This window comes from Bradyrhizobium sp. SZCCHNRI1009 (genome assembly GCF_032487575.1).
Taxonomy (GTDB): Bacteria; Pseudomonadota; Alphaproteobacteria; order Rhizobiales; family Xanthobacteraceae; genus Bradyrhizobium.
Window position 1 is genome coordinate 1 of record NZ_JAUEUL010000015.1, and the last position, 57,671, is coordinate 57,671.

The following is a 57,671-nucleotide window of genomic DNA, read 5'->3' on the forward strand; positions in this document are numbered from 1 at the left end:
ATTTGGCGATGCTCAAGACCGCAGAAGAATCCACGCCATGCACCATGTCCAGTCTGTCTGAACCGGACAGCCGTGGGTCAAGCCCGGCCATGACGGAGAAAGCAAGAACATAAGCGGAGGACGCACCCATGGGACTGCTCGACGGCAAGGTGGCGCTGATCACCGGCGCAGGTGGCGGCCTCGGCGAGGCCTACGCCAAACTGTTCGCGCGCGAGGGCGCGGCGGTGGTGGTCAACGACCTTGGCGGGCCGCGCGACGGCTCCGGCTCCGACCTGTCGATGGCCGAGCAGGTGGTGGCCGCGATCAAGGCCGAGGGCGGCCACGCCGTCGCCAACGCCGCCGACATCTCCACCATGGCCGGCGGGCAGTCTGTGTTCGACGACGCCATCCGGCATTTCGGCCGCGCCGACATCCTGGTCAACAATGCCGGCATCCTGCGCGACCAGACCTTTGCCAAGTCGAGCGAAGCGGATTGGGACAAGGTGATCCAGGTGCACCTCAAAGGCACCTTCTGCTGTACCCTGCCGGTGTTCCGCTGGATGCGCGACAATGGCGGCGGCGTCATCGTCAACACCTCATCGACCTCGGGCCTGATCGGCAATTTCGGCCAGTCCAACTACGGCGCGGCCAAGGGCGGTATCTGGGGCCTGTCCAACGTGCTGGCAATCGAGGGCCGCAAGTACAACATCCGGGTGTGGACCCTGGCGCCGGGCGCGCTGACCCGCATGACCGCGGACCTGCCGCGCTACAAGGAGAACCCGGGCGCGGCGCTGACGCCCGAGGGCATTGCGCCGGCCGTGCTCTACATGGTCAGCAGTCTCTCGGGGGATCAGACCGGCAAGGTGCTCGGCGTCTCCGGCCCACGCGGCGTGCGCGAGTTGCGCATGATGGAAATGGACGGATGGAAACCGCCGTCTTCGGCCTGGAAGGCCGAGGACATCGCCGCCCATGCAGGGGAGATATTCTTTTCGGAGGCCGAGATAGCCAAGTCCGCACGGCGGTTTTGATGTATTCAGGTCGTCATTCCGGAGCGCTCGCGACGGCGAGCGAACCCGGAATCTCGAGATTCCGGGTCTCGTCCTGCGGACGATCCCGGAATGACGCCAGAGAGATTGGAGACAGATGATGAAGCTCACCGCCGCCGCCAAGGGCACCTTCGCGATCGCGCCGACCCCGTTCCATGATGACGGCCGCATCGACGACGCCTCGATCGACCGGCTGGTCGATTTTTATGCCGCGGCCGGCTGCGACGGCATCACTGTGCTCGGCATCATGGGCGAGGCGCCGAAGCTGGACGCGGCGGAATCCGAGCAGGTTGCGGTGCGCTTTGCCAAGCGCGCCAAGAACCTGCAGATCATCGTCGGTGTCTCCGCGCCGGGGTTCGCGACGATGCGCGCGCTGGCGCGCGCCTCGATGGATGCCGGCGCTGCCGGCGTGATGATCGCGCCGCCGCCGACCCTGCGCACCGACGATCAGATCACGGGCTATTTCAAGCAGGCCCAGGAGGCGATCGGCGAGGACATTCCGTGGGTGCTGCAGGACTATCCGCTGACGCTGAACGTGCAGTTCACGCCGGCGGTGATCCGCAGGATCGTCATGGACAGTCCGTCCTGCGTGATGCTCAAGCATGAGGACTGGCCGGGCCTGGAGAAGATCTCGGCGCTGCGCGGCTTCCAGAAGGACGGCTCGCTGCGGCCGCTGTCGATCCTGTGCGGCAATGGCGGCCTGTTCCTGGACTTCGAGATGGAGCGCGGCGCCGACGGCGCGATGACCGGCTACGCCTTCCCGGAAATGCTGGTCGACGTCGTCAAGCTCTCGCAGGCTGGCAAGCGCGATGCCGCGCACGACCTGTTCGACGCGCATCTGCCGCTGGTCCGCTACGAGCAGCAGCCCGGCGCCGGCCTTGCCGTGCGCAAATACGTGCTGCAGAAGCGCGGCGCGATCGCCTCCAGCGCACAGCGCAAGCCGGGCTCGGCGATCACGGCGGCCGCCAAGGCCGAGGTCGACTATCTGCTGTCGCGTGTCGCCCGCACCGACGCCCGCGCCAATCTGCAACCCCGAGCCACCGCCGCGGAGTGACCATGGCTGACGCTGCCGCCGTCCGTCCCGCCTCGACCGTGCTGCTGCTGCGCGACAGCGCAGCCGCACGTGAGATCGAGGTATTCATGATGGTGCGCCACCATCAGATCGAGTTCAACTCGGGCGCCCTGGTGTTTCCAGGCGGCAGCGTCGACAAGGGCGATCAGGAGATCGCCGGCAGGCCGGAGCTCTATGCCGGCGACGATGGCCTGGACGCCGAGGCGCTCGGCTTCCGCATCGCCGGGGTGCGCGAGACCTTCGAGGAGAGCGGCATCCTGCTGGCGCGAGCGCGCGGCGCGCGCACGCTGATCGAGGCCGCGGCCGCCCGCGAGATCGAGGCTGCGCATCGCCTGGCGTTGTGCGAGGGCAAGACCAGCTTTCTCGAGGTTATCGAGGCGCACGGCCTGGTGCTGGCGCTCGACACGCTCATCCCTTACGCGCATTGGATCACGCCCGAGGGCATGCCGAAGCGCTTCGACACCTGGTTCTTCCTGGCGGCCGCGCCGCCGGACCAGCTGGGCGCCCATGACGGCCGGGAATCGACCGACTCCGTCTGGGTCTCGCCGCGCGAGGCGCTGGCGGGCGGCGAGGACGGTCGCTTCAAGCTGCCGTTCCCGACCACCCGCAACCTGATCCGTCTGGGCAAACAGCCGGCCGTGGCCGGGGCATTGGCGGCGGCGCGCGACATGGAGATCATCACCGTGATGCCGGTGATGACCAGGACCGCCGAGGGCGGCCGTCAGCTGCGCATCCCCCGCGAGGCCGGCTATGATGGGGAGGTGTTCGAGTTCGGTGCGGCCGGTTAGCCGCACAGGCTATTTTTCGTCCGGCGGATGATGCGCAGACGGGAATTGTTCTCTATTTGTTCATTCAGCCGCGCGGCGGCTCGTATATAGTGCGGTTCCGACCATCGGATCCCATGAGTAGATTACCGGACCTCGACACGGCCTGCAGCAGCCTCCGATCGATGACGATCGGGCGGATGATCTTTGGCAGCTTTTTGCTGCTGCTCGCCGTCATCACCGCGACCAGCATGGCGAGCGTGATCGCCATCCGTCACATCGATTCGACCTTTGCCGAATTGCAGCGGCTGCAGGGCGTCGGCGATCTCGCCGAGGAGATCGACCAGCGCATGAACGAGCTGCGGCTCGCGGCGCGTGATTTTGTCACCGATCCCGGTTCGCGTTCCGACCGGGCCATGGAGGCGGCGACCGAGCTCAGCGCGCTCCTGAAGAAGACGCGCCTGCAGCTCGCGCCGGAGCAGCAGGCGACCATCGATGGCGTCGCCCAGCGGCTCGCCAATTACCGCGAGGGCATCGACCGGATCAGTGCGCTGATCGCCCGGCGTGCCGAGCTGCTGTCGGGTTTGCCGGCGGCGCGCGAGGGCTTCGAGGACGCCATCGCCGGCTTGACCGATCGGGGCACGGCGCGGGCCTTGTTCCAGGTGCAGAACCAGGTCGGCGCGGCGCTGCTGGCGCGTGACCCGGCCGGCGCCGAGCAGGCCGCCCGCAGCATGCGCGCGATGCCGATCGAGGACAGCGCGCTTCGTGCGGCCGCCGACCGCTATGCCGAGGCGATCATCGCCATCGCCGGCACCGAGGACGAGATCGCGCGGCTCGACAAGGAGGTGCTGGGCATCGAGGGGCGGCTGATCGGCCGGGTCACCGAGTTGCTGCGCGCCTTGAGTGCGAGCCAGGGCAAGGTGCTGTCGCGCGACTTCGCCCGTACCCTGGCGGAGACGAAATGGCAGAGCATCATCTTCGGCACGGCGGGCGTTCTGATCGGCATCTTCGCTGCGTCTTTCGTGGTCCGGCGCACCGTGCGGCCGCTGGCCTCGATCGCACGCTCGATCAGGGCGCTGGCGGCAGGCGAAAAGGCGGCGTCGATCCCCCAGACCGACGTTCAGAACGAGATCGGCGACATCGCGCGGGCGGCCGAGGTCTTCCGACAGACTTTGCAGGACGCCGACGCGGCGCGCGAGGCGGCGGTCCGCGCGCTGGCCGAGCAGCGGCTGGCCGAGGAGAGCTATCGCAAGCTGTTCGAAGCCTCGATCGACGGCATCTATGTGACCACACCGAGCGGTCTTGTGCTCAATGCCAATCCGGCGCTCGCGCGCATCATGGGCTACGAATCCGCGAGCGAGCTGATCCAGAGCGTCAACGACATCGCGGATACGATCTATGTCCATCCCCTGGCGCGCGAACGCTATCAGCGGCTGATGCGGCGCGACGGCATGGTGCGCGAGTTCGAATACCAGGTGCGCCGGCGCACCGGTGAGGTCCGCTGGCTTTCCGACAGCGCCACGGTGGTGCGGGACGAGAGCGGCGAGGTGGTTCGCTACGAAGGCGTGGTCCGCGACATCACGGATCAGAAGCGCGCCGAGGACGCGATCGCGGAAGGCCGGCGATTGCTGCAGCAGGTCATCGACACGGTGCCGGCGGTGATCAACGTCAAGGATCGCGAGCTGCGCTATGTCCTGATGAACCGCTATATGGCCGGCATCTTCAACGTCGAGCCCGAGGATGCGCTCGGTCGTACCACGGGCGAGCTGATGTCGCGCTACGGCGCGAACAAGACCGACTCGAACGACAAGCGCGTGCTGGCGACGAAGGCGGGCCTCGGGTTCTACGAGGAGGAATACCTCGATTCATGCAACGTCATGCGGCAATGGCTGGTCAACAAGCTACCGCTTCTCGATGCCGACGGCGAGGTCGACAAGATCGTCACGGTGGCGCTCGACATCGGCGAGCGCAAGAAGAGCGAACTGGAGATGCGCAAGGCCAAGGAGGCCGCCGAGACCGCGCTCCGGAACCTGCGCGAGACCCAGGCCTCGCTGATCGAAGCCGAGAAGCTCGCGGCGCTCGGGCGCATGGTCGCCGGTGTTGCTCACGAGGTCAACAACCCCGTCGGCATCAGCCTGACGGTCGCTTCCGCGCTCGAGCGCAAGACCGAGCGCTTCAGCGAGGCGGTCACGCGGGGCGAGCTGCGGCGGTCGAGTCTCACTGAGTTCATCGAGATGAGCCGCAGCGCCGCGGGACAGCTCGTCGCCAATCTCAATCGCGCGGCCGAGCTGATCCAGTCGTTCAAGCAGGTGGCGGCGGACCGCAACTACTCCGATCAACGCAGCTTCGATCTCGCCGATCTCACCGAGCAGGTGGTGATGAGTCTTCGCCCGGGCGTGCGCAGACAGAACCTGACGGTGAATGTGGATTGCCAGCCCGACCTGGTGATGAACAGCTACCCCGGGCCGTACGGGCAGGTCCTGACCAATCTGTTCCTCAATGCGGTCGCGCACGCGTTTCCGGACGGCAGGAGCGGCGTGATCGAAATCAGGGCCCGGGAGTCCGGCCGCGACAATGTCGAGATCATCTTTTCCGACAATGGCTGCGGCATGTCGCTCGACGTTCGCCGCCGCGCCTTCGATCCTTTTTTCACGACGCGCCGCGACCAGGGCGGCACCGGGCTCGGCCTGCACATCGTCTACAGCATCGTGACCAGCCGGCTCGGCGGCCGGCTCGATCTCGACTCCGAGCCGGGCGCCGGCACGCGCGTCCAGATCATTCTGCCGCGGGTCGCGCCGCTGGAGCAGGCGGCCGAATAGGGCGGTCTGCGTAAAACCCCGGATTGACTCTCACGAAGCCGAGATCGAAACGAAATCTGGCCCGGTTGATGCATTTCTATCCGTGCACCCTGGGGTGGTGCAGGAGCCAGATGGACCAGATGGAAATGAGCAGATGGATTGTTTGCCGCGGCCGTGAGCCGCATCGAGCTGATCGCTCCGACATCAGCAGGACGGTCTCGAGGCCGCAGGCGGCCGCGCGATGGAAGCCACCTGTCCAGGTCGGCCGTGCGGCGCTGCTGATCGCACTCGCCGCGCCACCGTCACTGGCGCGCGATCGCGGCCAGTACGCGAACTCGTCGCCGGAGATGAAGGCATGGTTCGACGGCCTGCGCAGCGGCAAGGGCCCGTGCTGTTCGGACGCCGATGGCAGCGCCGTCAGCGATGTCGACTGGGAGAGCAGGGGCGGTCACTACCGCGTCCGCATCGAGGGTGAATGGCTCGACGTTCCCGACGACGCTGTCATCACGGAGCCCAACCGGGTCGGCCGCACGATGGTGTGGCCGATGCGCGGCTATCAGGGCCTCCAGATCCGCTGCTTCATGCCGGGTAGCATGTCGTAGCCGGGCGGGGCGGCGCTCAGGTGTATTTCTTGTCGCGCTCCAGCAGCTCGATGGAAATGCCCTCCGGCCCGCGGATGAAGCAGATGCGAACACCGGGGCGGATCGTGGTCGGCTCGGTCGTGAAGGTGATGCCCTTGGCCTTGAGCTCGGCGGCCGCGGCGTCAATGTCCTTCACGGTGAGGCCGAAATGATCGAGGCCCTGGTGCGGCGTCACAGGCGGCGCGTTGACGCCGTCGTTCGGCTCGACCTTGGCGATGAACACGCTGGCGCCGCCGAGCCTGACGTCGATGCGGCCGGGATTGCGGATGATCTCGCCGCCGAGAATGTCGTGAAGCCAGGTAGCGGTAGCTTCCGGGTCCGGGCTGCGGAGATGGATGTGGTCCCACGTGACATTCAACATCGTCGAGATCTTTCGAAGGAGTGAACCGCCTGCGGCGCGGCGGCGTTTCTTGAGGTGCCGGCAACGGGTCGGATGTTTACCGGCCCGTCACCGGCCGCGCCAGCCCGGCATACTGACCGGTATCCGGGCCTGCCCTCCAATTGTCGGCTTTGCATGCAACCCTATCGATGTTTGCCGATTGAAGCTTCCAGATGCCCCCGCCGGGCAGCCGATGGTGCAGACATGAGCGCGGGTCTCTCTCGTTTGCTGGGGCGCAAGCCCGATGCCACGGCGTCGCTGGCCATGCGCCGAAGCGACGGAGCGTCCATCCCTTTGGGAGCCGCGGTGTCGGGGTTGGCGATCCTCGCGCTGATCATGTTCAGCGTCGTCGGGTGGCTGATCATGTCGGTCGAAGAGGAGGAGGTGGCCGACTCCAGCCTCACGCGGGTCGGATCGGCCTCCCCGAGCAGCGGCTATGAAGGAGATGAAGACGGGACGGAGACGTCGCGTGGGCTCTCATTCGTGGTGCCCAGCCCGGCGGCCAAGTCCAGCGCGCACCCCGATTCGTCCCCGGTGGTCGGCTCCGGCCGGACCGTCATGGACGCCAATGCCAGCCTGTCGCCGACGATACCGCCTGCTTCATCCCCTGCGCTCGACCCGGCCGCTCTGTCCAGCCTGCGGATCAGTTCCCAGTCCTGGCGGCGCGGCGGTCTTGGGTCGAGGGCGCTGGTGACCTTCACGGTACGGAATGCCAACAGTTTCGCAATCAAGGACGTCGAAATCAGCTGCGCCTTCAGCCGGCGGGACGGTAGCCATGTCAGCGACCGCCGACGGATCGTGCCCGGCCAAGTCGGGCCGCGCAGCCGGAAGACCTTCGCGGCGGTCCATGTCGGATTCGTCAACGTTAACGTCAGCGCGGCCAAATGCGCGCTGGTTGCAGCGACGAAAATCTAATTATGTCGCGCTAGTCTCCCACGGTTTTTGAACCCGAGCGTTCGACGCGGGAACATACTGTCATGATCCTCCGTTAGGTGGATGTCGGCGCAGGTGCCGACGGAGCGGTAAATTATGCCCATTCTGCGTTACTTTCTTTTCGTCGGTGGAACTCTGCTGGCGCTGCTGGTCCTGGCGGATGCCGTGCTTCCCAGCGTACCATTGCCTGCAAGCCTGTCGTCTGCGTCGGACCTTCCCCCGGTGCGCATTCAGTCCACCAGAAAGTGGCCGGAGCGGATCGTGATGGACACCTCGATCGCCACGCCGGCTCCGGTGAAGCTCGCGAAGGCGGAGCAGCCTGCGGCAGAAGTGGCCAAGCCCAGTGCCCGCGACGCCTTCGCGCAGATGAGCGCCGTCGAGACCAACCCGCAGGTTGCGGCCGTGAAGTCCGCCGAGAAGCCTCGCGCGACGCGGATTGCCGACACAGGCAAGCCGGCTGCAGAGGCGAAGAAGCGAAGGACCGCAAAAGCTCATCCGGGCAGACCGATGATTCTGGTCGCGCAGCAGCCGCATGTCGGCTCTCTCGATTGGACTTGGTAGTATCGATCGCCCGCGGTCCCTGGTCGATCCAAGCGGTCCCGCTGCAATCGCGCTCCGGGGCTCGCGCGGGGTGCTGCGCCGGTTTTCACGCCGCTACGCTGCCTTGATCTTGCGCAAAGTGCGCTCCTTCCGGAACGCCTAGCGTCTCTGCACGGGACCTGGGGGCGTTTGCCCGGGGACCCAGGAGACGCTGAATGACGACTACCACGCCCACCCTCTCGATCTCGCCGGAGAAGGTCGCCTTCGTCGTAACCAAGATCCACCAGCACGAAATGGAAGCGGCCGAACCCGAATTGCTGGCAGATTTGGCAGATGACGACACGGCGCCCGGTACCGGTGGGCGAGGCCTGAAAACGGACCGGTCGGAGCTCGTCAGCTTCATCAGGGGCCTCAATGTCGACGAACAGATCGATCTGGTCACGCTGATGTGGCTGGGCCGGGGCGACGGCTCGCTGGACAATTGGGATGAGCTTCGTGCGCAGGCCGCTCAGGCGCACAACAATCGCACGGCGACGTATCTGATCGAAACGCCGATGCTCGGCGACTATCTGGAGGAGGCTCTCTCGGAGTTCGGCCTTTCCTTGGAAGATTTCGAAGAAGGCATATAGCTGCGGCGGCTTCTCCCGATGAGCTCGCCGGCACATTCTTCGCTGCAATTCGGATGATGGAGTAATCTCATGGACAAGATGAAGGTCGGAACCGGTGATTGGATCGTCGTGTGCGACGGGCGCAAGGCGCTGATCCTCGAGAACGTCGGTGACAGCATGTTTCCGAACCTGCACACCAAAGAGGTCCGTGAACAGGAGAACGACCGCACGAGCGCTCAGGGCACGGACGCTCCCGGCTCGGTGCAGCCGTCATTTGGCAATGCTCGGAGTTCAGTGGATCAGACGGATTGGCATGATCAGGCTGAGCGTATCTTTCTCAAGCAGCTTGCCGATCGCCTGCATCATGCTGTCATTTCAGGCGAAACCAAAGCCGTCACGATGGTGGCGTCGCCGCGCGCGCTCGGGATCATCCGCGCCGACTATTCCGACGCGGTACGAAAGGCGCTGCATGGCGAGGTCCACAAGGATCTGGTCAAGCTTCCGGTCTACGAAATCGAGAAGCAACTGCTTGCCTGAGCCAGGCTGTCTCATGCCAATGAGTGTCCGGAGACCCCGTTCGCGGTCTCGGTGATCGCGACGAGGATCAATGTGTGCTTTCATGCGACGGTGCCGATTCCGGCGCCGCAGGCACTAGGCTTGCGCCCACATGCGCAGCTCCTTTTTCGACGATCTCGTAGCCGCAATCGTCCAGCCAGGCGATCAGGCGATCGGCCATGGCGTAATCCCAGGTCGGGTAGGAGCGTGCGATGACCTGGCGTGGCGTGAGCTTGCGAGACATTGGTGATCCTTCCCTGATCTCATGGTGCTCGATGAAACGTCGAGCGTTGGTCTCTTGTCATCCTGAACCCCAGGGCGGGATGCACAGTTCCTGCGGCGCCCGAGCGCTGCCGCTCAAGGAGCGCTGATCGTTCACCGCGCCCCGGCGAAAGGCGCTCAATTCATCAAGCGCCGATCACGTGTGGCCGCGCGTCATCGGTCACGAGAGCCGCGGTGCGCTCCGGCTTCTTCTCCACGATCTCGTAACCACAATGATCGAGCCATGCGATCAACCGGTCCGCCATGGCATAGTCCCAACTGGGATAGGATCTGGCAATGACTTCGCGGACTGAAAGCTTTCGTGTCATGATGTCGATCTGTCGCTCCCTGCATTCGCCACGGGCCCGTCCGGCATACATCCGGACGATCCAAGGCTGGCCGGCAGTTCGTGCCGCCGGTTCTTGATGTTGTTTGGCTCGTCCCGCTTCTAAGCGCGCGCCCCAGCGCCTTGCTGGCTCACCACGATCAAACTGGCGTGGAGAGGTGACTTTTCCGCTTCCGGCTCGCCCAGGCTGCGCAATCATCGCCCAACATGGTGAAAACCTTCTCGCTACGATGGTTTCCCATTCCCGTGCACGGATATGGCGCAGTCGTGCGCGTAGTGGGGCTGGAGTGTGGTGGCGGCGCGGTGTTTCGTCACAGGCTGGCGGCGACGATCTCCGACGAAAGCAGCTCGAGCAGGCTGCGACAAACTGAGGAACGGTTTGGCACGTTCATGGTTTCAGCTGGGGCGCAGTCGCATGGGCTCGTCGTCTCAGAGGCAACGGAGCGAAGCGATGAGGCTGATGTTCTCGGTCGTGCTACTGACCGGCCTTGCGGCAGGGGCCGGCCGGATGGACGCCAATGAGTCCTGCGGCCCAGGGTGCCACGTCGCGCCGAATGGCGGCTGCGTCGTGAATGGCTGGGAGGTGGGAGCGCCGGTGTGGAACGAATGCCCCGCGGGCGCTCGGCCAAGACCGCCGTGCGGAACCGCGTTCAAATGGAGCAGACAGGCGAAGGCCTGTGTCAGCAGGTGAATATGCGAGGGCTGATCACCGGCGCGAGAACGTGGGTCGGACCGCCGGCTGTCGCGAGCCGTGCCTTGTATCAGGAGCAAGACGAAGCTCCGGCGCTCAGACCGGCCTCGCATGGATCACGTCGCGTGGTGCGCCGGTGCGGAAGGCTCTCCGTAACCATGCCCGCGACGGTGCCTCGATGAGCATGTAGGTGATCCAGGCCATCGCCGTCGCAATCGCAACGAACAGACCGAGCCGCAGTGCGAGCTCAAGAGCGCCAGGAGCATCTGACTTTCCGATCATCGCAAGCCGAATGAGAAAGGGATGCAGCAGATAGATCGAATAGCTGCATTCGCCACCAATGATCAGGGCTCTGGACGACAGCCAGGGGGCATGGCCGTATCGACTGGCGGCGACGAAGACGATCGAAAATCCCGAGATCTCGATGAGACGTACGGCAAGTTCGATCGCGAATGACCAGCCGGGCAGACGAGGCTGCAGAAACAGCAGCACAGGCGCACAGATGAGGCTCACCAGCGAAAGACAGAACAGGAGCCTCACGCAGCGCCGCTCCCCGTCACCGACGCTGGCATCGGCGCGGTTCCTGTAGATCATGGCGGCAAGGCAGCCGGCCAGGAACTGAGCGATGTGAAGATAGGGAGAGTAGTAGGTGAGCCACTGCATCCCGTTTTGCGTAAGGCTCGGCGCGACGGCCCGCAGCAACGCATCCCCGAAGGTGAAGGCGGCCGCGATCGTCAGCGCGAACGTCACGATGTTCACCAGCGCGATCCAGATGATCGTTTGCAGCCGGACGACGGCTGCAAACAGCAGGCAGACGAATGGAAACAGCAGGTAGAAGAACAGCTCCACGCTGATGGACCAGAGGTGCTGCAGCGATGGCACGACTGCGACCAGCATGGTGCCGTTCTGCACGGGAAACCAGGCTTGCGTCATCGTGAGGATGAAGCCGAGCGACGGGGCCGAAAGACCTCGCGCAATCACGACGTATGCGACGACTGCGAGCGCAATCACGGCGTACATGGGGTAGAGCCGGGCGAAGCGCGCGATGGCAAATTCGCGAAGAGCGCTTCCGAGCGGTTGCGACTGGAAGCGCTCGGCGTAGTTGAGCCACAGGACGAATCCGCTCAGCACGAAGAACATCGTCATTCCGATGCTGCTGATTTGTGCGATGAGCTCCGGCAGCGGGCCTTGCGCCAACGACGGGGCGCCATGGCCGATGGCGACCGTTGCGGCCGCGACGAAGCGCAAGCCGGTCAGCGAGCCGATGAAGCGTTGCTCGTTCACTTTTGGGGATGGTCCTGATGCTTGGGAGGCGCTCCGGCTGTTGTAGAAACAGCAGGGCCTGGAGGCAACCCGACGCACGCCGCCGGAGACGGGATTGCCGCCCGCCGAGCGACGATCAGGCGTCCAGGCCGGAGATGATTCTGCGCCTGATCATTCCGGCGTCTGCCGCTTGCGACGTCCGCCGCGGCGGCATCTCACGTTGCAGTCACGACAACGGATTGAAAAATATGGAAAAATCAACTTTGCCGTCAGCAGCGTCCGACCACCGGTCGAGGCGTTTCCCGGCGCGCGGCATGCGATCGGCGGGGGGGGGAAGGAGCGGGCAACAGGGCTGCTAGAGTTTGAGGAAACCTGGGAAGAGCAGCTCTTGCAGCGGATCGGGCCGGTTGCGAAAAGCCGCCTGGACTCCTCGATCCGCGGGACGTGACGGCCAGGGGCATGGTCGCCCCTGCGTGAGATGCAGAGCCCCCGTCCGGACTGGTGCAGGGGCCGGATTGCAAATGGACTCGCAAACCGACCACAGCTAGTTATTTGTTACCCTCTAGCGGGTCATTTTGCACGACGCTGAGCGCCTGAAGAGAACGGGAGTCGCCTTGCTCGCTGCGCCATCTCAGCTCACCGATCAAACCGTCAACACCCAGCTGACGACGAATTGCAATGCGCAGGTGGCTGCAACGTTCGACACGAATGACAGCACCTGGGTGACCTTCTTTTTCAACGGTACGATCCCGTGCTGGAGAGCGCTGGTGTCGATTGGCGAAGTGGAGGTCGAGCTGACCGAGGACATTGCCATTGCAGGCATCGTCCTGCGCAAGGGACTGACCGTGACCATGCACCCGATGGGTCGCTACTACACGGTCACGATGAGCGGGGAGATTGTCGATTCCGGAAAGGAGAGCAGCTTTACCGGATTCGTGCTCGGCTCGTTCATCCGGTCCGCAGCGATGAAGCGTGCAATGCAGATGCTCCGGAAACAAGTCAGCCGCTGAGCGGCGCCCGGCTTCGCCTGAAATGTAAACACCAGAATGTGACCGGGCGTGAGGGGAAGACTGTGATCTGGCCCGATTGACCACCGCGGCGAACCCTGTTACACGCCACAACCTCTGATAGATTTCAATCATTGGTAGCTTAGTTGATTTTCCATTCGTTTCAGCCGCGCCGGCGGTTGCGTACTGCGGGTTTCAATCTGTGTTTTAGAAAAGGAGATAGCCATGGCTCATCATGAAGGCCTTCGTTTTTCGGCTCCCGCCGTTGTCACCACCCCCACAAGCCCCAACACCGAGGTCGTCGCGACGCCGACGGGCGATCAAAACAACACGACGCAGCTCGTGTTCGAGTATCAGGGGCGCATTCCGGTCTGGACGCCGGTTGTCTCGCAGGCGCAACCTCAGGTCGTTTTGGCCGCTGACATCACGATCGGCGCAACGACTTGGCGCAAGGGCATTACGATCCAGTATGCGGCGCTGGGATCGACCCAGTACACCGTGACCATCATCTCGGGCGAGATCGTGGACGATCGTGGGCTCTACCTGCTCCAGGGCGTGACGCTCGGCATCTTCCCGATCGGTTTGGATGTCAAGGCAGCGCCGCCCGCGACTACGCGGACCGAAGAGTATCCGCGCGCCGCCTTCACGGCGCTGCCGACGGTGAATACGCCGACCAGTCCGAACAGCAACGTGGTGACGACGCCAAGCGGCGACACCAACAATACGACCTACGTTTCGTTCCAGTACCAGGGCCGCATCCCGGTCTGGACGCCGATCGTCTCGCAGTCCCAGATCACCGCGGTTCTCGCCGCGGATATCACGATCGGCGCGACGACGTGGAAGGCGGGCATCACGGTGCAATATGCTGCGCTGGGCTCGGCGCAATATACGGTGACCATCATCAAGGGCGATATCATCGACGATCGCGCTCTCTATTCACTGGCGGGCACCTTGCTCGGCATTTTCCCGATCGGGTGATACGAGCATGGACGCGTCCGCGTCAGCGCAGTTCGAGCAGGTCGACTCCGCTGCGATTTACGAGACCAGGGTTGCCGGCTCGGTTGGCTGGGCCGGCTACCTTCTCGGCACGGGCTCGTCGCTGCCACCGTTCATCAACTACGATGACTCGCTGAAGAAGTACGGTGGCAGCTATATTTTCGCGACGCAGCGGCCCGCCGATCTTGATCGTGATCCCGGCGGGTTCGCCGAGCGTGTGCGGACCTATATCAGCAAGGCGACGCGCAACCGCGCCGTCGTCTGGCTGGCCTCGGCCAATCCGGTCAGGTTTGGCGACTTCGAGAGTTACGGCATCTCCTTCATCAACCTGCCGCCGGTCTACCAGGTCTCGGGCAACCTGAACCTCTGGTTCGCCCGCAACGCCAAATTCTACATTCTCGATCAGACCCGGATCGAGATCGATGGTGGGGCGCTGCGCCTGTCGGGCTCGGCGCTGAGCTCGCCTCCGTTCGTCGGCTTCTCGGGCAAGGGCGACAACCCGCTCGGCATTCGGCTTGCGCGGACCTCCAACAATCGCATCTACGCCTACGTGCCGTTCGGCGGTGCCAACACCGGTTGTGTCACCTTTGATGGGCTGCTCGATTCGAAGCAGGCGTTCGTCAGCCAGGGCTTGGGGCAGGGCGTCTGCTACGTCATCAACAACAACGCGACGACGTCGCCGCAAGCTGCGCAATATGCCGCCATGACGGTGGCGGCGTTGCCGTCGCAGCTTTCGATCGCAGGCGCCTTCGACCTCGGCGATCCGGCCAACCGCGCGATCGGCCGAGAGCAGCTCGAGCAGGGCTATCTGCGTTCGGGTTTCGCCATCAAGGGGGCGCCGGCGCTGACCAGCGAATTCCGTACGACCGGCGGGCGTGTCGTGCAACTGACGCCGCTCGGGGCTGGCAGCACGGATACGGCGCCGGCGCTCGGGGCAGGGGGCTTCGCCTTTGCGACCAGCGCCGCCAAGACGGCCGCGGTCGAGACAGGCACGACCTATCTGAGCCTGGCCGGCCACTACGCGCTCGGCGCCGATGGCAGCTCGGCGGGGCAGCTTGCGAAGCTGATGGGCGGACTGTTCGGATCGGAAGCGCTAAGCTTCAAGGCGTACGACGTCAGCCTGCCTGCAACCCAGAACGATCGTCTCAACGCCATTCCCTCGAAGCCGGGCTACGCGCCGGTGTTTCCATTCGAGACGGCGGACCTCAACCGTCCCACGAGCGGTGCCGTCGCGGCGCGCCTGACGGACGAGCATCAGACCTCCTGGGTGACCATCGTCTCCGGAGGCGGCGTCGTCGACTATCTCGCAGAGCCCGAAGGCAGCGCGATCTACGCTGCGGCTGAGGCCGGCGCCGGCGCCGAGGACGTCGCGATCCTGCAATCGGCGCCGCCATTCATGCCGCTTGCCCAGGGCAGCGACAAGACGTTTCCGCTGGTGCCTTATGGAGCTGCTGCGAGCAGCGGCCTCGATGGCGCTACGCTCGTCCAGTTCGAAAGCCAGATCGTGGCCGCGACCCGTAAGTCGCTGATCTCGAGCTATGGCAGCAAGACGTGGTCGGCGCGCGTGCAGGCGGCGCGGGCTCACGCGCTGCGCGGCACGCTGCCGGACGGCCCGAGCACCGATGGGACGACGCCGCAGGGCTTCATCATCGCGGGCGATCCGACGACGGGTGCCTATCTGAAGGTCAGCATGGCGCAGTCGATCGACCGCGACGGCAACACCCTGCCATTCGCGCTATCTGCTCCGACCCAGGCGATGCAGGACGCCTTGCAGACCAACCAGCTCTTTCTCGTCGCCGTCAATCCGGAGCCGTTCGGCACCGGCGCGCAGTTCGCCAACACCGTCAACATCGCGGGCTGGACCATGACCGCGGCGGTCGGCGCCGGCGCGTCGGCGACCGCCTACCGCAACGTTGTCATCATGAAGTTCTGCTCCGGTTCGTTGTTGGAGCGGGTCACGAATGCCAATCGCTGGACGTCGGCGGAGCAGTTCTCGCTGTTGCCCGGCACGCCGCCGGTCACCGCCGCGCTGTCCTACACCGGCCTGTCGCAATGGCTGCAGGACTACATCGCGGAAGCCGTCGTGCGTTCGAAGGGAGCGTCCGGCCCATTCTACGAGAATTTCGCGCGCATCGCGCAGGATCCGAACTGGACCGGCGTCATCGTGCTCGCGGCCGATCTCGGCCAGCGCGACATGCCGCCGGAGATTGCGGGGCTTGCCGCCGGCATCGACTTCACCCGCTTCAACGCCCATCATTTCGGCTTCACCGTCAGCCGCGTCACGGTCGATGGCCGGAGCGGCCGGATCACGATGCCCCCGGGCAATTCGAGCCTGTTCGGCCTGATCGACTACGAAGATCCGCGCTATGCAATGAACATCTCCAACGGCGTTGCGCCTGACGTGCCGGTGGCGGTGCAGATGAGCGGTGAGTTCGACTTCACCGTGCTGCAGTTGCAGTCGTTGTTCGAGAACGCCAGGCTGACGCGGTTCGACAGCCACGTCCAGCTCTCGGTCGCGGCGCTGTTCGGCGCGCCGGTCTCGCGGCTGTACTCGCGCCGCACGCCGCAGCCCTTCACGGGAATCGTGCTCAAGGGCAGCTATGTCGACCAGGGCGGCCGCGGCGCCTATGTCTTCGAGCAGAACACGACCAACGTGCTGACCAGCCCGTCGAACGTGCTACCGGCCGTTGCCTTCGACCGCGTGCAGTTCAACACGATTGGCACCCAGGACCAGGGCGCCACGGTGGCCAGCAACTTCCTGGTCTGGGGACAGTTCGATTTCACGGCGCTTGAGAGCACCATCGGAGAGACGCTCGACCTGCTGTCGTTCGGCAGCCCGCCCGACACGCCGGAGGAAGCGCTCGGCGTCGGGCTTGCCTTCTCCGGCCTCGTGATCGGCATGACCTATCCGCAGGCGACGCCCGGAGCCAAGCGGTTCCAGGTCGCGACCGGCAACCTGGCCTGGAATCTCAACGGCTCGAGGATGCGCGACACCAGCCTGTTCCGCGGCTTCGCACTGCAGCTCAAGAGCTTCGTCAACGCGACCGGCGATCAGAAGCCGTCGGATCTCGGCTTCCTGCCGGTGACCTCGCAGCTCAACCTGACCGAGCTGGAGGGACCCTGGTTCGGCGTCGTCTACGACATCACGCTGGGCGGCCCGGGAGCGCTCGCCTCCGGCGTCGGCTTCCAGTCGCAACTGCTTGCGGCATGGTCGCCGGTCACCACCGGCTCGGACGCGCAGCATGCGGTCTTCATCGGCATGAGCCTGCCGGGCGCGGCGCCCGGCGCCAGCCTGTTCAGCATCCAGGGCGTCATCAAGGTTGCGGTCGGCGCGATCTCGATCCTGCGCCAGCCGGTACCGACCGCATCGGGACGCAAGCTGCCGGAAGACGGACCGAAGTGGTTCTACTGCCTGCGGATCGACGATATCGCGATCAAGATCTTCGGCATCGCCAAGTTGCCGCCGTCCGCCAACATCCAATTCTTCCTGTTCGGCGATCCCGACAACACCGGCAGCCTCGGCTGGTATGCCGCCTACGTCGCCGACGACAATCCGGGCTGCGAGCAGTCGCTCGCATTCGCCGCAAACAAGCCCGAGCTGCAGGAGCCGCCATCATGACGCGGATCCTGTTCTGGAACATCGAGAACTTCTCGATCAACAAGATCTTTTCCGCCTCGATCAAGCGGCAGCGCGGGCATGGCGGCCTCAACGACATGCAGAGCGCGATCCAGCGCCGCGCGGTGATCAATGCCGTGCTGACGGCCACCCAGCCGGACATCATCGTCATCATCGAGGTGAGCTCCGGCGACAATGCGCCCAACGCGCTGGCGAGCCAGACCGGCGGCATCAATGCGCTCGCCATGGTGCAGTTCGGGCTCAACAACCCCGCCACCATGGTGGCGGGCGGATGGAACGCCGTGCCGCCGCTCTACACCGGGGTGGGCGGGCGCGCCGAAACGGTCGGTATTCTCTATCGCCGCACCAACACTGCGGGCACCCTCAACCGCTACTTCACCGGGCCCAACATCTGGACCGGCGGGCATGGCGGCATGTCGGTGCCGCCGGGCGGCGGCGTCGCCACGCCGTACAACGGCATGCTGGTGCCTCTCGGTGCCGTCAACGTCAACGGAATGCTGGTCCCCCCGGGGCTTGGTGGCGTCCGGCAGATTCCTGCGGCCGCTCAGCACAATGGCGGGCTCAACGAGGACGTCGTGGCCGCGCGCATCGCCTTCACGACCACGCTCGGCGCGCCCGTTGCCTTCGCCGGGTTGCGCGAGCCGTTCATGGCGACGTTCACTGAGGCCGACAATCTCGGCAACGTCCAGCGCGACCTCACCATCTTCGGCATCCATTCGCCGCCGAACAACCCCGCGGCGGCGAACTACATCACCACGATGTCGACGATCAACGACGTCGTCGGCGCCCTGGGTGTGAACGAGACGCGGGTGATCGGCGGCGACTTCAACGTCAATCTGTTCGCCGTCAACGGGACGGCCTCGGGTCTCTACAATCCGCTCACCGGCGGGCCCGGTGCCTACACGCTGCTTCTCAGTCCGACGGCCGTGGGCGTTCCCGTCAATCTGGACCAGTACAAGGGCTATTTCTCCACCCATATCCGCGGCAAGGACAAGACGGCGGCGTCCAAATTCCTCTGGTCCAACGGCGGCGGGCCGGGACAGAGCTTTTATCCCGGCTACGGCTATGTCGGCTCGAACTTCGTCGCCGCGCCGTTCTACTCGATCGACAACGTCCTGGTCTGGCCGCACAACGGCATGCACAACTATCAGACCACGATCATGAACACGGTGACCGGCACGCCGATGAACGGGGTCATGGCGCCGCCGGACAATCCTCCCCTCGGCACCGTCGCGTTGGCCAACCAGTTCACCGCGGCGCCGATGGGGTGGCCGGGCGCGCCGACGGCGGCGAACTATCCCGGGATCGGCGGCGCCGGAAATCTGACCGGCTGGAGCAACTACGGGCGCGTCCGCAACACCAGCGATCATTTCGGCGTCTTTGCCGACATCTGAAGGGAGCGCCGGCTGATGAGCGCTATCGACAATCTCCGCGCCGCTGTCGAAGCCGCCGCCGGCGAGACCGCGTTCGCGCTCGATGCCGCCTTCCTGACGGCGGGCCTCGCCGATCCCGCCGTGAAGGTCCCCGCCGACTACGACACCTGGCTGAGCCAGGCCTTCTTCCTCAAGACCGCGGCCGATTTCAAGGTCACGGTGGAAAAATCCGACGTCGGCCCCGTGGAAGGGGCGGCGTTCACGGTGCAGTCGGCGACGATCCCGTTCATCGGCGCCACCGCTCCGCTGGCCGCGAAGGCCACGCTCGTGTTCACGGTGAACGGCGACCAACTGATCGTGCAGGCCGAGGCGACGCCGTCGAACTGGACCTGGACCAGCAGCTTCGCCTTCATGGGCGGCTTCCCGTTCAATCAGTTCGGCACGCTGAAGAACGTCAGCTTCGTGTTCTCGACGGCGACCGGCAGCTATCCGTACGGTGACTCCGCGGGGCGTGCCGTGAGCGGCGGCGCGGTGCAGAATTTCGACGCCAAGGTCGCGCTGCCGGACGTCGCCAAGCCGTTCCTGCTGCTGTTTCCGGGGCTCACCGCGCCGACCGGCGACCTGCTGCTGAGCGGCGCCCTCAACATGGGCATCTTCAACGGCGAGACCGTTCTGTTCCCGCCGGGGCAATTGCGGGCGGCGATCCAGGACGGCACATTCAAGCTAGCGTCGCAGTTCACGGTCAAGGATCCGAGCCTGGCCCTGACCATTCCTGTGCCCGATGGCGCTGACGAGGTCGATGGCGTCCTGGTGCTGGCCGATCTCGTCGATCCGGATGCGGGCGACCAGGCGCCGACGCTCGCGATCTCCTCGCAGTTCGACATCGGCGGTACCGGTTCCTATCAGCTCGACGTCGAGATCACGCCCGGCGCGGATGCCAACTATTCGGTGGCGCTCGCCGTGGTCACAGGCGGCGATCCGCTGACGCCGGCGACGGTGATCGAGGTGATGGGCGGCAATGGCGGCTATCTCGCCGCGACTCCCGACGTGCTGCAGCAGTTCCTCGCCTTCGTCGGTCTCAACGGCTTCTCGATCGCCGGCACGCTCGGCAGCTCGCCGACGATCACGGCCGTCTCGATCGAGATCGGCAGCTCAAAGAACACGAGCTGGCAGATCCTGCCGGCGACCGGCGTTCTCGACTTCAAGATCACCAGCTTCTCGCTGCAATGGTCGATGGCGTATCCGTTCGACGGCACCAAGCGACAGCAGACCTATGATTTCACCACCGAGTTCGTGCTGGCACCGAGCGTCTTCAAGGGACCGGACGGCGAGGGCGACGGCGTGTTCACCGTCCAGTTCACGTCAGCCAAGCAGTTCTACGCGTCCTTCGCGGGCACCGCCAAGCTGAGCGACTTCCTGACGGCGCTGTCCAGCGGCGCGGTTGTGCTCGACGTGGAGAATGTCGGGGATTTCGAGCTCGGCGACATCGCGGTCGCGGTCGACTACGGCGCGCAGAGCTTTCAGTTCGATGCCGGCTTCAGCCTCACGCTCAATCTGCTCAAGATCAACGATCAGCCGATCCTTGCCGTGCGAGAGGGGACGGTCTCGATCGCGGCGCAGACTCCGACGCAGACGCCGGACGGGGGCAACGCGACGACGCTGCTGCGGGCGGCGCCGCTGCCGATGCTACGGACCTCGCGAGGAGGCGCGCTGCAAACCGCCTCGCAGACGCAATGGAAGTCGAGCGTCGGCGGCTTCCTCGATGTCGGCCCGTTGCACACCAAGGTCAGCGTGACCTATGACGGGTTCGAAACGCCGAAGCGGTGGGATCTCGCCGCCTCGCTGGAGGAGTCGCTCGAGGTCTCGGACCTCATCAACCAGTTCTTTTCGCCCGGCAGCGCCTACGGTTTCCCGAGCTTCCTGCCCGGCGACCTCACCATCTCCGAATTCGCGATCACCGCGACCATTCCGGCGGAGCAGGGCGAGCTGGAGACGAGCTACGACATCACCGTCGGCTTCGAGTGGACATTCGCATTCGGCGATCAGACCGTCGGCATCGATCCGGCACGGCTCGGCGTCAGTTATGACGGCAACAAGCCGGCCCAGCAGCAGTTCTCCGGCTTCGCGCAAGGCACCTGGGTCTACTCGGCGATCAATCTCAAGCTCACCATGGGCTATGAGTTCAAGACGACCGAGGCGGGCTCGAACAACATCCTGTTCGTCGAGTGGGAAGGTTTCCGAGCCGCCTGGGAGAGCGACAAGGAACTGGTCACGTTCAGCCTCAAGGGCTGGAGCATCGGCTCGCTAATCCAGGCGCTGGTCCGCACGCTCGGAAATCCGTACTTCACCCTCGACTCGCCGTGGGATCTCCTCAACCAGATCTCGCTCGATGCGCTACGCGTCAACGTCTCGCTCAAGAACGGCGAGAGCTTCTCGCAACGCCTGTCGGCCACTTACGAGCTGTCGAGTCCGATCAACCTCGGCTTCATCAGCATCACCGCGCTGACCTTCCGTCGCGACACCGACGGCAAGGTGACGCTTGCCATCGAGGGCTCGAGCCCGCTCGTCGCCGACGATCCGGCGTTCAAGAATCTGCTCGATCCGGCCAAGGGGCAGGACGTGAAGGACCTGCCCTCGGTGCCCGGCCGGGGCGAGGAATGGTTCAAGCTGTTCCTGCTGGTGCTCGGGCAGCGCATCGGCATTACCGGCCATTCCAGCTTCGAGAGCACCAAGGAGGTGATCTGCGCGCTGCAGTCCGTCCCCAGCACGACGGGCAAGATGAATCCGGTCGATCCCAATGCGGACGACGGCGGGACACCGGGGCTGCCCTATTACGACCAGTCCAACAACTGGCTCATTGCCGGGCATCTCGGCCTGATGAAGGTGGCGGGCGCCTGGTCGATCGATGCGATGCTGGTGTTCAACGACCCCAATCTCTATGGTCTGCGGCTGGCACTCGCCGGCGAGAAGATGGGCGGGCTCGCCAATCTCGTCGTCGACATCCTCTACAAGAAGATCACCGACGACATCGGCGTCTACCAGATCGATTTCACCTTCCCGGACATCATCCGCAATCTCAATTTCGGCGCGGTGTCGATCACGCTGCCGCAGCTCGGGATCAAGGTCTATACCAACGGCGATTTCTTCATCGACATCGGCTTCCCCTACAATCTCGATTTCCGCCGTTCCTTCTCGATCTCGGTGATCGTCTACGGCGTTCCGGTGCTGGGCGCCGGCGGCTTCTACATCGGCAAGCTCTCCAACGCGACCTCGACAAGGATCCCGAAGACCCATCTCGGCACCTTCGATCCGGTGATCGAGTTCGGCATCGGGCTGCAGCTCGGTTTGGGCTACAATTTCGAGAAGGGGCCGCTGAAGGCGGGTTTCGCGCTCACGGTGTTCGGCATCGTTGAAGGCGTCGTGGCGCCGTGGCATCCCTATAACGCCACGCGCACGCTGGCATCGCGTGCCAGCAGCGGCGCGCTGCAAAGCGATTATTACTTCAGGCTGTCGGGCACCGTCGGCATCATCGGCCTGCTCTATGGCAGTGTCGATTTCGCGATCATCTCGGCCTCGGTCAATGTCAAGATCGTGCTGTCGATCCAGCTCACCTATGAGAGCTATCGCGAGATTCCGGTGGTCGCCAGCGCCAGCGTGACGATCAGCCTGAAGGTCAAGATCAACCTCGGCCTGTTCTCGATCTCGATCAGCCTGTCGTTCTCGGCCCAGGTGTCGGCAACCTTCGTGATCGGACAGACCAGCACGGCGCCGTGGGAGGTTCAGGGGGCACGCGCCGACGCGCTGCTGATGCAGCGGGCGCATGCCCGCGGACCGGACGCGGCGATGCGGCTGGCGCGCAGCCTGAAGCCGCGACCGAAGCGGCTCGCGCCGGCCGCCGCTCATCGCATGGGCCTTGCCGCCGTCGAAGGCAACAAGCCCAAGCTGTCGCTGATGGCGGGCGCGCAGTACACCGTGCTTGCTCCGGAGAAAGCCACCGACGCAGCCTCGAACCAAGGGGCATTCGTGCTCCTGCTCGCGATGGACGCGCCGGATGCCGCGGCCAGCGCGCCGTCCGCCACCAAGACGTCCTTCGACGTGCTGGCCGAGGTCTACTTCCCCTGGATCATTGATGCACTGGGGAACGAGAGCGGGGATGCGGCCGAGCTCGCCGAGACGCTGGCCACGTCGGTGACGCTCACCCAGCTCGAGGCCTATGTCGCGCGCCTCGCCGACACGGCCGATCCGTTCCTGTCGATCAAGGGTCTGTTGCAGTTCCTGGCCGACGCCTTCACGCTCGACATCTTCAATCCGGCGACGGCGCAATCCTCGGGGCTGAAGACCAAGCTCGATGCCGGCTCGGTGCTGTTTCCGGTGTTCGACGGATTGAAGCTGCAGGTCCCCGGCGTGTCCGGCGGCCAGACGTCGCCGATTGCGTTCGAGACCTACACCACGGCGACGCCCGGCTATGCGACCGCGGTCAGCAAGCTGTTCGCGCAGGTGGCTGCGGACATCCAGGCCCAGAACAAGGAAGCGCGCCGGCTTGCCGCGGAGAGCGATGCGAACTCGGCAGAGTCGATGGCGGCCCTGGTGTTCGTCGACACGTTCACGCTGATCGCGCGCCAACTGCTCCAGGCCGCGGCCGACGCGCTGCAGAGCTATGCCTATCCGCTGACCGCGACGAGCAGCATCGGTGCCATCCTGGATGAGCTGAACGGAATCGTCGGCAACGCCTTGACCATTGCCGATATCGTCCAGCCCAACGTCGATCATGCCTTGGGAGCCGGGCTGTCGCTGCATATCGACGACCTCGAATACGTCGTTCAGACCGGCGACACCCTGCAAAGCATCGCTGGCCGCTATTCCGACGCGGCGCCGACGCCGCGCTGGACCACGACGCCGGACCGCCTGATCGTGGCCAACCGGTCACGCCACATGCTGCAGGGCGGCGTCATCCTGCTGCTCACCAACAGCCAGGGCAAGGAGCAGATCTATGTGACGCGGCAGGGCGACAGCTTCGACGAAATCGCGCTGCAACTCGGCGCGATCTCGATCGACGCGCTCGCCGCACAGAGCGTGCTCTATGGCGCCGCCGGCCTGCTGCAGCCGACCTTGCCGCTCGCGATCTGGCCGATCACCTACAGGACCGCCGGGGCATCCGGCCCGTCCTCCGATACGCTGGCGACGGTCGCGAGCCTGTTCCAGACCACCGCGGTTGCGGTCGCAGACGCCAATCGCGGTGTCGCCGGACTGTTCTCGGTGCAGGCGGAGCGCGGCCTGCTCACCGTCGCTAATCTTCAGGCTCTGTCGGTCGGCGCATTGTGGTCGGCGATCGCGGCCACGGGCCAGGTCGGCCAGACCGCCGGCATGGTCTCGCGCTTCCTGGTCTATGGGTTGCGGCTGCCGGTCCAGGACGGACTGACGCTGTCGCCTGCGTTCCTCTATCCAAGGACGCAGTCGGGCTACGGTGTCTATCAGCTCACCGGCCAGCAGTTCCCGACGCCCAGCTCTGCCAGCGGCTACAAGATCGACTTCGCGCGCGAGACGCAGAGCCACGGTGTCCTGCTCGACTTCATCATGCTGAATGCCGGCACCGGCCTCAGCATGGAGGTTGATCTGAGCCAGGCCTTTGCCGCGTTGAACGTCGTCGTCAGCTGGGCCAGGACGCCTGGCAATTTCGTTCCGAGCCCGACGTTTGCGGCGCTGCCGCTTGCCGAGCGCCAGCCGCGGCCGTTCACCGCCAGCGGCTATGCGCGTTGGTCGAGCGGATCCGTCGCGAGTCTGCTGGCGCTGACGAATCGCAGCGGCATGGCCGCGGCCGCCGATGCCGGTGCGCAGACGCAGCCGACGCTGTGGAGCCTGCCGCCGGCGCAGACCAATCTGGTCGCCACGCGCGAGCAGTCGATCCGCGCCGTCATGCCGGATCTACGTTCGACGTTCGCGCTGCTGCCGAAGTTCCAGCCGCAGATCGGGCGCAGCAATCCCGCGACCGCACGCACCGACTATGCTGACCTGGGGCGCTGGGCTTGGTGCACGCGGCTCGACATTGAGATCAAGCGTCTGCCGGATGCGGCGGCGCTGGCTGCTCAGGGCACGGGCGCAGGCGATCTGCCGAGCGGTCCGGCATCCGCGCCGTCGCTGCCGTTCGTCTATGAGCTGGTCGGACCCAGCTCGGAGGATGCGGTCCGGCTGCAGCGCATCCTGACCGCCATGGATGCGCTGGGCGAAGGCATCGCCTCCGCCGTCTTCCTGCTCTACAACCAGTCCGGACCGGGCGCGCCGATGCTGGTGACGCCGGCGGACGCCAACTTCCTCGCCTTCATCACCCAGACCAACCTGTCGACCGAGACCAATCCGGCGGCGGCGCTGCGGCTGATGCTGAGTGCCGAGGATGCTCCGCCGCGCGGCATTGCCAATTCTCCGGCGCAGTTCATCCGCCTGATGTGGGAGCTCAGCACGGTCCGCAGCGGCGGCTACTATCTCTACTACGAGAACGTCGAAAGCGAGGAGGGCCTGCCGGCGGCCGTGTTCGATTCCTCGGGCTCCGGCATCGTGACGATGGTCGTGACGTTCGCGGCGCAGGGCAGCGAGTCCTTCGGCACCACGCTTCCCGATTTCGTCAACGCCTTCGTGACGACCGACGCCGTCGATCCGCAGAGCGACCTGGTGCAGACGGTGTCGCTGGCCTCGACCGGCCCAACGGCGCCGGTCGCAGCAGGAGCATCGCTCGACGCGCTCGCGGCGATCTACGGCCCCGGGCCCGGACGGATCGCCGAGGTCAACGCGACCAGGCCGCTCGCCGCGGACGCGCTGGTGCCGATCGTGGGCGCGGTCCGCCAGCTCACCGACGCGGATCTGGTCCGCGGCACCGGCGGGGCGATCGATGCGCAGGCCACGCTCGACAAGCTCGCCAGGCTGTTCTCCGCCGGTGCAGTCCGTCCGATCACCGGCCAGGACATCGCCGCATTCAATCCGCAAGTCGCCGTTGCGCTCGCGGCGGTGTTCTACATCCCGCCGCTGACCTATCAGGTCAATTCCTCGGCCGCGCCCGGAATGAGCTTTGCCAGCATGGCCGCCTATTACGGCTTGGACGTCGACCTGATCGCCCGCGGCGCCAGCGCTGCGCCCGGACTGTTCCCGGTCAATGCCGTGCTCGATCTCGATCCTCAGCTGTTCTCGCTACGCGACCAGTTGCCACCGCAGAACATCGGGTTCGCCCTGACGCGCGACAATTTCGGCCTCCCGCCGGACGATCCCGCCGCGCCGGACTTCGCCAAGAAGACGATGTATCAGCTCTACACCTCGCTTGCTGCCGGGCTCGCCGGCAACGTCTTCTACAAGGTCAGTCCGCTCGGCATGCCGTTCGGTCCGCAGGATCACGACGACAACGAGGCCAGTGCGTTCGAGAGCCATGCCCGCTCGGCGACGACGCGCGGCAACCGGCTGGCGCAGGTCGCTCTTGCCGATTTCGACTATCGCCAGTCGATCGGCATCGGGGCGCAGTTCGCGCTGGTCAACGCCGCGCCCGATCCGTCCGATTCCAATCTGCCGCCTAAGGCGGCCAATCCCTATCTCGGTGTCGGCACCATGGCGCAGGTCGCGCTGCAATGGCGCGATATCTTCGGCAACACCACGGTGACGCCGTTCGAGGCGCCGCCGCAACGGTATCGCGGCGCGCTCAACGGGGCTGCGGTGCCGATGCTGTACCGCGACGAGCTGATCGGGCTCGGGTCCTGGATCAATACCAACGCCAGCTACACCTATGAATCCGCGAGCGGTGCGGCGTTCAAGCTTGCATTGTCCCTCAACGCTGCGGCCTATGCAGGGCCGGACGGTGCGGCGCGGGCCGCCGACGATCTCTCGCTCTACACCCGGATCTACTATCAGCTGCATCAGGACTATTCCGCCAATGTCTCCGTGAAGGTGCCGGGCGTTTCCGGCAACGCGGTGGCAATGCGGCTGTCGAATTCGCTGCTAGCCAAGCCCGACGTGGACCTCACCGATGCGCAGGCGGACATCATTCGCGGCTATGTGCGCGCCTGCTTGCTGTATCTGAAGCTCGTGACGCAGGGACAGGCGCCCGCAGCCCCCGCTGCGACGCTGTCGCTTCCTGTCGACGTCAATGCGATCGCTGCGGGCAACATCCTCGAGCTCGACGTGACGCTCGCGCTCAGCCGCAATCCGCTGCTGGTCGATCCGGCCGTGGCGGCGTTGCAGGGCGGCACCGGCGTGGTCGCAGCGATCCTGCCGCGGGCCGACGGCGACGGCAACGTGTCCTATACGGTGTTCAGCACAGCGGTCGAGGCGATTTTCGCCACGGCCGATTGGTATCTCAAGGTCGGGCAGGGCCTGTCCCGCGACGGCGAGGATGCGGCCGACGGCGCGCAGCAGCTCTGGGCGGTGCGCTTCGGCAAGGCGGCCGGGAAAGGCATCCATTTCAAGCTGGGCACGTCCCCGAGCTATTTCGCGCCGAAACCGATCGCCAAGGCGTTGACGAGCGGCGATGTGACGATCACGCGCTACGACACCGGCGAGATTGACACGCTGCATCTTGACGGCGCCGACCTGAACCAGTGGTTCCAGAGTACGCTGGACGCGATCGATCTGTTCCTGTCGGCGGCCTATGCGCCGCACGCCTTCATCCTCGACCTGATCGACGATGTGACCGATCCGCTCACGGATGGTTCATTGGGACGCGTGCTGTCGACCAAGGAATTGCTGGCGGATACGATCAGCCTGAAGACGCTGCCGGTGCTGTCGACCAGCGCGGGCGATCCCTCGACCGCCTTTGCCGCAGCTGAGAAGCTGCGCCAGCAGCTGCTCAACCAGCTCGGCGCAGCCTATCGGGCCGGTGCGGCCGTCGTGTTCGGGCTGACCGAGGTCACCGGTGGCGGCGACAACAATCCGGCCGGTCCGCCGAACCTCTACGGTCAGCCGGGCGGAAGCATCAAGGGCGCGGCGGACAATCAGAACTACACGCTGACGCCGACGCGCATCCCGCTCGGCGAGGTCTACGATCCCGCTAGCAAGACCTGGTATGATCCGCGACTGGCCTTCGTGTTCGCCACCAAGAACGTCATCGATCAAGCCTATGTGCCGCTGAAGCTTACGCTGTCGCTCACCCATCTCGAGTTCGAGCGGCGCACCGTCCCCGGCATCGACGGCTATGTCGGTTCGCGATGGCTCGCCTTTGTCAATGGACCGTTCGATTATCCGTTGGGAACGCAGGTCGCCAACATTCCGGTCGTCAATCGCGACCTGCCGACGCCGCCCACGGTCTCCGCCCAGCAGGCGCTGCAGCTCACCGGCGAGGGCGCGACCGATCCGTCGAAGCTGAGCGCCTGGTGCTATTCGTTCGACTATCTCTATCAGCAGGCGGCAGCAGACGCGGTGTCCTGCACGGTGGAGTTCAACCGTCCGACCATGCCAACGCTGCGCCGCTCGGCCAGGCTGAGCGGGGAGCCGGATCTGTTCACCGCGCTGGCGCAGTTCGTGACCAACTATCCGGCGATCCTGCGCGATCTCAACCAGTATCTGGTCGGCATCGATGGCGCCGAACCCGATCCGGCGACGCTGGCGGCTGCGCGCAAGGCGACCGCCGCCTTTGCACTGGAAACCAGGCAGGTCGCGGATGCCTACGCGCGGGAGAGCGTGGGAGCTGCAAGACTGGCGGCCGCACCGGCACATGTGATCGTGAAGTTTCTGTCGACGCTCGACGGCACTGCGGAAGGACACGCGCGCACCAATCTGGTCAACATCACCATCGATGGGATGGCGGCGAGCTGGAATGCGGTAGCCAATACGATCTCGAACGGCACCACCACGCTCCCGGCGCCGGTCATCGCAATCATCGCGCCCGAGCTCTATACGCCCCAGGCGGTGCCGCCGGCGGAGCTGCCCGCAGGCGTACAGATCGCATACGTCTATACGCGTCAGGTCGACGGCAAGACGGTTTATCTCGGCGAAGCGGAGGCACGTGGTTTGCCGGCCCGGACGGTGTCGGTCGCGACGCTCGACGTCCTGCTGTATCAGAGCGGCTGGGCCTCGGTGTTCGTGCAGCGCAATCTCGCGCTGTTCCCGCTGGCCGATCTCAAGACCACCAGCACCAACCCGGCATTCCTGTTCCAGACGCCCGAGGTGCGGTTCGCCTCCACCGTGGTTCCCCAGCTGAATTATACGTCGTTCCCGCTCGACGCGATGCCGGGCGCATCCGGTGACCTCGACGCGCGCCTGACGACATTCTTCGCCGCGCTCTATGCCAACGGCAATGGCAGCACCAGCGACGAGGTCGCGATGCAGGGCATGTACAGCTATGAGATCGTGGCCGGCCAGCCGGCGATCCCGCGCGTCCGGGTGCCGATCAACCTGCTGACGCCGACCCCATCGGTGGTCGATCCCGGTGTGAAGCCGACCTTCGTGGCCCCGTTCGCGCAGATGATCGATACGTGGCGCGGGACGACCAGGCCAACGACCGCGGGCCATGCCCGTGTCGAGATCGAACTGAAGGTCTTCGGCGGCGTCGGCGATGCGACACAGCCGTTGATCCAGGTCGGCCGGCTCACTCACGACGTCGCGACCGCTTGAGCCCGTCGGTCCCGGCATCGAAACTGCGGCCGTCGTGGGGAGCATCTGGACAGGCCGCCCGCAGGGTGGGATCGCATTGGGTCCGGGCGCAGGGCTGGTCAATGGCTCTGGCGCGCTCGGAGAGATTCGAACTGAACTCCTGACGAATTGATTTCTATGCATTATTTCGCAAGATCGTGGTTTGAGGGACAAATCAAGGGACAGGTCGTTCTGTCTTGCCGTTATCAACAAGCTTCAAAGGTCGGTGCACCTAACAAAGCGCGGATTGGGCGGAGGGCGGTGTTTGCTCCTAGTCAAATCGATTGGTCGCCACCGATAGCCACATCTTCTGAAAGCGATCAGCCGGCAGGGCGGGGCCGCTCGCTCCTTCGCTGGCGTTATCGATCGCACGACTTGGGCCAGCCCTCGGGAAAACACGGGTTCGGATTCCCCTTGGGAGCGCCAGCTCTGCCTTTCCCCGCTGATTTTCTTGAGTTTTTGGTCGTTTTCCAAACCGGCAGATTGCGTTTGGGGAAAGTCGTTCGCCTTGTGTCCTTCAAGGCGGGCCAGGGCATCGACCGCAAGGCTCGCCTGTCAGCCTCCTCAGTGTATCGCTCAGCCTCTGCAAGAGTGGTGTGGCCATGGACATGATCATCTATGCCGTCGCGCCGGCCTCCGCCAAGCTGCGGCCGGTCGCCTTCCGCAGGCCGTGGCGACTTTTCGACACTGAGCGCACCTCGATAGCTCACTGCTCAGGTTCGTTTGCGATTCGGCGGAGGCCTCGAGCTTCCGTATGAACTCACCCGCCAGACGAGCTGCAATTTCTGCGGTGACACCTCTTGACTCCCCGTTCGCGTCGTCCGCCCATATCTGTCATGGTGATCTTCACTCTTGAAGAGATCCGGCGGCCCAGCGCGCTGATAAGATGCGCTCAGGTGAGTAAAAGCCCACTGCGTGCGGCCGTTCATCCGCTCAACATTTTTGGCCGGAGCAGCACACTATCTTTCGCTGCTATTGTCGCTTGACTTATTCGGTTATTTTAGAAACAAAATGGTAATTAAAATGGTCGTGGTGCCGGGCGTTGGCAATCGCTTTTGCTGAAGAAAGGTCACTGGCATGCGGCAAGAATTGGACGGCCGGAGCTGGCAATCACTGCTTACCTGGAAACGGATCCCTATTCTGAGCATCCTACTTGGTGGCGTCCTTGTACAGTCCATGAACGTTCTCATGCTGGCCACGATGCTTCCGTCCATCGTCGGTGAACTTGGTGGCGTCGCGATGATCAGTTGGCCGACCACCGCGTATCTGGCCTCATCTATCGTCGCGGCAACCTCCGCCGGAGCGCTTGCGAACGCCATTGGTACTCGTACGGTCTATTGCGCTGGGGTATTAACTTTTGGCCTCGGAGCACTTCTATGCTCCACGGCGACGGCAATGGTCTGGATCGTCGTTGGCCGGCTGATTCAAGGATTTGGCGGTGGGTTAGAAACCGCCGTTGCCTATGTCCTTGTCCGTGGAGCTTTTCCCCAGGGGCTCTGGTCAAGGACAGTCGCATTGATGTCGACCAGCTGGAGCGTGTCCGTGATGGTCGGCCCATTGGTCGGCGGCATGTTCACCAAATTCGGCAGTTGGCGTGCCGCGTTTGTCGCAACCTTGGTCGCTGCCGCCGCTTTAGCAATTGGCGCCTTCATTATCCTGCCGGCGACAATCAATCGGTCTCACGCTTCCCGCGTACCTACGGCGCGCGTGGTCCTAATCTGCGTTTCAATAGCTGCGACGTCCTTTGCGTCGGTTGTTAGCTCCCTAATTTCGAAACTAGGGCTTCTTGTCTTGGCTATGATTTCGCTTGCAGCAATGTTGCGGCTGAATCGCCATGCGCCTACACCAATGCTACCAAGAAACGCTTTTTCGTGGCGTGCTCAAACAGGTGTAGGCCTATGGTTAGGATTGCTGCTTTGTATTGCTTTCAGTCCCCTGCAGATCTATATGCCGATGTTTCTCCAACAGATTCACGGGTTCGATCCGCTTGCTGCCGGTTTCTCGGTTGCTACCGCTTCCCTCGCTTGGACGGTTGCGTCCATGATCAGTGCTGGCGCGTCAGGTCCTTGGCCTGATCGCTTGATAGTGATTGGTCCTCTGATGATGGCATTGAGTCTGGTCTTGATGAGTTGGCTCGCGCCAGGCTCCACCGTGCTGCTATTGATCGCAACAATTCCCCTGCTTGGGGCAGGTATAGGTCAGTGCTGGCCCATTGTCGCGCAACGCATTATGGAAGGGGCTGAGGCGGGCGACGAGACAGTTGCAGCTTCCTCGGTACCGACGATCCAACAGATGGGATTTGCCTTGGGTGGGGCAATCGCGGGAATCGTCGCCAACGCTAGTGGTCTCACAAGCGCAATTTCCAACGACGGTATGGTGGAGGCGGCGTTCTGGGTGCCGACGAGTTTCGTCGTGTCTGCGGTATTAGCCGCTGCGACAGCAATTCACTTGCGTAAGCTGCGTGCGGCTTGAATGGTGGGGTTCGTCAATTTCCGTTTTCTCAAGACCTAGCTTCGGGCATTTTCGATCCGTGCTGCGTGCCACGACGTCAATTGGCACAAGAGAAAATGGCAAGGGTCCCGGTTTTCGCTCGAAAGTTGCGCAATCCGTCCCGCCGGGTGCAACCTCCAACTAAGACTTTTTCCCGATATGCGAGCGACCCGATATACTATAGGCGCAACGACGAGCGCCGGCCACAATGTGATCTACCCGATCTACTTTTGTTTCGGCCCCGAGAAGCGCTCGGAACACGGCTAGTTCAGAACGGCACAGACCCTGGCACGCGGCGGCCGCCGCGCAAATCGGGCAGTGATTCTCAATAAGCAGCAGGTCTCCGTTAGGCATCTCGGAGACGCTGGCCATATAACCCTCGTTTGTTCGTATTTGTGCCAAAGCTTCCAGTCTCTGTTTGAGGGACCGCTTTGATCCGATCAGCTTTTGGTAATTCGCAATGCTGGCGCGCTCACGGTGCTCGATCAGCTGTTCCAGCCCGCGGTCACCAAAGACGTTCCGTATCGAGTGCACCAATTCGATAGTCAGATCTGAGTGACGGTCCGGAAAACGGGCGTGGCCGAGCTCCGTTATCTTCCAGTATTGCTTCGGTCGTCCACGCCCCTCACGTTGGCTCTCGGTCTCTGCTAACCCAGCATCTACAAGATTCACGAGGTGCATTCGTGCGCCAGCCGGAGTGATGCCGAGCATTGCCCCGAGCCCTGCTGCCGTCTGAGGGCCGCGGGTCTTCAGATGAAAAAGGATTCTATCCTGGGAGCGTGTGTTGTCTTGACTCATATCGAATTTAGAAACACTATGCTATCTAAATTAGGACGTCCAACGTCTAGCTGCGAGACGACCAGGGTGGAAGGGTGAACGACCGCATTGCCCGTATCCTACCGCGCCGATTGACCTGTTCGCAACAACCTCAGCTCGCACGCGCATAGGTCGGTTTGGTGGCGGTGTTGCTGGTTCAAAGGACCAGGCGTCCGTTCTCCTAGTCCGCAAGAATGAGCAGCAGCGGTGGATGTACGGATATCTCGTCAACATCGCTCCGTTCAAGGTTCGGGGAACGCGGCCAAGTCTAGCTTATCAGCTCAAGAGGTTAGTGCCAATCGTGCGATGCGGGATGTCCGGTGGAACCGCTCGTTATTTCCGGACGCCTGGTAGGAGAGCGTCGATGGCAAGGCGCTCCGTTAGCTACCTCTAAGTTCGCCTACTAGACGGCGAGAGAAAGCAGAGCCTGCTATGCGAGTATACGTTTGGGGTGCGCTGAAGACCTGGTGCCGGAAGCGCAGCGAACTCGCTACTTTGATGGAGCTGGACGCAAGGCAACGAGAGGACACTGGGTTAGATGTGGAACTATATCGTCGTACTGGTTCGTGGCAGCCCAAGCGACTTTTTGACGTATTGAGGCCTATCAAGAAACGACCTTCAACGCGCGCTAGTGGATCACGGTGGTGAATGCGAAGGTGCACACGTTCCATTTCCAGCTGGCAGATTCAACTCTTCAGGAGGGCGCTGCCTTACTAGCTGGACCACGGCGGCTTTCATAGAAGGCCACCTCGGACGGCGTCCTTCCGGACAGTCAAACTTAAATTCCACGCGGCCAATACTCGAATGTCGCGTAAACAGCTGGACAGGTAAGATGCGGCTAAATGGACGAACGCTAGTCGTAAACGTTTCTAATTGCGTTCGGATCGTATCATATCAATTCCTCATAAACCCCTCGCACTCACTCTCTGCCCAGGCGAGCGTCTGCTCCATAGGCTCTCCTTGGAAATGGCGAAGGCACATCTTTACTTGGACAGCCCCCGCGTAAATTTGCTGGGCTATCTTGGGCGGCGCGGGCGACGCAGCAACCGAGAGGATCTGATGGTGGTGAGGATTCGGATAATGATAGAGCGTTCCCGACGGCGGCCCGATGTCCCTCCAGATATCTAGATCATTGATGTTGTTGAAGGCAGGCAAGTCGAAGCCGCCGCTTGCGACGACCATCTTTTCGACTGATGATTTCTGCGAAAGATATGCCAGCAGACTCTTTGCTGCCTGCTTGTTCCTGGAGAATTGCCACACCGTCCAAAAGAACGGCGAATAAGGAGCAAACCGACCTCTGGGCCCAGCTGGAAATCCGTGGCTCCAGCACAATTCTGCGATATGGGCTGCATCCCGCTTGGCGACCGCCCAGGCGCTCGGCGGATTCAGGATCAGCGCGCCTCTACCGGATATAAGCCATTTATTGTTTGATGCATCGTCCCAGGCTGCGGCGTCGGGAGGCAAAAAGCCAATCAGCTTCTTATAGTACTCGACCGCCTCCCGAACCGAATCCGTCCTGACTGTGATGTCACCCCGCGCATTAACAAGATCAGCACCGAAAGAATGGAAGATTGCCCCAGCAGTGTCGATACTGTCCGGCGTTTCCCCAATTCCGATTCCGAAGGGGTAGCCGCCCCTATGACATGCCTCTGCCGCTGCCAGAAACGTCTCGAGGTTCCACGCGGCCGCTTCTGGCGGTCTGCCTGGTGGGTACATTGCCTGAACATCGATGTTCGCGTATCTCTTCATTAAATCAATTCGAGAACAGGGGCCCTTAATCTGACTACCTACACAGGTCGGAATGCCAAGCCACTTTCCACCTTGATGTCCTAGGTAGCGCGCCGCGTCGTTCACTGGGCCATTCTGCCCTATCAAGTGATCCATTAAATCGTTCAACGGTTCGAGCAATTCAGCATTTGCAATCGGCCACCAGGTTGGCATTTGCAGAATATCGTGGCCGGTCTTGGCTCTGCCTTCTACCGCAATGGTTAGACGATCCTTGCCTCCCTGGCTCGTAATGTAGTCGATCTGAACATCAACTTTTTCTCGCTCGGCCCACTCCCTAACGAGTTCTGTGGAGGCGTTATCGGCGCCAGGGATCCAATGTTGCCATAGCCCGACCGAAAGCTTACCCGCCGCATGGGCTGTGCGAATGTACGGCGAGTAAATCGCTACTGCAGAGGTCGTGGCAGCGCAGACAACAAGGGATCGCCGCGTGATTGATGGTCTCATCAGCAGTCCTCGCCCGACTCCGTGCTCGTCGCTAGTCGGAAGTTGCAGATTCTAAGAATAGCGCCGTTTATCAGGCGTTGCTCCGACGTGTCGTCAGTCAGTAGCCGATAGCTCGATCAAAGACGTCAGTGAGGGGCATACCGGACACAAAGGCGTTGAAGTTCGCGAGCGTCTTCTCAGTCAATAACCGTCCGCTATCGCCACCGGACCAGGAGATATGTGGCGTTAAGTAAACGTTGGGGTGACGATAAACTGGATCACCCGCGGGTGGCGGCTCGGGATCAAAGACGTCTAGTGTTACTGCCCCAATTCGCCCGGCATCAAGAGCCTCAAGCAATGCAACTTGGTCGATTATGCGACCTCGGGCGACGTTGACGATGTGCAATGTCGGCTTTGCTTTACGGAGAGTCTCGCGATTGATCAGATGAACTGTACTGTCTGTTAGCGGCAAGGCTATTACCAGGTGATCTGCCCCCTCAACCAGAGCTCCAATGTCCGACACCGAAACGACATTTCGGTCGGCATTGTCGCGCGAGCTCCGTCGAAGCACCCTTATGGAGCCACCAAACGGAGCAAGACGCGCTGCGACCGCTTGGCCGATCGATCCGAATCCAGCGATTCCGATTGTTTTCCCCCACAGCGATCCCAAGGACGCCGGCCTCCAATTCTCTGGTGTACGTACTCGAATTTCAATAAGTCGCTTTTCCTGCAGGAGAATGGCCGCGATGACGTACTCCGCTATTGGGATAGCAGCAATTCCGCGTCCCACCGTCACCAGCGGCACGTCAAGAATCCAGCCCGGGAAGAAGTCGAGCGCCGTGGATGCCACTTGCACCCAACGTAATGCGAATGGCCAACCTTGAGGCTTTTGAGCCGGAGCCGTCCGCCAGCCGGCCTGCGGTCGCGTCAAGAGAACGGTTGCGTCGCGTCGGAACTCCCACGGATCGCAGCCGGAGGAATCGTCGATGAGATTGGGGCGAGACCAGTGGTCTTCGAGTGCAGAGTGAACCGCCGATCCGAGCTGGTTGATTACCGTGACACGCGGCGGGCCTTTGATCGTCCCGCCGGAGTTATCTTGAGATTGATCCATGTGATGGTTTTCCCCGTGCGACCCACCGTATCAACGTAAGGTAGCGTACAGGGGCTAGGCGTCCAAGCGCAAAATTACCTTTCTGTCTGCCGTAAGTAGTTGCGGTCTGTGGCGTGTCTTGATCGGCCTCGCACAGCACTAGTAGGAGCCGGCTGAGCTCAAGCGGAACGTCAGAACAGTTGCTCTGCTCCCGGCGGGACGGGCGATGATTTGTGGAGGAGACGTTTCCCGGCATGCGAAAATGTTAGGGGGACTACCAGAAGTGGTGGCTTGTATGTTCCAGCCCAGTAGGTTTAAGAGGAGTATGAAAATACCAAGACGCTGAACGACACTGGTGCTTCAGATGCCAGGAAGAGCATTGACCACGTCCTTCGAACAAAAAACAGAAGTCTGCATAGAAAGCGGACGTCAGGCTGGCCCACGATTTGACTATGCACAGTTGCCGAAATCCGTGGCTACGTTCCTGTTAGGTGAGAGTGATCGTATTCGTCGACAGTACACAAGCTCAATTGTCCAGATCGGAAAGGCGCTGCTTGGTGCGAAGAGGTATCTTTCTCACGGATCATTCATCGTGTGGGTTGAGAGCGAAGTTGGCATGCCGGCTCGTACCGCTCAAGCATACATGCGAGTAGCGCAGTGGGCTGCTGACAAAAGCGCAAGCGTTGCGCGTTTGCCGCCAGTCATACTGTATTTGTTGTCGTCATCGAGCACTCCACTCGAAATCACACGTGCCGCAATTGAACGCGCTGAGGCGGGAGAGACACTAAGCGTCAGCAAGCTGCGTAGTGAACTTAAGAGGTATCGGGCCAGCAATGACGCTCGTTCGAACGGGACCGCGGAACTCCCGATGAGTGAGGTATCAACGCCGGGTACAGACGAGACATTGCGTCCCGGACACGACGTATTAATGGCTTCGATAGAACAGGCGATAGGAATCCTCGCGCGCGAGCTTTCAGACGAGGATTTTGCTCGCGTGAGAAGGGCGTTTACAGATCAGAATTTTATCGGGGAGCCGAATTTTACAACGAAGATCGCTGGCGTCTTTTCCAAAGTACACGAGGGTTGGCGCTTCAATGAACAGGACGTGCCGACAAAAAAGCGAACGATAGATCGGGCCGGGCAGGCGTGCCGGTCGCCGATTTGTGCCGCACGCATGGCGTGAGCGACGCCAGCATTTACAAATGGAAGGCCAAGTTCGGCGGAATGGACGTCTCGGAGTCCAAGCGGCGGAAGACGCTGGAGGACGAGAGCACGCGGCTCAGGCGGCCGCTGCGGCCAAGCGGAAAGCTGTCGCGCATCTCGTGGGCGTTGATGGGATGAGCGAATGGCGGGCGTGTAAAGCCATCGGCTGTTGCGCGCAGCTCGCGTTCGGCCGCATTGTTGGTCATGCACAGGCGACCGTCGTCGATTAAGCGCGTGAACACCTCCCAGCGTTCGAGGCTGTAGTCGATCGCCTTGGCGGTCTCGCTTTTGCCGGATAGCTTGGTACGGCGTTCGCGCAGGAAGTCGTGAAGCTCGTCGACCAGCGGACGGCTGCGCTCGTTACGCACGGCTTCGCGCTCTTGGGCCGACAGATCTTTGATCTCGCGTTCGATCGCAAACAGCGCGTCGATCTCGCAATGGCTTTGATCGCAATCGGCGCCTTCTTAAGCCGCGCAAGCTCGAAGAACTTGCGCCCGTGCATGCGCGCCGCAGCCGACCTTGATGATCGGGCCGGGCTTGCGCGAGGCTTCGTTGAGCCGGTTGAAGCCGGCATTGGCGCCCGCCTGCATCGGCACGGCATAGCCCGGCCAGGTGCGCCTCGGGATGCGCACCGGTGCGGTCGGGCGAGTAGAAGAACATCGCTGCCGGCGGTGCGTGCCCGGCAAAGGGATGATCGTCGCGCACATAGGTCCACACGCGCCCCGTGCGCGTCTTGCCCTTGGCCAGAACCGGCACCGTGGTGGCGTCGGCATTGATGCGCTCGCCTGCAAGCACGTGCGCCTTGATCGCCTGGACCAGGGGCGTCGGGGTCGCAGCTGTCGCGCCGACCCAGTCGGCCAGCGTGGAGACGTCGAGCGCCACGCCCTTATGCCCATAGGTCGTACTCTGCCGGGTGAGCGGAAGGTGGAGCCCGTATTTGGCGAACAGGATGTGCGCCGGCAGACGCGGTCCCGCACGTCAGCGGGAACGGCGCCGGCGGCTGCGTGATCGCCTCGCAGGCGCGGCAGGAGAACTTCTCGCGCACGTGCTGGATCACCTTCCACTGCCGTGGCACGAGTTCCAGCGTCTCGGTAAAGTCCTCGCCGATCTTGCGCAGCCTGTCGCTACCGCAACATGGGCAATTGGCCGGTGCAGGATGCACGATGCGCTCGCGCGGCAAGTGCTCGAGTAGCGGCCGCCGTGCGGGACGCCGGCGCTCGAACGGACGTATGTCGACTCTCTCGGCCTTGGCCCGCTCGACTGCCGTCTGTGCGGCAGCTTCAGCCTCGGCAGCATCTTGCTCGAGATCGGCAAGTTCGAGCTCGAGCTGATCGAGCACCAAAGCGCGCTCCGATGAGGGCCCATACTGCACGTGCTTGAGCTTGGCGATCGTGAACTTCATCTGCTCGATCAGCAGCGCGCAGGCGCGGACCGGGGCTTCGAGATTGCGTGCCTTGGCTTCTGCCGCGAGCTGGGCGGCCGTCGCCTTGGTGAGCTCGGTCTGGCCCGCGAGCACCAGCGCCTTCAGCGTCGCTACATCATCGAGGAACGAATCGGCTGTGATCATCGCAGGAGATGGAATCACAGCTCCGACCGGCGTGCATCAACGCCGTCGCGTTCGAGCGCTAACCAACAGCCTCCGGGCGCCACGTTCGCTGCGGATGCCGCCAGTCGATGCCTTCGCGCAGATAACCGAGCTGCGCCGGCGTGATCGTCACCGCTCCATCCACCGTCTGTGGCCAGATAAAGCGGCCGCGGAACACGAACAGATGGCCACCATGCGGATCGCGCTTCAGCGTCTCCTGAACGAGCAGTGCCAGACCGTCGAAATGCTTGCGCATGTCGGCATGGCCCGTCGCCAGCCAGGCCTGGGTGCCGGAGGGAATTGGAATCGCGATCACGATCCCGCCCGAAGCGCCGAGGCCACTGCCGTCACCGTCGCGACATCCGCCGGGCCGCTGATCCGGGTCCTCGTCTCGGTTCCGATCTCGACTTCTATCAGCCCCTGCGTGCGGGCTGCCGCCGCGTGCGGATCGGCAGCGATCGTCACGGCGGCAAAGCCAGGCAGCGCCTCCTTGCCACGCAGCTGCTGGCGCCAGCGGAACACCTGGCTGGAATGCACCCCAAACGCTCGCGCCACGCTCAGGATCGTCGCACCCGGCTGCATAGCTGCAGCCACGATCCGCTCCTTGTCAGCCCGCGACCAATGCCGCCGTCGTCGCTCCGACGTGATCACTTCCACTTCCGCTTTGGCAATAGCACTAGCTCCGGGACTAGTCCTATAGCGTCAACAAGCTTCAGCTCCGGCGCAAGGCGGCCGTCACTGGAGGCTTACGTTCCATATGTGGGGGTGGCGGCTTCGAATCGAGCCGGACGTCAAATGGCAGGAGCGAAAGCTGAGCGAGACCAAGGCGGTGTATGAAATGCATCGCGTAAATCACTGCGAGTATGTCGGCCATCAACCGCAGCAGATATGGTCGTGTCGATCGGGCAAAAATATGTAGCGAGTTGGTAGTTAAGAGACCAGCGTAGCTATGATAAGATTGGACCAATTAGCATCGTTACGACGATGTTAGACGGGTGATGCGAAACGTGGGTTTCACGCGCATCGACCGCGTCGCCAAACAGAAGACGAATGGGAGGTGTCAATGCCGACTGAGGTCTGCGTGCGGGATAAGGTCGAGATCCCGATCGGCGGCAAAGCCGTGAGAGCGACGTTTGTCAGCTTTGACAATCTCGGTGATGAAAAAGAGCACGTACTGATCATCTTTGGCCGAGTCGACCCAGAGTCAGTGCCGCTCTTTCGTATTCATTCAGAATGTTTGACCGGAGATGTATTCGCGTCTCTTCGCTGTGACTGCGGTCAACAGTTGGCAGGCACGATAAAGCTTCTGACGCGATACGGCGGCTGCCTCGCCTACTTGCGGCAGGAGGGGCGTGGAATCGGTCTGTATGCAAAACTCAGGGCGTATCTAATGCAGGACGAGGGGCTCGACACATTCGAGGCAAACAGGTTCCTCGGCTACCGTGACGATATGCGTGACTACGCGCCAGCAGCGCAAATGATGAGAGCAATAGGCGTGAAATCGGTGAGGCTTATTACGAACAATCCAGACAAGGTGTGTCAGCTTGAGAATAATGGAGTGCGCGTTGTCGAGCGAGTAGGTACACCCGCGTATATTACGTCGTACAACCGTCGCTACTTAGTCGCGAAGGCAAACAACAAGCATGCGATCGAATTAGGTTGAACAGTAAGGCTAATGATCAGGAGAGCCGAATGATCAAGCACAGCGGACCGATCAGTGGAGTTTCGACATCCCGAGGGCGATATGTAGCGACGGCGGGATATGACAATCAGGTGATACTGTGGGATGCGGGTCCTGGAAGATCGACCGCGAGAGGTGTGCACGACCACCTAGCGAACCAGTGTCAGTTTAATCGTGGAGGTGATCTCCTCGTTAGCGCCAGCAGTGACTACACCGCACGGATTTGGGAAGTGCCGACGATGCGCCTTCGGGCGGTGTGTGGTGACCATCGGGATGATGTCGAGATGGCAATCTTTCTTGATGAAGCGGAAATGGTTGTGACTTGCTCGCGCGACTATAAAATTCGCAGCTTTGGCCTTGATGGAGCTCTTCTTAATGTGTTTGAGGGGCATGAAGCGGATGTCATTTCAGTAGTGTGGGAGCCGAAGACAGGAACGTTGGTGTCGAGTAGCGACGACGGAACGGTGCGTCGCTGGGATCCGCGAACTGGGAGCCTGTTGAATACGGTTGATCTCGACAACGTCGAAACGGACACGGTCGTTATCACGGATCGGGGGGTGATTTTGGCGGGTAACGATGATGGAGAGATCGTGACAGTTTCTCCTTCAGCAGGCCGGGTTCAGGCTCACGAGGCTGGTATCAAGCGCCTCGTCTGGAGTCAGGCGACAGGGTTGTTGGTCAGTATGAGCTATGATCGGCAGGCGGCGTTTTGGAGTGTAGAGGAGGATGGGACGCTGAGAGAACGGAGTCGCAGCCAAATACCGGCAGTCGTGTGGCCACGTAGTTGCGCCTTCCTCGATAGCCGGCGGCTCGTAACGGCGACGTTTGGATCAACCTTTGCTTCATATGATTTGAGATCGCGCGAGTGGGATACTAGCAATGTTGAGGCACCTGCCGGCGTTAACGCTGTTCGCGTCGTAGAAGGCGTGGAATATACAGTCGGTGATGCGGGCGTGGTTATGGCCGACGGAAGGCCCTTGGCGTCGATGGGTAGCCTTTGCAACTTCCTTTTACCGGTTGGTCAGCGGCTCGTCACCGGTGGCCAGCTCGGGCAGCTGTTCGATGCTAAGACGGGGAAGGTCCTCTACCAACATAGATCTCCCTTGAATTGCGGCGCCGCCTTCATTCGCAATGGTGAGCCGCACGCCGTGATAGGCACATATACCGGTGAAGGACTGATATTCCGCCTCGGAGCCGAAGGACTCCGTTACCTTGCGACGGTGCAGTTGGACAGCAACGCCATCAAGGGAGTGGCCTGTTCGTCGAGCAAGATATTTGCGGTTTGCGCGACCGCTGACGTCAGCTTTCATTCGATTGAGAACTTCAGCTGCTTGGCCAGAATAACCAGAGCACACAGCCGCATTGCTAACGGTTGCACGGCGCTGGGCGAATCTGGCTTTGCTAGTGTCGGACGGGATCTCAAGCTTCGAATCTGGAGCGGTGGCGAGTCAGTTATCCATGACACGCCCCACAAAAATTCGATCAAGTGCGTATCTGCGTCGAGCGACGGCAGATGGATAGCCACTGGAAGCTACGGTGGGATGGTGGCGATTTTTGATGTGGCGGCTGAAGATTGGTGTCACGTGTCCCGGCCTACCGCTGCTGGCGTGTCGTCCATAGCGGCAGTAGCGGGCAGCGAATTTGCAGCAAGCTCGTACGATGGTGAGATCTATCGTGTGAGTGTCTGACACGGAACGGCGTCCGGCGCGACGCATCGTCGAGCATCGAGAGTATTGCAAATGAATATCGACCCAGCAGCACCAATAGCTAGGAGGGCCAAGTAGATGTCAAGCTTTGTAGTCATGTCGTTGTCCGCCAGCGAGGTCTCCTGCAGCCGGCAGTGCGGGCCGATCATCGTGAGCCGATTGAGAGAGCGAAAGTGCGAGGTCATCGAAGTCGATATCCGTTCATTGCCAGCCGTATGGGCGGATAATCGTCAACTTGACCGATATCCGTCAGAATACGAGAGGCTGCGCGTGCAGATATCGACATCGGACGGCATTGTAATTCTGTTGCCGATCTACTGCTTCGGACCGAGCGGCAGCGCAAAGGCGGTGGTTGAGATAACGTCTGCAGCATTCGCCGGTAAGCCGGTTGCCTTCGTAGTCGGGCAGGGATCGCCGCGTAGCCATCTGGCTGTGCGCGATTTGATGACGAGCCTTACGTTCGATGCGCACGCAATTTGCTTTCCGAGAACCGTCGACGTGTTGCCGGACGATGTCTCTTCTGACGGCGAAATAAAGTCGGAGGCGGGTCTGCGGCTTGAGCAGATGATCGGAGAGTTCGTCGTCTTCGCTGCCACGGCAAAACTCTTTCGGGAAGTCGTATCGGATGTCTCAGGTGGAAACGATCTACATACGCCACGCGTAAACCACTTGAACATTATGACGCGACATCTACCGAACGCTATTAAGTTCTACTCGGAGACCCTGGGAGCGCGGCATTTGTATAATTTGGGCCCCCGAAAGGCAGTCACAGATCTCGCTGGTTTTGAGTTTTTCATCGAGGAGGTGGAACAAGTTCTATACCCTCCATCGTTTCACTTTGGTGTTAGAACCACTGCCCAGGGTGTGCGAGAGCTTGAGGCGCGGCTTGCGCTTCTTGGAGTGAAATTCGTCAAGGGGAACGGGCCGGCGCCTGGAGCTCACGCCGGAGAAGATGGCGTCAGATGGGCGCTCTACTTCGAGGACCCTGACGGGCTTATGATCGAGGTGTACTCACCTGAATTGGCGGCGATCGAGCACGGCAGATCGTTTGCTGCTAGCCAACTACGATCGGCTTAGACATGTCAGAGGAATCAGATCGCACAGCGCTCAGCAGGGTGGATTGCGCAAGGCTGCTGGTCGACGAGGATGTCGCTACAGCATTGCTCGATATGGATGTGCGCTACGTCGCCGGGCGGGCTCTTATCGTCATCGAAAACCAGTTTTTCGATCTTGGGACATGCATCGCTGGGCAATGTACCGTGGCCTCATACGGTAGTCTGGACTATCGGCGGCGTGCGCTGGTGCGGCTGCGCTATGAGCCATCGACCGAGTCGTCTGGTATTGTTCGTCGCAAAATGGGCGCATCAGGTATGGCGCCCACTCTGCCACTCCCGAACCGAACCAGCGCGGCAGATGTTGTCCTGCCGGTACGATTCGGCAAGGGGACGTATGTTCCATTTGAAGCCTCCGCAGCGATGCGGAATGTCTCGATCGATGCCTTTGAAAACGCCGGTACGATCCTCACTCTGTCGCACTGGCCCTCTGCGAATACTCCTGAGCGGTATCGCGCGGATTTATCGGCAGACAGTGTCTTCCGTTATCTGGACGCGGGCGAGCCTATGCCATGCGATTGCTTCACCAGCGATCATTTCGATGTTGATGGGCTCGTTGGGATCATTGCAGCGCTCAGTCCGGAGTGGGCGCAGAGGAATCGAGGCCAATTACTCAGCATCGCTGAGTACGGTGACTTCAACCGTGGGCACGATCCGCTCACGAGGCGCATGAGTCTCACGATCAATGCGCTTGTTGCTGATCGACAGGAGCGGGCGGCGGAACTGCAGCAGCCGGTCGACAAGACAAATGTCGAACTATTCGGTGAATTCCTGACCGAGCTTCCGAGCATCGTCGGTGGCGTTGGCGGCTACGAGGCGGCTTGGGGACCGGAGGAAGAGGTCTTCTCGAGGACCGAGCGTCTCTTCAATGAAGGGAAGATCAGCATCATCGTTGTCCCGGAGGTGGATCTTACCATATTCGAATTAGTTGAAGTCGAAGCCGTGCCTACAGCAGAGACGAACCTCAGATACTCTGGTCTGTCCAGTATCTCCTTCCACAATCGTTGCGAGTCAGGAACGCTGCTGCTGGTTGGAGGGGAACGGTACGAAGTGCGCCAACGGTATGAGACCTGGGTTGCGAAGAGATCAGCTATTCCGCGGCCAAGGCGCGACCTTGCGCTTTTGGCCGAAGCGCTCAACGAGCTGGAGAGGTCAACACGTGGCTGGATATACGATGGCGTACAGCAGATTACGCCGGCTATGCGATGGTCTGCGACTGAACGGAGCTCGCTTGAGCAGCCGTACGTTGTGCGAACCCTGATTGACTTCTTACGCGTCGCGCCGCCGGCGTGGCTTCCGCTGATCGAGGGACGACGTGTGGTGATCTAAGTGCAGGGGCGCCCGATGCCCAGGATCGTGTGGCGTTTCTAACTCAAGTTTAGTGATGCTGGCTTGCCGAGATCGCGAGTCCGCTACCGCCCAGGGGTTCCCATGAATAACATCACTTGCATTGAGGATCTAAGACAGTTGCACCGTCGGCGAGTGCCAACCGCCTTCTTCGAGTATGCGGATCGGGGCTCCTACGCGGAGGAGACCCTTCGCGCGAATCGCGATGATCTTCAACGTATTAAGTTTCGCCAGCGTGTTTTAGTCGACACGTCTAGCAGACAGCTGAGTACGGAAATTTTGGGGGAAAAGGCGAGCTTACCGCTGATACTAGCCCCCGTAGGTGCAACAGGGATGCAGTATCGGGATGGTGAGGTTCTTGCCTGCCGTGCCGCTCAAGAGGCCGGAATTCCATTTACCTTATCGACCATGTCAATATGTTCAATCGAGGCCGTAGCTGAGAATGTCCAGGGTCCGTTCTGGTTTCAAATGTACATGATGCGAGACCGTGGCTTCTGCAAGTCGTTAGTTGATCGAGCGCTCGCGGCGAGATGTTCGGCGCTTGTTCTGACTGTTGATTGCCAACTCATGGGACAGCGGCACGCTGACATTAGAAATGGAATGGCGGTACCGCTGCGGCTCAACCTGCGAATGATTGCTGACGTAATGTCGAGGCCTGCCTGGTTGGCAGGTGTCCTGCGTGGAAAGAGCCGAAATTTCGGTAATCTTGTCGGCCACCTACCTGGCGCGCGTGAATCTATGTCGATACCAGGCTGGCTAAGCGCTCAGTTCGATACGTCGTTGACGTGGAAAGACGTCGAGTGGCTTCGTTCTATATGGCCGGGAAAGCTAGTGCTTAAGGGTATTCAAGATGTCGAGGATGCCCGTGCAGCAGTAAATGCCGGGGTCGATGCCTTGGTCGTGTCCAATCATGGGGGGCGTCAGCTTGACGGGGCGCCGTCGTCAATTTCAGTGCTGCCCTATATCGCTGACGCGGTTGCGTCGGAGATCGAGATTGTTTTCGACGGTGGTATTCGATCCGGCCAGGACTTGATGCGGGCGCTCGCGCGAGGAGCGAGTTCATGCATGATAGGGCGATCGTATATATACGGTCTTGGCGCGGGTGGTCAGCGTGGCGTAGCGAAGGCGATCGACATTATTAAGAAGGAGCTCAGTACGACTATGGGCCTTTGTGGCATAACCGCCGTGGGGCAGATTGGGTCGCAAGTCGTGGCACGGTCGGACGAGGGCGCGATAGAGCAAGTGGAAATGAGAGTGCCGCGGTCGCTACGGCGATAGTAAAGGCAGGAAGCATGACGCTGTCATATTCGATATGTCAACGACAGGATACCCTATGAGGTGAGCTGTGTCGGGATAGCGTATTCGCGTTGTAGATATGCGACGACATGATAGTGGGTCATCAGGCTGCCAAGCCTCGATTAGGTGTAGTCGAAATGAAGATTAAAGAGGCGTTCTCCGCGATAGCGGAAGAAATCAATGCTATGCCGACCCGGGCCGCGATGGGCTTGCCGGAGCAATACTTAGCGCCAGAGGTTGAGCAACTCACTCACGTCGGGGCGGAGATTTATGGAGCATCTCCGTCGGAACTCATTTCAATCATCGAGACGTGCGAAGCCTCTCTTGAAATGCGACTCGCTGCCGGGCTTTTTCTGGGACTTCTAGGAGATCCCAGAATCAGGGGCGCCGATCCTGAGATGATCGATATTGCCGGGGGTGAGGTGCGTATTGGCCTTCCGCTTAAATTAGTCAGCGTCGTCGCCGATCGCTACAAGGAGCGTGGTGTTAAACAAGAATGGATTGCGAAGGAAGCACCTCGGCACGTCGTCCGACTGGATCCGTATCGGATTGGAAAATACTTAGTCACAAACATTGAATTCGCGACCTTTCTGCGAGAGACGTGGTATCCGGAGGTGCCGACCTCTTGGGCATTTGGCCGCTTTAATCCAGCGCTTTCAAATCATCCCGTTTACTCGGTGAGCGATACAGCGGCAATGGCGTACGCCGAGTGGCTTTCACGTACTACGAGGCGTAGTTTTCGTCTGCCGCGGGAATCCGAATGGGAATACGCGGCAGCCGGTCCAGACGGTCGTGCGTTCCCTTGGGGAGAATTCGCTGAAGATTGCGCGAACACTCTCGAGAGCGGATTGCTTATGACCACACCCGTCGGCTGTTTTCCAAAAGGTTCTTCGTTCTTTGGGGGGCTGGATATGGCGGGCAATGTTGAGGAATGGACATCGGACTTCTACGCAGCATATCCGGGCGGCACAACGATCGGAGACGATCTTGCGACCCTGGCCGCAGCTAGAAACTACCGGGTCTGTCGTGGTGGAGCCTTTACAAGGTTTCAGGATCTCGCGAGGTGCCAGCGACGCCATGGACCAGTAGGGCTGCCTCTTTATCCCATCTCGTTTCGACTGGCGGAGGACATCTAGAATGGACAGCAAGCAATTGGGGACTAGTGATCTCTTCCGTATGGTCGATCAATTTCATGACTCAGCGCTGTTGCATTTTGCACATTCCGTCGGGTTGTTTGAGCTAACAAGCCAACCGCATCATGCTGATGTGTTGGCCGCAAGCATGGGGTGGGTACCCCGTAAAGCCGTGATCTTTCTCAATGCACTCGTGGCAAACGGACTGTTATCGAAGGACGATATGGGGCGTTATCACAATTCGTTAGTGGCGGACCAAAGCCTCGTGAGGTCGCGCGATGGATATATGGGAGGTGTAGTCGAGCATCAGCGCAGGCAATGGAGCACTTGGACACGGATCGGTGAGACGCTTTCGTCAACAGACGTGCTGCCATGGCACCAGGAACACAAGCTCAATGGTGACGAAGCGGCGAACGAAGCGTTCCATCAAGCAATGCGCAATCTAGCGGTCGCCAACCTGCCGTCGTTTCTCTCCTTGCCGTTTCCGTTAGGGACGAAGCATGTGATCGATATGGCTGGGAGTCATGGAACTTATCTCGCGGCGCTTGCCCGAGCAGAACCAGAAGTAACGGGCGAGGTGTGGGACTATCCCGGCGCAGAACGGATTGCAAAGGAGACGTTCCGTGAGTTTGGCTGTTCGGAACGGTGTGCGTTCCGGGCAAAGGATATAACGCTGCCCGCTAGCTTTGCTGGTGTATTGGCCGACGTCGTACTCCTGAACGATTGTCTCCACTATTTCGAGCCTGCGACGGTCCGCGACTTGATTTATCGAGCAGTCGAGGTCCTCAGGTCCGGAGGGCTACTCGTGGTCGCAACTCAGCTTCTAAATACCGACGGGATCTCGCCTGCGGCTGCAGCTGGGTTTTCGATGCATATGATGCTGAACACCACACACGGTGGGCTGCATCCGACCCCGTGGATTGAGGAATTGCTTGCCAGCGCGGGACTCTCGGTTATTCAGCGGCCACTTGATCCTACAGGACGCTATGTCGTCGTAGTCGGTCGAAAGGGTGATGCAAGAGGGCTGTCTCCGGAGTGGAAGGAGACGCGACTTGAAGCGCAAACGCCTTAGCTTACTAAGCTCGCATTGGTGGAAGAGCACACCGCGCGATATGTGAACCTCTGGATCAGATATCGCCGGGCTGAATGCCTATCCGCCGAGTGTCATAGGGCGACGCCATCCAAACACGCCGCAATCGACCCATATGTAGGCAAACGTATGCGGCTAAGTTGCTGGTTCGTCGGTGTGTTTTAGCGGTCGCAGGCTTTTCAGGAAAGGGCGCGTATGATGTTGGGGAGGGATATTAGTTGCCCGAAAGTGATGATAGGTCTGAAAAACGTGGTGTAGGCCACAGTTGGATTCGTAGGGCCGAGCAAGGACGATATTATTAAGGGCCGATCTGGGGTGAAGCAAACATTTGGGAGCGTGACCGTGCCCCTCGGGCATAATCCAGTTTTAAGTTCGTTCTGGCCCCAACGAGGACCAGAGCATGAAGCGCAGCCGCTTTACGGAAGAGCAGATCATCGGGATTTTGAAGGAGCACGAGGCTGGCGTTCCGGTCGCCGATTTGTACCGCAAGCATGGCGTGAGCGACGCCACAATTGACAAATGGAAGGCCAAGTTCGGCGGAATGGACGTCTCGGAGGCCAAGCGGCTGAAGACGCTGGAGGACGAGAACACGCGGCTCAAGCGGCTGCTGGCGGACGCCATGCTGGACAATGCCGCGCTGAAGGATCTCCTGGGAAAGAAGTGGTAACGCCCGCGGCCAAGCGGAAAGCTGTCGCGCATCTCGTGGGCGTTCACGGGATGAGCGAACGGCGGGCGTGTAAAGCCATCGGCTGTTCCCGCATGACGGTCAGATATCAGACGAGCCGGGCCGATGATGCCGGACTGCGGCAGCGCATGAGGACGATCGCCCAGGAGTGCCGCCGCTTCGGCTATCGTCGCCTGCACGTCCTGCTCAAGCGAGAGGGCTACTTGGTCAATCACAAGAAGGTGTTCCGGCTGTACCGGGAGGAACGGCTCACGGTGCGCCGTAGAGGTGGCCGCAAGCGGGCCCTCGGCACACGAGCGCCGATGAAGGTGCCGCTGCTCGCGAATGATCGCTGGTCGCTCGACTTCGTGTCGGATCAGATGACCGATAGCCGGCGCTTCCGCGTCCTGACCGTGGTCGACGACTGCACCCGCGAGTGCCTGGCGTTGGTGGCCGACACCTCACTCTCGGGCGCCCGGGTCGCTCAGGAGCGGGACCGGCTGGTCGCCGAGCGCGGCAAGCCCAAGATGGTGGGTGAGCGACAATGGCAGCGAACTCACCAGCAGTGCCATCCTGACATGGGCCGATCAGAGCCGCATCGCCTGGCACTAATCGCGCCGGGCAAACCCATGCAGAACGCCTTCATCGAGAGCTTCAATGGCCGCCTGCGGGATGAACTGCTGAACGAGACGCTGTTCACCTCGCTCGCCCAGGCCCGCGTTGCGCTCCGATGCTGGCAGGCCGACTATAACGACGGTCGGCCACACTCCCAACTCGGATGGAAGACGCCATCCGAGTTCGCATCCACCTGCAATCCGCGTCGGGATCTGGCGCTGCGCTGTGTCGAAGGCTCCGCGCCAGCTCCCGCCGCCCGCATGAGCACATCCAACCGTCCGAACGAACTCAGACCTGGATAAAACTTGGGGGCAAGGTCAAGCGCTAACTGGATTAAAGTAGACGTTGGGTGTTCTCGTAAATCGTTAGGAGATCTGCATCTAACGACTCACGATGTCGGATCTGGAAGTTTCGGGAGCACGTTATCTGTTCGAGCGGCAACTCAGCAAGGGCATCGATCCCGTTACCGCCGATTGCGCGTTTTCCGTGCAATAGCCATGCTTCATCCACCAGGTTGGCGGCAACGAAGGACGAGGCGACGCGGCTGCCCCCTTCGACAAGCACACGGGTTATGCCTTTGTCTGCGAGAACATGCAGTACGGCAAGAAGATCGAGCCCAGAGCCGCTCGCTGCGCGTACCGTGAAGATCGTGGCGCCGGCTGCTTGCAGATTGGAGGTGTCAATATTGCTGCGATCAGAGGTGAAAACCCAAAGGGGCGTCTGTTGAGCAGAGGTTACAAGGCGGCTTCGATCAGGAATGCACCCATTACTATCGAGAACCACGCGCACCGGGGAACATGATTCCATTCCGGGCAATCGACATGTAAGCAGCGGATCATCCGCAAGAACGGTGCCTATACCTACCAAGATTGCATCCGTCTGTGCGCGCAAAAGATGTATACGATCGCGAGCCGACGGGCCCGATATGACGACAGGCGTTCCACCAGAAGCGCCAATCTTGTGATCAGAAGACAGTGCCAATTTCAGGATGACGTGGGGGCGATGATCCCTGATGCGCCGAAAATGACCGGCGTGGCAATAAGCAGCTTCGTGGAGGTTGATGCCAGTAACGACCGTAATGCCGGCGGCCCTCAGTTTCGCAAATCCCTGTCCGGCTACGACGGGGTTGGGATCCTCGATCGCGGCCACAACCCTTGAGATGCCAGCACCTATAATAGCGTCGGTGCAAGGTGGAGATGTACCGAAATGGCTGCATGGCTCCAGGGTAACGTAGAGTGTCGCACCACGAGCGGCCTCCCCCGCCTGTTTGAGCGCAACCGGCTCTGCATGGGGGCGGCCACCCGGCTGAGTGCTACCGCAACCGACGATCGCGCCGTTTTTGACCACGAGTGCGCCGACACTGGGATTAGGCCAAGTCCTGCCCAATCCAAGTCGCCCGAGTGCGAGCGACAATTGCATGAAATGACGATCACCGAATTGGGAGGATAACACGCGAAGTCTCCAGTGCCGACGATGGCTTGCAACAGATCGGTGGATGCGGAGTGCTTTCGATGTACTAGACAGGATAGGCCGAGCGATCCGATCGGACAACTGCTAGAATAGACGGCCAGTTGCGTGGTTCGGGATATAGGCAGCTGAGCTGCTGAAGGATGCAGCGGTGAATAAGTGGAGGGAACGCTGCCGCTGTAGCCGAGCCGTCTACCGCGGGTCAGCGACCAGTTCGGGATCTTGTCTTCGCTATCAATGCGGAGATGACAAGTCGGGGCTTACCAGCGATCTGTCTGGAGCCGCAGCCGTTGCACGCGGCATGGCATCGACCAGCTCGCGCACCAGCGCAGCGAATGACCGATGTACCCTCGCTAATTAATTGCGGTGACAACCTGACGGTGGAATCGACGGGGCAAGAATGCCGGTGAGGTGTTCGTCGGATCGATGGAAAAGCGCGCCACAAAGCAGAACGACGATCGTGTCGAAGACGCAGGCGGAGAGACCCAAGACGACTCTGTCTCCGTAACCAGGCGTAGGCAAGACGGGATAGTTTTTGCCATAAGGGCGCAGCAGGGGGACTTGGTTCGCCGAGGGCGATGTCCGCCGATAATCTCTTGCCAGCACCTGAGATCCAGCACCAAGACCGCGATATGCGATGTGAGCTGCCGCGGCGGCACCGTCGCGTGTGAAGTCAGCGTCGCGACTGAGCCGCCGCTACACATGCTCAGGTTTTGACATGATCACCGAGCTTCGAGCACCAATTCGTCGAGGCGATTGACGGGATCTCCGTTGATCATCCGCGGCAAGACGTCGTTCAACCTATAAGGTGGGGTGAGCGAGGCGACTATTGTCCAACGACGTTCACCATCGTCGCTACCGGCGAACAGGTGGTTCTTGCGGCCAAGCGTAACAGGACGGATCGCGCACCGGACTGGATCGGTGCCGAGCTCAACCCGACCACGGTTCAGGAAGCGCGTGGCGGTGCCATCGCTCGGCAGGCGGGCTGCGGCCGGAGATCAGGGGAGCTGTGCATCGAGCCAGACGTTCAGAGCGTCGACAGTCGGCTTGAAAACGTCCGGCGCTCGGCAAGACGGTAGGCCGGCGATTGGCTGCGGATGAGCGCCTCGATCGCATGGAGCGCGCCGATCCGGCGCAGGGCCCTTGTTCTGCCAGCAGGAGAGGACATAGGTGATCGATTAGCGAGGTCGACGAGCATCATGCTCTCCGGGTGGACGTACAAGATCGCACAGGGCGCAGCGCGACACGGGCGAGCTTGCATGGCGCTTTTTGTACGACGCCGCACTGTGTGTGCGAGTGGAGCAACTGCCCAGTGACGATGGCGTGCTTGCGCACTACGGAAGAGACCTCGACGCGGGGCAGCTCGGCTTCTCTCGCGATCGCGAGCCTCGTTCCCGGAAGATAACAACGCGGGTGCGTTGGACTTGGCCGGCATCGCCGGACGGGCTGAGGGATGAAAATGAGCGCTCCAATCGATCGCGACCTCGCCGGCCGAGAATGTCCGTCGGCGGCGGCCATCGCAGGGCTGTGGTCAGCTCGCTGATCACTGCCCAGCGATGTCCGCCACCATCGCTGCCGGCGAACAGATGGTTCTGGCGGCCGAGGGTGACGGGGCGGATGGCTCGCTCGACCGGATTGGTGTCGAGCTCGACGCGGCCGTCGTTCAGGAGGCGCGTCAGGCAGTGCCAGCGCGAGAGTGCATGACGGATTGCCTCGGCAAGCGTGCTGCGGCCGGGTACCAGGCGGAGCTGTGCATCGAGCCAGACGTTCAGCGCGTCGACGATCGGCTTGGAGAACGTCCTGCGTTCGGCAAGACGGTAGTCAGACGATCGGCCGCGGATGCGCGCCTCGATGACATAGAGCTCGCCGATCCGGCGCAGGGCTTCTGTCGCCACGGTAGACGCCGTGGCTTTGGCCACATCGTAGAACTTGCGTCGCGAGTAGCTCCAACAAGCTTCGAGCGTGATGTCCTCTTTGGCGGCTAGCTGCTCGAAGCCAGCATATCCGTCGACATGCAGGATGCCCTTGAAGGCAACAAGCTGTGCGACCGGTCGCTCGGCCTTGCGGTCGGGTGCGAACAGGTAGATAGCGGCCGGAGGTTCGGGGCCGCTCCATGGTTGCTGTTCGCGTGCGTTGACCCAGAGCCGCCCCGTCTTGGTTCGTCCGCGGCCAGGATCGAGCACCGGGATCGGCGGGTCATCGGCGAAGAGATGGTTGGAGGCGAACACGTTCTTGCACAGCCGTTCGTGCAAGGCCTCGAGCCACCAGCATGCGCCGCCAACCCAGCCTGCGAGCGTCGAGCGGCAGAGATCGGCGCCATGACGGTCGAAGATCTGCGACTGCCGATAGAGCGGAAGGTGATCGCAGTACTTGCTAATCAACACCTGCGCGAGCAACGCCGGCGTCGCCAGACCGTCAGCGATCAACCGCTCCGGCGCGCCGGCTTGCACGACCTTGTTGCAGGCTAGGCAGGCGTATTTGGGTCTGGTTGTGCGCACGACGCGAAGCTGCGCCGGGACCCAATCCAGCATCTCGCTGACGCTCTCGCCGATCAGATGGAGAGCTCCACCACAGCAGCCACAAACCCTGTCTTGCACGTCGAGCAGAACGTCCTCGCGTGGCAGATGATCGGGCAGCGGACGGCGTCGCGGCGAAGAGTTGGCTTCCGGTGTGAACTTCGGCTGCGCTTCCTCGACGCGGCCAATGTCGCTGTCGAGATCCTCCAGACCGAGTGCAAGCTGGTCGGGGTCGATGCGCTCGGAGCTGCGGCCGAACTGCATTCGCTGCAGCTGTCTGATGATGGATTTGAGCCGCTCGATCTCGGTGTCGCGATGGTCGATCGCAGCGGCAATGTCGCGCACCAGGCGCTGCAGAAGCTCAAGATCGGACGGGAGATTGGTGAGATCGAGCTGCATGTCCGATGGTACTCGAACCGGCCTCCTCGTAGAAGAATCGCAACTCAGTTCATCACTACATTTTGCAGATCATCCTGCAATCGCCGGCTTCCAGATGCGCTCTGGCGCGCGCCAATCGATGCCTACGATCAGCATCGCAAGCTGCGCCGGTGTGAGCGTGATCGAGCCATCATAGGCCGCCATCACTGGCCATCCGAAGCCACCCTGGTCGATGCGTTTCGTGAACAGACAAAGCCCATTTCCGTCCCAGAACAGGACCTTCAGGATCGATGCCTTTTTTGCCGCGGAAGGCAAGCAAGTGACCGGAGAACGGATCCTTCTTGAGCGTGTCCTGCACCAGCATTGCGAGCCCATCCATGCCTTTGCGCATGTCGGTGTAGCCGAGCGCCAGGTGCACCTTCACGCCCGCAGGGACGAACATCATTGCGCTGCATCTCCGCTTTCGATCTGCGTCCGCACCACATCCGGATCGCTTCCGGCGGGAGCGAAGACACGCCGTCCGTCAGCGAGGTCGACGGCCACCATGCCCTCCGGTGGACGCGCGAGATCGCGCAGGGCGCGTGCGGCGGGCATGTCGTCAGGCAGCACAACACGGGCGAGCTTGGATCGCTTCTTTTGCGCGATGCCGAACTGCGCGCGCCAGCGGAACAGCAACCCGGTGACGATGCCGTGCTTGCGCGCGACGGCAGAGACCTTGGCGCCAGGTAGCTCGGTTTCATTGGCGATCGCGAGTTTTTCCTCGTCACTGAAGAAGCGGCGAACCGGTGCCGGCGGCGTCGCCGGATCGCCGATTTCGGCGGCTGTCAAGCGGCGTTCGGGCTGTGAGTTCCTAGCACTAGTGCTAACGGCGGGACGGGCGGAGGGATGAAGATGGGCGCGCCAGTCGATCGTGACCTCCCCAGTGGCCAGTCGGTCGCGCCATTTGCGCAGCGAATGCGGCGACAACTGCATCGCCGCGGCATAGGCGCGGAGCTCCATTCCGCTCCAGTTCAGCGCCTCGACATGCATCGCCCAGAACGCCTGCGACGCCTGGTTGCGCACATCCGAAGTGACAGTGAACCTGCGCTGCTTCTGCCTTCGGAGCGCCTTTTCTCGCTCTTCCCGGGCGCGCCCGCGGCGCAATTCCGTCTGATATTTCTCGAGCTTAAGCGCAGTCTCGTTGCCGGCCAGCCGCTTCAGCCAACGCCGCAACATGTTCTCGGTCAGACGTTGCTGCTGGCAGTATTTGCGGATCCCGAGACCACTGCGACGCCGCGCTTCGATGTGCAGCGACCACCATTCGCGGCGCGCTCTGTTCTCGAAATGTTTGGGTCCCACCGGAGATTCTCCACAGCAGCAGAGAACTCGAAATGGAACGACAACACACGAGGGGGAAGGTGTGCAGAGACCGGACGCTTACACCCGGCCGATTAAAGTGTCGGCGTAATCGGGCGCGCGCAAGGCGAGACAGTGTTGACGGCAAAGGCGCAGCATTGCGGTGGATCAACATTGATTCGCCGAAGAGGACGTCCGCCGATGAAACTCTCAGCAGCGCTCGACACCTCGAGCACCAAGACCGCGATCTGTGTCATGAACAGCCGCGACGGCACCATTGTGTTCGAAGCCAGCGTTTTGACCGATCCGGCGATCATCTTTGAAGCGCTTGCGCCGTATCTGCCGCGGCTCGACAAGGTCGGCCATGAAGCAGGCAGTGTAGCACCTTGGCTGCACCGTGAGCTCGTGTCCCTGGGCCTTCCCATGGTGCTGTTGGAAGCACGGCAGGCAGCGGCGGCCCTGCAGGCGCAGCGCAACAAGACCGACAAGAATGACGCGCGCGGTCTGGCGCATCTGGTGCGGGCGGGCTGGTATCGACCGGTCCACGTCAAGAGCCCGGAGAGCCATAAACTACGGCTGCTCCTCGGTCACCGGCGGACGCTCAAGCGCAAGCTGCTCGACATCGAAAACGAAATCAGACAGTCGCTGAAGGTGTTCGGTCTGTTGGTTGGACCGCGGGTTCAGCGGGCGTCGTTTACGGCGCGGGTGCGAGACCTGGTGGCTCATGACAGTCTGATTGGGGGCATAACGGAATGCATGTTACGGGCCTGGGAAGCACTATGGGCCGAGTACAAGAGGCTGCACGACTTGCTGGTTCAAATGGTCGGACGGGACGAGCTCTGCCGGCGCTTCTGCGCCATTCCAGGCGTTGGTCCCGTGACTGCTTTGACCTTCAAGGCAGCGATCGACGATCCGCACCGGTTCAGCAAGTCCAAGACCGTAGGGGCGCATTTTGGGCTGACCTCCCGGCGCATACAGACGGGCACATCGATCGACATCGAAGGGCACATTTCGAAGTGCGGCGACGGGGAGGTTCGCACCGTACTCTACGAGGCGGCGAGCGCAATGCTGGTGCGTTCCAAGCAATGGTGCGGCATCAAGGCCTGGGGTGTCCGGATCGCAGCCAAGCGTGGCCACAAGCGCGCGGTGGTGGCCGTTGCGCGTAAGCTGGCGGTGGTCATGCATCGCATGTGGATCGACGGATCTGTGTTCCGGTTCGCAGCCGAAGATGAAAGTGCCGCTGAACCGAGTTTTAGCAACCCGACGGCGCGACGACAGAAGATTGGCTGAGCTTCCGCCGATCGGCGGAGAGGCATTTGGTGGATCGAAGCGGATGCGGAGAGCACGCTATCTTGCCGGCGACGACAGCTCGATTGAGACGTCGAGCGCGCTACTGTGTCTGTGTTGCCCCGCGATCCTGACGACGACATGTGCGCCCGCTTGGCAGGCGGGGTTGAGCACGAACTCCTGGATGGACCACCAGATGTCATCACCCCGAGATCACGACGAAAGCCGGACCAATGCCATGTTGTCGACCGCTCGTGTGCAGCCGTATAATATCAAGCAGAGGAGACGATCATGTCGGAGCAGAAGGCGGAGAAGCGCCCGATTACTCCCGGCAAGATAAAAGCGGCTCGCCGGTCGAACAGCAAGCCACTGACATGGCTTGCGTTCAACCGTGCCGGTCGGTCGGTGGGCGTGCCGCGATTGAGAGTTTTCCCAGCGAACTCAAAGATCATTTCGGCACTGATCGTTGCTGTAGCGAACTCTGGCGAAGACTCGGATCATTCCGCGCCAAGGGCAGAATCCGCTACGCGGTCTGCGCCGGCGGATGATGCCGTATCGCGGCCGTGGCGCCTGCGAGTTTGCACTGACGCATTCCGCCCGGGCTGGGTGAAGGCTGTCTTAGACGATGACGCGGATCGCGCATCAGGCGGTGTCGTTGTTGCCGCCTTCGGCCTGCTGTGTGGTCGCATTGACCTCCGATCCCTGTCGCTCCAGCCAGAAGCCGGGGGCCTGGTACCAGACCCGGTCCGACTCGGCGGATGATGGAACGCCACGATGGAGGGCTAGGATCGGAACTCTCATCATCGGCGAGTTCTCGAGGGCGCTCTTCAGCCGGCGGCTGGCGTCCTCATCGCGCCCGTTTGCGCAGGGATAGATGCTGACGCCGCCGATCGACGAGGCCTCGAAGGATGCACCGCGGCGGACCACGCGCAGCAGGAAGCCGGACCAATCTTCGCTGGTCAGCGGGAGCAATAGCCGGCCGTTGTCGGTGAGGCCATCGAGCCATTGCGGAGCGGGATGAGTGCAGCCTGCGAACACGATCACCACGTCATGGTCGCTCGCGTCGGTATCGACGTTTCGGCCGTCGCCCGAGATCACCTGGACCTGCGGCCAGCCCTTCAGGTTGGTGTGGGCTCGAGCGGCCAGAGCCGGGTCGACTTC

Annotated in this window: 43 protein-coding genes and 2 pseudogenes (1 of these 45 running past the window's edge); 28 read left to right on the forward strand and 17 right to left on the reverse strand. The window is 62.0% G+C overall.

The features are described from left to right. Positions 1-128 precede the first annotated feature (128 nt). The 5 genes from QX010_RS23075 (at position 129) to QX010_RS23095 (ending at position 6,261) form a co-directional block, all read left to right on the forward strand. Positions 129-1,007: an SDR family oxidoreductase gene (locus QX010_RS23075; protein ID WP_316182076.1), complete on the forward strand. Its 879-nt coding sequence runs from the start codon at positions 129-131 to the stop codon at positions 1,005-1,007. 118 nt (positions 1,008-1,125) lie between these two features. Beyond that, positions 1,126-2,079, forward strand: coding sequence for a dihydrodipicolinate synthase family protein (locus tag QX010_RS23080; protein ID WP_316182077.1), 954 nt, complete (start codon positions 1,126-1,128; stop codon positions 2,077-2,079). Positions 2,080-2,081: 2 nt separating this feature from the next. After that, positions 2,082-2,885: an NUDIX hydrolase gene (locus QX010_RS23085; RefSeq protein WP_316182079.1), complete on the forward strand. Its 804-nt coding sequence runs from the start codon at positions 2,082-2,084 to the stop codon at positions 2,883-2,885. A 113-nt stretch (positions 2,886-2,998) separates the two neighbouring features. After that, positions 2,999-5,680, forward strand: a complete 2,682-nt coding sequence (locus tag QX010_RS23090; RefSeq protein ID WP_316182081.1) for a PAS domain-containing protein — start codon at positions 2,999-3,001, stop codon at positions 5,678-5,680. 125 nt (positions 5,681-5,805) lie between these two features. After that, entirely contained in the window at positions 5,806-6,261 is a 456-nt protein-coding gene (locus tag QX010_RS23095; protein ID WP_410051979.1) for a hypothetical protein, read from the forward strand. A gap of 16 nt (positions 6,262-6,277) precedes the next feature. Here QX010_RS23095 and QX010_RS23100 read toward each other — a convergent pair whose 3' ends face one another. Then, positions 6,278-6,661 (reverse strand): VOC family protein, encoded by a 384-nt coding sequence (locus QX010_RS23100; protein ID WP_316182082.1) that lies wholly within the window; start codon positions 6,659-6,661, stop codon positions 6,278-6,280. Between the two features lie 222 nt (positions 6,662-6,883). Between QX010_RS23100 and QX010_RS23105 the strand changes: the two genes are divergently transcribed. The 4 genes from QX010_RS23105 to QX010_RS23120 all read left to right on the forward strand — a co-directional run bounded on the left by QX010_RS23105 (position 6,884) and on the right by QX010_RS23120 (position 9,297). Next, positions 6,884-7,594 carry a hypothetical protein gene (locus QX010_RS23105; RefSeq protein ID WP_316182084.1) on the forward strand — a complete coding sequence of 237 codons (711 nt, stop codon included), beginning with the start codon at positions 6,884-6,886 and terminating at the stop codon, positions 7,592-7,594. 114 nt (positions 7,595-7,708) lie between these two features. Beyond that, the gene (locus QX010_RS23110; protein WP_315804851.1) at positions 7,709-8,173 is read left to right on the forward strand and encodes a hypothetical protein; all 465 of its coding nucleotides are present in this window, start codon (positions 7,709-7,711) and stop codon (positions 8,171-8,173) included. 194 nt (positions 8,174-8,367) lie between these two features. Then, positions 8,368-8,781, forward strand: a complete 414-nt coding sequence (locus QX010_RS23115) for a DUF3775 domain-containing protein (protein WP_315804852.1) — start codon at positions 8,368-8,370, stop codon at positions 8,779-8,781. 69 nt (positions 8,782-8,850) lie between these two features. Then, positions 8,851-9,297 carry a host attachment protein gene (locus tag QX010_RS23120; RefSeq protein WP_315804853.1) on the forward strand — a complete coding sequence of 149 codons (447 nt, stop codon included), beginning with the start codon at positions 8,851-8,853 and terminating at the stop codon, positions 9,295-9,297. Between the two features lie 67 nt (positions 9,298-9,364). On the opposite strand, the gene QX010_RS23125 is transcribed toward QX010_RS23120, so the two are convergent. The 3 genes from QX010_RS23125 to QX010_RS23135 form a co-directional block, all read right to left on the reverse strand. Then, a complete protein-coding gene (locus QX010_RS23125; RefSeq protein ID WP_316182086.1) occupies positions 9,365-9,559 on the reverse strand; it encodes a hypothetical protein in 195 nt (64 codons plus the stop codon). Positions 9,560-9,722: 163 nt separating this feature from the next. Further along, entirely contained in the window at positions 9,723-9,905 is a 183-nt protein-coding gene (locus QX010_RS23130; RefSeq protein WP_315804960.1) for a hypothetical protein, read from the reverse strand. 804 nt (positions 9,906-10,709) lie between these two features. Then, positions 10,710-11,897, reverse strand: coding sequence for an acyltransferase (locus QX010_RS23135; RefSeq protein ID WP_316182088.1), 1,188 nt, complete (start codon positions 11,895-11,897; stop codon positions 10,710-10,712). Positions 11,898-11,991: 94 nt separating this feature from the next. Between QX010_RS23135 and QX010_RS23140 the strand changes: the two genes are divergently transcribed. The 7 genes from QX010_RS23140 to QX010_RS23170 all read left to right on the forward strand — a co-directional run bounded on the left by QX010_RS23140 (position 11,992) and on the right by QX010_RS23170 (position 31,960). Further along, positions 11,992-12,324 carry a hypothetical protein gene (locus QX010_RS23140; RefSeq protein WP_316182090.1) on the forward strand — a complete coding sequence of 111 codons (333 nt, stop codon included), beginning with the start codon at positions 11,992-11,994 and terminating at the stop codon, positions 12,322-12,324. A gap of 166 nt (positions 12,325-12,490) precedes the next feature. Next, a complete protein-coding gene (locus tag QX010_RS23145; RefSeq protein ID WP_315804857.1) occupies positions 12,491-12,886 on the forward strand; it encodes a hypothetical protein in 396 nt (131 codons plus the stop codon). A gap of 222 nt (positions 12,887-13,108) precedes the next feature. After that, positions 13,109-13,861 (forward strand): hypothetical protein, encoded by a 753-nt coding sequence (locus QX010_RS23150; RefSeq protein ID WP_316182092.1) that lies wholly within the window; start codon positions 13,109-13,111, stop codon positions 13,859-13,861. Between the two features lie 7 nt (positions 13,862-13,868). After that, entirely contained in the window at positions 13,869-17,498 is a 3,630-nt protein-coding gene (locus tag QX010_RS23155) for a hypothetical protein (RefSeq protein ID WP_316182093.1), read from the forward strand. Continuing rightward, positions 17,495-18,910, forward strand: coding sequence for a hypothetical protein (locus QX010_RS23160; RefSeq protein WP_316182095.1), 1,416 nt, complete (start codon positions 17,495-17,497; stop codon positions 18,908-18,910). Before QX010_RS23155 ends, QX010_RS23160 begins: the two co-directional genes overlap by 4 nt. 15 nt (positions 18,911-18,925) lie before the next feature. After that, a complete protein-coding gene (locus QX010_RS23165) occupies positions 18,926-29,470 on the forward strand; it encodes a LysM peptidoglycan-binding domain-containing protein (protein ID WP_316182096.1) in 10,545 nt (3,514 codons plus the stop codon). Positions 29,471-30,565: 1,095 nt separating this feature from the next. Next, on the forward strand, positions 30,566-31,960 hold the full coding sequence (locus QX010_RS23170) for an MFS transporter (protein WP_315804862.1): 1,395 nt from the start codon (positions 30,566-30,568) through the stop codon (positions 31,958-31,960). A 1,728-nt stretch (positions 31,961-33,688) separates the two neighbouring features. Here the strand turns inward: QX010_RS23170 and QX010_RS23175 are convergent. Both QX010_RS23175 and QX010_RS23180 read right to left on the reverse strand, forming a co-directional pair. Beyond that, a complete protein-coding gene (locus QX010_RS23175) occupies positions 33,689-35,026 on the reverse strand; it encodes an ABC transporter substrate-binding protein (protein ID WP_409997978.1) in 1,338 nt (445 codons plus the stop codon). 97 nt (positions 35,027-35,123) lie between these two features. Continuing rightward, positions 35,124-36,116, reverse strand: coding sequence for an NAD(P)-dependent oxidoreductase (locus QX010_RS23180; protein ID WP_315804863.1), 993 nt, complete (start codon positions 36,114-36,116; stop codon positions 35,124-35,126). Positions 36,117-36,459: 343 nt separating this feature from the next. On the opposite strand from QX010_RS23180, the gene QX010_RS23185 reads away from it, so the two are divergent. Further along, on the forward strand, positions 36,460-37,278 hold the full coding sequence (locus QX010_RS23185; protein ID WP_315804864.1) for a DUF3102 domain-containing protein: 819 nt from the start codon (positions 36,460-36,462) through the stop codon (positions 37,276-37,278). After that, a pseudogene (locus QX010_RS23190) lies at positions 37,236-37,471 on the forward strand (transposase); the annotation flags it as partial. The gene QX010_RS23185 and the pseudogene QX010_RS23190, both read left to right, overlap by 43 nt. Here QX010_RS23190 and tnpC (QX010_RS33090) read toward each other — a convergent pair. The 3 genes and pseudogenes from tnpC (QX010_RS33090) to tnpA (QX010_RS23215) form a co-directional block, all read right to left on the reverse strand. Continuing rightward, positions 37,457-38,883, reverse strand: a pseudogene (gene tnpC, locus QX010_RS33090) (IS66 family transposase); the annotation flags it as partial. The pseudogenes QX010_RS23190 and tnpC (QX010_RS33090) sit on opposite strands and share 15 nt — an antisense overlap. Positions 38,884-38,923: 40 nt before the next feature. Then, positions 38,924-39,199 (reverse strand): IS66 family insertion sequence element accessory protein TnpB, encoded by a 276-nt coding sequence (gene tnpB / locus QX010_RS23210; protein ID WP_409997979.1) that lies wholly within the window; start codon positions 39,197-39,199, stop codon positions 38,924-38,926. Continuing rightward, on the reverse strand, positions 39,196-39,534 hold the full coding sequence (tnpA, locus tag QX010_RS23215; RefSeq protein ID WP_316182101.1) for an IS66-like element accessory protein TnpA: 339 nt from the start codon (positions 39,532-39,534) through the stop codon (positions 39,196-39,198). Before tnpA (QX010_RS23215) ends, tnpB (QX010_RS23210) begins: the two co-directional genes overlap by 4 nt. A 412-nt stretch (positions 39,535-39,946) precedes the next feature. Between tnpA (QX010_RS23215) and ribA the strand changes: the two genes are divergently transcribed. The 9 genes from ribA (at position 39,947) to QX010_RS23260 (ending at position 49,829) form a co-directional block, all read left to right on the forward strand. Then, on the forward strand, positions 39,947-40,546 hold the full coding sequence (gene ribA / locus QX010_RS23220) for a GTP cyclohydrolase II RibA (protein ID WP_315804867.1): 600 nt from the start codon (positions 39,947-39,949) through the stop codon (positions 40,544-40,546). A 29-nt stretch (positions 40,547-40,575) separates the two neighbouring features. Next, on the forward strand, positions 40,576-42,252 hold the full coding sequence (locus QX010_RS23225) for a WD40 repeat domain-containing protein (RefSeq protein WP_315804868.1): 1,677 nt from the start codon (positions 40,576-40,578) through the stop codon (positions 42,250-42,252). Between the two features lie 96 nt (positions 42,253-42,348). Then, positions 42,349-43,347 (forward strand): NAD(P)H-dependent oxidoreductase, encoded by a 999-nt coding sequence (locus QX010_RS23230; protein ID WP_315804869.1) that lies wholly within the window; start codon positions 42,349-42,351, stop codon positions 43,345-43,347. 2 nt (positions 43,348-43,349) lie between these two features. Further along, complete coding sequence (locus QX010_RS23235; protein ID WP_316182104.1) at positions 43,350-44,711, forward strand: DUF6687 family protein; 1,362 nt, start codon at positions 43,350-43,352, stop codon at positions 44,709-44,711. Positions 44,712-44,813: 102 nt separating this feature from the next. Then, positions 44,814-46,007, forward strand: a complete 1,194-nt coding sequence (locus QX010_RS23240) for an alpha-hydroxy acid oxidase (protein ID WP_315804871.1) — start codon at positions 44,814-44,816, stop codon at positions 46,005-46,007. Positions 46,008-46,162: 155 nt separating this feature from the next. Continuing rightward, complete coding sequence (locus QX010_RS23245; RefSeq protein WP_316182106.1) at positions 46,163-47,161, forward strand: formylglycine-generating enzyme family protein; 999 nt, start codon at positions 46,163-46,165, stop codon at positions 47,159-47,161. Between the two features lies 1 nt (position 47,162). Further along, positions 47,163-48,230, forward strand: coding sequence for a methyltransferase (locus QX010_RS23250; protein WP_315804873.1), 1,068 nt, complete (start codon positions 47,163-47,165; stop codon positions 48,228-48,230). A 418-nt stretch (positions 48,231-48,648) separates the two neighbouring features. Then, the gene (locus QX010_RS23255) at positions 48,649-48,915 is read left to right on the forward strand and encodes a transposase (RefSeq protein WP_315804874.1); all 267 of its coding nucleotides are present in this window, start codon (positions 48,649-48,651) and stop codon (positions 48,913-48,915) included. 50 nt (positions 48,916-48,965) lie between these two features. Then, entirely contained in the window at positions 48,966-49,829 is an 864-nt protein-coding gene (locus tag QX010_RS23260) for an IS3 family transposase (protein WP_315804875.1), read from the forward strand. 31 nt (positions 49,830-49,860) lie between these two features. Here QX010_RS23260 and ribD read toward each other — a convergent pair whose 3' ends face one another. The 7 genes from ribD to tnpA (QX010_RS23285) all read right to left on the reverse strand — a co-directional run bounded on the left by ribD (position 49,861) and on the right by tnpA (QX010_RS23285) (position 55,226). After that, positions 49,861-50,946, reverse strand: coding sequence for a bifunctional diaminohydroxyphosphoribosylaminopyrimidine deaminase/5-amino-6-(5-phosphoribosylamino)uracil reductase RibD (gene ribD / locus QX010_RS23265; protein WP_315804964.1), 1,086 nt, complete (start codon positions 50,944-50,946; stop codon positions 49,861-49,863). 770 nt (positions 50,947-51,716) lie between these two features. Then, the gene (locus tag QX010_RS33095; RefSeq protein WP_409997981.1) at positions 51,717-51,974 is read right to left on the reverse strand and encodes a transposase; all 258 of its coding nucleotides are present in this window, start codon (positions 51,972-51,974) and stop codon (positions 51,717-51,719) included. A 47-nt stretch (positions 51,975-52,021) separates the two neighbouring features. Beyond that, entirely contained in the window at positions 52,022-52,192 is a 171-nt protein-coding gene (locus tag QX010_RS23270) for a hypothetical protein (RefSeq protein WP_316182109.1), read from the reverse strand. A gap of 136 nt (positions 52,193-52,328) precedes the next feature. Beyond that, a complete protein-coding gene (tnpC, locus tag QX010_RS23275; protein ID WP_316182110.1) occupies positions 52,329-53,909 on the reverse strand; it encodes an IS66 family transposase in 1,581 nt (526 codons plus the stop codon). Between the two features lie 69 nt (positions 53,910-53,978). Further along, a complete protein-coding gene (gene tnpB, locus QX010_RS33100) occupies positions 53,979-54,173 on the reverse strand; it encodes an IS66 family insertion sequence element accessory protein TnpB (RefSeq protein WP_409997982.1) in 195 nt (64 codons plus the stop codon). Continuing rightward, positions 54,079-54,333 carry an IS66 family insertion sequence element accessory protein TnpB gene (tnpB, locus tag QX010_RS23280; RefSeq protein WP_409997980.1) on the reverse strand — a complete coding sequence of 85 codons (255 nt, stop codon included), beginning with the start codon at positions 54,331-54,333 and terminating at the stop codon, positions 54,079-54,081. Before tnpB (QX010_RS23280) ends, tnpB (QX010_RS33100) begins: the two co-directional genes overlap by 95 nt. Then, positions 54,330-55,226, reverse strand: coding sequence for an IS66-like element accessory protein TnpA (gene tnpA, locus QX010_RS23285; RefSeq protein WP_316182111.1), 897 nt, complete (start codon positions 55,224-55,226; stop codon positions 54,330-54,332). Before tnpA (QX010_RS23285) ends, tnpB (QX010_RS23280) begins: the two co-directional genes overlap by 4 nt. 198 nt (positions 55,227-55,424) lie before the next feature. Between tnpA (QX010_RS23285) and QX010_RS23290 the strand changes: the two genes are divergently transcribed. Beyond that, positions 55,425-56,513: an IS110 family transposase gene (locus tag QX010_RS23290; protein WP_315804879.1), complete on the forward strand. Its 1,089-nt coding sequence runs from the start codon at positions 55,425-55,427 to the stop codon at positions 56,511-56,513. A 639-nt stretch (positions 56,514-57,152) separates the two neighbouring features. Here the strand turns inward: QX010_RS23290 and QX010_RS23295 are convergent. After that, positions 57,153-57,671, reverse strand: the 3' portion of a protein-coding gene (locus QX010_RS23295) for a protein-L-isoaspartate O-methyltransferase family protein (protein WP_315804883.1). The gene runs 390 nt beyond the window's last position; 519 of the gene's 909 nt are visible here — the last part of the coding sequence; its start codon lies off the right edge, out of view — the gene reads right to left on this strand; the stop codon is at positions 57,153-57,155.

Coding starts and splice junctions, on each gene's coding strand:
- QX010_RS23090 (WP_316182081.1), top strand. CDS start 2,999: ATGAGTAGATTACCGGACCTCGACACGGCCTGCAGCAGCCTCCGATCG.
- QX010_RS23080 (WP_316182077.1), top strand. CDS start 1,126: ATGAAGCTCACCGCCGCCGCCAAGGGCACCTTCGCGATCGCGCCGACC.
- QX010_RS23120 (WP_315804853.1), top strand. CDS start 8,851: ATGGACAAGATGAAGGTCGGAACCGGTGATTGGATCGTCGTGTGCGAC.
- QX010_RS23260 (WP_315804875.1), top strand. CDS start 48,966: ATGAGCGAACGGCGGGCGTGTAAAGCCATCGGCTGTTCCCGCATGACG.
- QX010_RS23095 (WP_410051979.1), top strand. CDS start 5,806: ATGAGCAGATGGATTGTTTGCCGCGGCCGTGAGCCGCATCGAGCTGAT.
- QX010_RS23100 (WP_316182082.1), bottom strand. CDS start 6,661: ATGTTGAATGTCACGTGGGACCACATCCATCTCCGCAGCCCGGACCCG.
- QX010_RS23250 (WP_315804873.1), top strand. CDS start 47,163: ATGGACAGCAAGCAATTGGGGACTAGTGATCTCTTCCGTATGGTCGAT.
- ribA (WP_315804867.1), top strand. CDS start 39,947: ATGCCGACTGAGGTCTGCGTGCGGGATAAGGTCGAGATCCCGATCGGC.
- QX010_RS23255 (WP_315804874.1), top strand. CDS start 48,649: ATGAAGCGCAGCCGCTTTACGGAAGAGCAGATCATCGGGATTTTGAAG.
- QX010_RS23225 (WP_315804868.1), top strand. CDS start 40,576: ATGATCAAGCACAGCGGACCGATCAGTGGAGTTTCGACATCCCGAGGG.
- QX010_RS23240 (WP_315804871.1), top strand. CDS start 44,814: ATGAATAACATCACTTGCATTGAGGATCTAAGACAGTTGCACCGTCGG.
- QX010_RS23165 (WP_316182096.1), top strand. CDS start 18,926: ATGAGCGCTATCGACAATCTCCGCGCCGCTGTCGAAGCCGCCGCCGGC.
- QX010_RS23115 (WP_315804852.1), top strand. CDS start 8,368: ATGACGACTACCACGCCCACCCTCTCGATCTCGCCGGAGAAGGTCGCC.
- QX010_RS23085 (WP_316182079.1), top strand. CDS start 2,082: ATGGCTGACGCTGCCGCCGTCCGTCCCGCCTCGACCGTGCTGCTGCTG.
- QX010_RS23270 (WP_316182109.1), bottom strand. CDS start 52,192: ATGCTCGTCGACCTCGCTAATCGATCACCTATGTCCTCTCCTGCTGGC.
- QX010_RS23185 (WP_315804864.1), top strand. CDS start 36,460: ATGCCAGGAAGAGCATTGACCACGTCCTTCGAACAAAAAACAGAAGTC.
- QX010_RS23175 (WP_409997978.1), bottom strand. CDS start 35,026: ATGAGACCATCAATCACGCGGCGATCCCTTGTTGTCTGCGCTGCCACG.
- QX010_RS23235 (WP_316182104.1), top strand. CDS start 43,350: ATGTCAGAGGAATCAGATCGCACAGCGCTCAGCAGGGTGGATTGCGCA.
- QX010_RS23245 (WP_316182106.1), top strand. CDS start 46,163: ATGAAGATTAAAGAGGCGTTCTCCGCGATAGCGGAAGAAATCAATGCT.
- QX010_RS23110 (WP_315804851.1), top strand. CDS start 7,709: ATGCCCATTCTGCGTTACTTTCTTTTCGTCGGTGGAACTCTGCTGGCG.
- tnpB (WP_409997980.1), bottom strand. CDS start 54,333: ATGATGTTCGTCCCTGCGGGCGTGAAGGTGCACCTGGCGCTCGGCTAC.
- QX010_RS23290 (WP_315804879.1), top strand. CDS start 55,425: ATGAAACTCTCAGCAGCGCTCGACACCTCGAGCACCAAGACCGCGATC.
- QX010_RS23125 (WP_316182086.1), bottom strand. CDS start 9,559: ATGTCTCGCAAGCTCACGCCACGCCAGGTCATCGCACGCTCCTACCCG.
- QX010_RS23075 (WP_316182076.1), top strand. CDS start 129: ATGGGACTGCTCGACGGCAAGGTGGCGCTGATCACCGGCGCAGGTGGC.
- tnpC (WP_316182110.1), bottom strand. CDS start 53,909: ATGCAGCTCGATCTCACCAATCTCCCGTCCGATCTTGAGCTTCTGCAG.
- QX010_RS23160 (WP_316182095.1), top strand. CDS start 17,495: ATGACGCGGATCCTGTTCTGGAACATCGAGAACTTCTCGATCAACAAG.
- QX010_RS23230 (WP_315804869.1), top strand. CDS start 42,349: ATGTCAAGCTTTGTAGTCATGTCGTTGTCCGCCAGCGAGGTCTCCTGC.
- ribD (WP_315804964.1), bottom strand. CDS start 50,946: ATGCAATTGTCGCTCGCACTCGGGCGACTTGGATTGGGCAGGACTTGG.
- QX010_RS23180 (WP_315804863.1), bottom strand. CDS start 36,116: ATGGATCAATCTCAAGATAACTCCGGCGGGACGATCAAAGGCCCGCCG.
- QX010_RS23130 (WP_315804960.1), bottom strand. CDS start 9,905: ATGACACGAAAGCTTTCAGTCCGCGAAGTCATTGCCAGATCCTATCCC.
- QX010_RS23150 (WP_316182092.1), top strand. CDS start 13,109: ATGGCTCATCATGAAGGCCTTCGTTTTTCGGCTCCCGCCGTTGTCACC.
- QX010_RS23105 (WP_316182084.1), top strand. CDS start 6,884: ATGAGCGCGGGTCTCTCTCGTTTGCTGGGGCGCAAGCCCGATGCCACG.
- QX010_RS23170 (WP_315804862.1), top strand. CDS start 30,566: ATGCGGCAAGAATTGGACGGCCGGAGCTGGCAATCACTGCTTACCTGG.
- QX010_RS23155 (WP_316182093.1), top strand. CDS start 13,869: ATGGACGCGTCCGCGTCAGCGCAGTTCGAGCAGGTCGACTCCGCTGCG.